Source organism: Paraburkholderia sp. EG286B, from assembly GCF_040965655.1.
Taxonomy (GTDB): domain Bacteria; phylum Pseudomonadota; class Gammaproteobacteria; order Burkholderiales; family Burkholderiaceae; genus Paraburkholderia.
The window spans coordinates 504218-557920 of record NZ_JBFRCF010000001.1 but is presented as its reverse complement, the minus strand read 5'-3'; the positions used below and the strand labels follow the sequence as shown (position 1 = coordinate 557920).

Annotated in this window: 57 protein-coding genes and 1 tRNA gene (1 of these 58 running past the window's edge); 31 read left to right on the top strand and 27 right to left on the bottom strand. The window is 64.5% G+C overall.

Annotated elements, in window-relative coordinates; all coding sequences use genetic code 11:
• Together AB4Y42_RS02670 and AB4Y42_RS02665 are read left to right on the top strand one after the other, a co-directional pair.
• A protein-coding gene (locus AB4Y42_RS02670) for a c-type cytochrome (RefSeq protein WP_368693312.1) crosses the window boundary here: on the top strand, positions 1 to 1083 show its 3' portion. Its footprint begins 321 nt before the window's first position; only the last 1083 of its 1404 coding nucleotides appear in the window; its start codon lies beyond the left edge, outside the window; the stop codon is at positions 1081 to 1083.
• Positions 1084 to 1265: 182 nt separating this feature from the next.
• Entirely contained in the window at positions 1266 to 2006 is a 741-nt protein-coding gene (locus AB4Y42_RS02665; protein WP_342918567.1) for a metallophosphoesterase, read from the top strand.
• 37 nt (positions 2007 to 2043) lie between these two features.
• On the opposite strand, the gene AB4Y42_RS02660 is transcribed toward AB4Y42_RS02665, so the two are convergent.
• Positions 2044 to 2745 carry an RES family NAD+ phosphorylase gene (locus tag AB4Y42_RS02660; RefSeq protein ID WP_368693311.1) on the bottom strand — a complete coding sequence of 234 codons (702 nt, stop codon included), beginning with the start codon at positions 2743 to 2745 and terminating at the stop codon, positions 2044 to 2046.
• Positions 2742 to 3104 (bottom strand): MbcA/ParS/Xre antitoxin family protein, encoded by a 363-nt coding sequence (locus AB4Y42_RS02655; protein ID WP_133183928.1) that lies wholly within the window; start codon positions 3102 to 3104, stop codon positions 2742 to 2744. The genes AB4Y42_RS02660 and AB4Y42_RS02655 overlap by 4 nt, the downstream gene beginning before the upstream one ends.
• A 183-nt stretch (positions 3105 to 3287) precedes the next feature.
• Here AB4Y42_RS02655 and AB4Y42_RS02650 point away from each other — a divergent pair, with 183 nt between their 5' ends.
• The gene (locus tag AB4Y42_RS02650) at positions 3288 to 3788 is read left to right on the top strand and encodes a hypothetical protein (protein ID WP_368689309.1); all 501 of its coding nucleotides are present in this window, start codon (positions 3288 to 3290) and stop codon (positions 3786 to 3788) included.
• 7 nt (positions 3789 to 3795) lie between these two features.
• Here AB4Y42_RS02650 and AB4Y42_RS02645 read toward each other — a convergent pair whose 3' ends face one another.
• Positions 3796 to 4647, bottom strand: coding sequence for a LysR family transcriptional regulator (locus AB4Y42_RS02645; protein WP_368693310.1), 852 nt, complete (start codon positions 4645 to 4647; stop codon positions 3796 to 3798).
• Positions 4648 to 4747: 100 nt separating this feature from the next.
• Here AB4Y42_RS02645 and AB4Y42_RS02640 point away from each other — a divergent pair, with 100 nt between their 5' ends.
• On the top strand, positions 4748 to 5131 hold the full coding sequence (locus AB4Y42_RS02640; RefSeq protein WP_028202948.1) for a tautomerase family protein: 384 nt from the start codon (positions 4748 to 4750) through the stop codon (positions 5129 to 5131).
• A gap of 66 nt (positions 5132 to 5197) precedes the next feature.
• On the opposite strand, the gene AB4Y42_RS02635 is transcribed toward AB4Y42_RS02640, so the two are convergent.
• The gene (locus AB4Y42_RS02635) at positions 5198 to 5749 is read right to left on the bottom strand and encodes a TetR/AcrR family transcriptional regulator (RefSeq protein WP_368693309.1); all 552 of its coding nucleotides are present in this window, start codon (positions 5747 to 5749) and stop codon (positions 5198 to 5200) included.
• 193 nt (positions 5750 to 5942) lie between these two features.
• Between AB4Y42_RS02635 and AB4Y42_RS02630 the strand changes: the two genes are divergently transcribed.
• Both AB4Y42_RS02630 and AB4Y42_RS02625 read left to right on the top strand, forming a co-directional pair.
• Positions 5943 to 6554: a DUF3313 domain-containing protein gene (locus AB4Y42_RS02630; protein ID WP_368689345.1), complete on the top strand. Its 612-nt coding sequence runs from the start codon at positions 5943 to 5945 to the stop codon at positions 6552 to 6554.
• A gap of 174 nt (positions 6555 to 6728) precedes the next feature.
• Positions 6729 to 8291, top strand: a complete 1563-nt coding sequence (locus AB4Y42_RS02625; RefSeq protein ID WP_368693308.1) for an intermembrane transport protein PqiB — start codon at positions 6729 to 6731, stop codon at positions 8289 to 8291.
• Between the two features lie 13 nt (positions 8292 to 8304).
• Here the strand turns inward: AB4Y42_RS02625 and ppk2 are convergent, their stop codons facing one another.
• Together ppk2 and AB4Y42_RS02615 are read right to left on the bottom strand one after the other, a co-directional pair.
• Positions 8305 to 9396 carry a polyphosphate kinase 2 gene (gene ppk2 / locus AB4Y42_RS02620; RefSeq protein WP_368693307.1) on the bottom strand — a complete coding sequence of 364 codons (1092 nt, stop codon included), beginning with the start codon at positions 9394 to 9396 and terminating at the stop codon, positions 8305 to 8307.
• Positions 9397 to 9598: 202 nt separating this feature from the next.
• Positions 9599 to 9817, bottom strand: coding sequence for a YdcH family protein (locus tag AB4Y42_RS02615; protein ID WP_028202952.1), 219 nt, complete (start codon positions 9815 to 9817; stop codon positions 9599 to 9601).
• A 234-nt stretch (positions 9818 to 10051) separates the two neighbouring features.
• Between AB4Y42_RS02615 and AB4Y42_RS02610 the strand changes: the two genes are divergently transcribed.
• On the top strand, positions 10052 to 11713 hold the full coding sequence (locus tag AB4Y42_RS02610; RefSeq protein WP_368693306.1) for a CHAD domain-containing protein: 1662 nt from the start codon (positions 10052 to 10054) through the stop codon (positions 11711 to 11713).
• A gap of 91 nt (positions 11714 to 11804) precedes the next feature.
• Positions 11805 to 12731, top strand: coding sequence for a TOBE domain-containing protein (locus AB4Y42_RS02605; protein WP_368689314.1), 927 nt, complete (start codon positions 11805 to 11807; stop codon positions 12729 to 12731).
• Between the two features lie 40 nt (positions 12732 to 12771).
• Here AB4Y42_RS02605 and AB4Y42_RS02600 read toward each other — a convergent pair whose 3' ends face one another.
• Positions 12772 to 13473: a phosphatase PAP2 family protein gene (locus tag AB4Y42_RS02600; protein WP_368689315.1), complete on the bottom strand. Its 702-nt coding sequence runs from the start codon at positions 13471 to 13473 to the stop codon at positions 12772 to 12774.
• Between the two features lie 288 nt (positions 13474 to 13761).
• Between AB4Y42_RS02600 and AB4Y42_RS02595 the strand changes: the two genes are divergently transcribed.
• Positions 13762 to 14943: a PHB depolymerase family esterase gene (locus AB4Y42_RS02595; RefSeq protein ID WP_368693305.1), complete on the top strand. Its 1182-nt coding sequence runs from the start codon at positions 13762 to 13764 to the stop codon at positions 14941 to 14943.
• A gap of 101 nt (positions 14944 to 15044) precedes the next feature.
• A complete protein-coding gene (locus AB4Y42_RS02590; protein ID WP_042269847.1) occupies positions 15045 to 15224 on the top strand; it encodes a DUF3563 family protein in 180 nt (59 codons plus the stop codon).
• 94 nt (positions 15225 to 15318) lie between these two features.
• Here AB4Y42_RS02590 and AB4Y42_RS02585 read toward each other — a convergent pair whose 3' ends face one another.
• From AB4Y42_RS02585 to AB4Y42_RS02575, 3 genes are all read right to left on the bottom strand, one after another.
• Positions 15319 to 16122, bottom strand: a complete 804-nt coding sequence (locus AB4Y42_RS02585) for a BPSS1780 family membrane protein (RefSeq protein WP_368689317.1) — start codon at positions 16120 to 16122, stop codon at positions 15319 to 15321.
• On the bottom strand, positions 16113 to 17120 hold the full coding sequence (locus AB4Y42_RS02580; RefSeq protein ID WP_368693304.1) for a homoserine kinase: 1008 nt from the start codon (positions 17118 to 17120) through the stop codon (positions 16113 to 16115). Before AB4Y42_RS02580 ends, AB4Y42_RS02585 begins: the two co-directional genes overlap by 10 nt.
• Before the next feature lie 173 nt (positions 17121 to 17293).
• Entirely contained in the window at positions 17294 to 17701 is a 408-nt protein-coding gene (locus tag AB4Y42_RS02575) for a hypothetical protein (protein WP_028202960.1), read from the bottom strand.
• Between the two features lie 214 nt (positions 17702 to 17915).
• Between AB4Y42_RS02575 and AB4Y42_RS02570 the strand changes: the two genes are divergently transcribed.
• Complete coding sequence (locus tag AB4Y42_RS02570; protein WP_368689319.1) at positions 17916 to 19442, top strand: AMP nucleosidase; 1527 nt, start codon at positions 17916 to 17918, stop codon at positions 19440 to 19442.
• Positions 19443 to 19544: 102 nt separating this feature from the next.
• Here AB4Y42_RS02570 and AB4Y42_RS02565 read toward each other — a convergent pair whose 3' ends face one another.
• Both AB4Y42_RS02565 and AB4Y42_RS02560 read right to left on the bottom strand, forming a co-directional pair.
• Positions 19545 to 20072 (bottom strand): chromate transporter, encoded by a 528-nt coding sequence (locus AB4Y42_RS02565; protein ID WP_368693303.1) that lies wholly within the window; start codon positions 20070 to 20072, stop codon positions 19545 to 19547.
• The gene (locus AB4Y42_RS02560) at positions 20069 to 20674 is read right to left on the bottom strand and encodes a chromate transporter (protein WP_368689321.1); all 606 of its coding nucleotides are present in this window, start codon (positions 20672 to 20674) and stop codon (positions 20069 to 20071) included. Before AB4Y42_RS02560 ends, AB4Y42_RS02565 begins: the two co-directional genes overlap by 4 nt.
• A 100-nt stretch (positions 20675 to 20774) precedes the next feature.
• Between AB4Y42_RS02560 and AB4Y42_RS02555 the strand changes: the two genes are divergently transcribed.
• A complete protein-coding gene (locus AB4Y42_RS02555) occupies positions 20775 to 21701 on the top strand; it encodes a transcriptional regulator GcvA (RefSeq protein WP_368693302.1) in 927 nt (308 codons plus the stop codon).
• Positions 21702 to 21790: 89 nt separating this feature from the next.
• On the opposite strand, the gene AB4Y42_RS02550 is transcribed toward AB4Y42_RS02555, so the two are convergent.
• Positions 21791 to 22558 carry a TIGR00730 family Rossman fold protein gene (locus AB4Y42_RS02550; RefSeq protein ID WP_368689323.1) on the bottom strand — a complete coding sequence of 256 codons (768 nt, stop codon included), beginning with the start codon at positions 22556 to 22558 and terminating at the stop codon, positions 21791 to 21793.
• A gap of 1 nt (position 22559) precedes the next feature.
• Between AB4Y42_RS02550 and polA the strand changes: the two genes are divergently transcribed.
• From polA to AB4Y42_RS02535, 3 genes are all read left to right on the top strand, one after another.
• Positions 22560 to 25361 carry a DNA polymerase I gene (polA, locus tag AB4Y42_RS02545; RefSeq protein ID WP_368693404.1) on the top strand — a complete coding sequence of 934 codons (2802 nt, stop codon included), beginning with the start codon at positions 22560 to 22562 and terminating at the stop codon, positions 25359 to 25361.
• Positions 25362 to 25615: 254 nt separating this feature from the next.
• Positions 25616 to 26992, top strand: coding sequence for an NAD(P)/FAD-dependent oxidoreductase (locus AB4Y42_RS02540; RefSeq protein WP_368693301.1), 1377 nt, complete (start codon positions 25616 to 25618; stop codon positions 26990 to 26992).
• 95 nt (positions 26993 to 27087) lie between these two features.
• The gene (locus tag AB4Y42_RS02535; RefSeq protein ID WP_368689325.1) at positions 27088 to 27960 is read left to right on the top strand and encodes a dienelactone hydrolase family protein; all 873 of its coding nucleotides are present in this window, start codon (positions 27088 to 27090) and stop codon (positions 27958 to 27960) included.
• Positions 27961 to 27987: 27 nt separating this feature from the next.
• On the opposite strand, the gene AB4Y42_RS02530 is transcribed toward AB4Y42_RS02535, so the two are convergent.
• Positions 27988 to 28857, bottom strand: coding sequence for a sulfurtransferase (locus AB4Y42_RS02530; RefSeq protein ID WP_368689326.1), 870 nt, complete (start codon positions 28855 to 28857; stop codon positions 27988 to 27990).
• A gap of 139 nt (positions 28858 to 28996) precedes the next feature.
• Positions 28997 to 30103, bottom strand: a complete 1107-nt coding sequence (locus AB4Y42_RS02525) for an aromatic ring-hydroxylating dioxygenase subunit alpha (protein WP_368688098.1) — start codon at positions 30101 to 30103, stop codon at positions 28997 to 28999.
• Between the two features lie 307 nt (positions 30104 to 30410).
• On the opposite strand from AB4Y42_RS02525, the gene AB4Y42_RS02520 reads away from it, so the two are divergent.
• From AB4Y42_RS02520 to folE2, 4 genes are all read left to right on the top strand, one after another.
• Entirely contained in the window at positions 30411 to 30725 is a 315-nt protein-coding gene (locus tag AB4Y42_RS02520; protein ID WP_368688099.1) for an exodeoxyribonuclease VII small subunit, read from the top strand.
• The gene (locus AB4Y42_RS02515) at positions 30722 to 31603 is read left to right on the top strand and encodes a polyprenyl synthetase family protein (protein ID WP_368693300.1); all 882 of its coding nucleotides are present in this window, start codon (positions 30722 to 30724) and stop codon (positions 31601 to 31603) included. Before AB4Y42_RS02520 ends, AB4Y42_RS02515 begins: the two co-directional genes overlap by 4 nt.
• An 84-nt stretch (positions 31604 to 31687) precedes the next feature.
• The gene (gene dxs, locus AB4Y42_RS02510) at positions 31688 to 33589 is read left to right on the top strand and encodes a 1-deoxy-D-xylulose-5-phosphate synthase (RefSeq protein ID WP_368693299.1); all 1902 of its coding nucleotides are present in this window, start codon (positions 31688 to 31690) and stop codon (positions 33587 to 33589) included.
• A gap of 168 nt (positions 33590 to 33757) precedes the next feature.
• Positions 33758 to 34564, top strand: coding sequence for a GTP cyclohydrolase FolE2 (gene folE2 / locus AB4Y42_RS02505; protein WP_368693298.1), 807 nt, complete (start codon positions 33758 to 33760; stop codon positions 34562 to 34564).
• 73 nt (positions 34565 to 34637) lie between these two features.
• Here folE2 and tsaD read toward each other — a convergent pair whose 3' ends face one another.
• Positions 34638 to 35666 carry a tRNA (adenosine(37)-N6)-threonylcarbamoyltransferase complex transferase subunit TsaD gene (gene tsaD / locus AB4Y42_RS02500; protein ID WP_110386183.1) on the bottom strand — a complete coding sequence of 343 codons (1029 nt, stop codon included), beginning with the start codon at positions 35664 to 35666 and terminating at the stop codon, positions 34638 to 34640.
• 170 nt (positions 35667 to 35836) lie between these two features.
• Between tsaD and AB4Y42_RS02495 the strand changes: the two genes are divergently transcribed.
• From AB4Y42_RS02495 to dnaG, 5 genes are all read left to right on the top strand, one after another.
• On the top strand, positions 35837 to 37057 hold the full coding sequence (locus AB4Y42_RS02495) for an NAD(P)/FAD-dependent oxidoreductase (RefSeq protein ID WP_368693297.1): 1221 nt from the start codon (positions 35837 to 35839) through the stop codon (positions 37055 to 37057).
• A 112-nt stretch (positions 37058 to 37169) separates the two neighbouring features.
• Complete coding sequence (locus AB4Y42_RS02490) at positions 37170 to 38147, top strand: universal stress protein (protein ID WP_368693296.1); 978 nt, start codon at positions 37170 to 37172, stop codon at positions 38145 to 38147.
• A gap of 142 nt (positions 38148 to 38289) precedes the next feature.
• Positions 38290 to 38502 (top strand): 30S ribosomal protein S21, encoded by a 213-nt coding sequence (gene rpsU, locus AB4Y42_RS02485; protein WP_013434742.1) that lies wholly within the window; start codon positions 38290 to 38292, stop codon positions 38500 to 38502.
• A gap of 225 nt (positions 38503 to 38727) precedes the next feature.
• Positions 38728 to 39174 carry a GatB/YqeY domain-containing protein gene (locus AB4Y42_RS02480; protein WP_069261329.1) on the top strand — a complete coding sequence of 149 codons (447 nt, stop codon included), beginning with the start codon at positions 38728 to 38730 and terminating at the stop codon, positions 39172 to 39174.
• 120 nt (positions 39175 to 39294) lie between these two features.
• A complete protein-coding gene (dnaG, locus tag AB4Y42_RS02475) occupies positions 39295 to 41163 on the top strand; it encodes a DNA primase (protein ID WP_368688104.1) in 1869 nt (622 codons plus the stop codon).
• Positions 41164 to 41199: 36 nt separating this feature from the next.
• On the opposite strand, the gene AB4Y42_RS02470 is transcribed toward dnaG, so the two are convergent.
• On the bottom strand, positions 41200 to 41424 hold the full coding sequence (locus AB4Y42_RS02470; RefSeq protein WP_368688105.1) for a hypothetical protein: 225 nt from the start codon (positions 41422 to 41424) through the stop codon (positions 41200 to 41202).
• 34 nt (positions 41425 to 41458) lie between these two features.
• Here AB4Y42_RS02470 and rpoD point away from each other — a divergent pair, with 34 nt between their 5' ends.
• From rpoD to AB4Y42_RS02455, 3 genes are all read left to right on the top strand, one after another.
• Entirely contained in the window at positions 41459 to 43714 is a 2256-nt protein-coding gene (rpoD, locus tag AB4Y42_RS02465; RefSeq protein WP_368688106.1) for an RNA polymerase sigma factor RpoD, read from the top strand.
• A 165-nt stretch (positions 43715 to 43879) separates the two neighbouring features.
• Positions 43880 to 43967, top strand: a tRNA-Ile gene (locus AB4Y42_RS02460).
• Between the two features lie 200 nt (positions 43968 to 44167).
• Entirely contained in the window at positions 44168 to 44818 is a 651-nt protein-coding gene (locus AB4Y42_RS02455) for a hypothetical protein (RefSeq protein WP_368693295.1), read from the top strand.
• 88 nt (positions 44819 to 44906) lie between these two features.
• Here the strand turns inward: AB4Y42_RS02455 and AB4Y42_RS02450 are convergent, their stop codons facing one another.
• A complete protein-coding gene (locus AB4Y42_RS02450) occupies positions 44907 to 45935 on the bottom strand; it encodes a tyrosine-type recombinase/integrase (RefSeq protein ID WP_368693294.1) in 1029 nt (342 codons plus the stop codon).
• A 45-nt stretch (positions 45936 to 45980) separates the two neighbouring features.
• On the bottom strand, positions 45981 to 46217 hold the full coding sequence (locus tag AB4Y42_RS02445) for a DUF4224 domain-containing protein (RefSeq protein ID WP_368693293.1): 237 nt from the start codon (positions 46215 to 46217) through the stop codon (positions 45981 to 45983).
• Between AB4Y42_RS02445 and AB4Y42_RS02440 the strand changes: the two genes are divergently transcribed.
• Positions 46217 to 46534 (top strand): hypothetical protein, encoded by a 318-nt coding sequence (locus AB4Y42_RS02440; protein WP_368693292.1) that lies wholly within the window; start codon positions 46217 to 46219, stop codon positions 46532 to 46534. The two genes, AB4Y42_RS02445 and AB4Y42_RS02440, sit on opposite strands and share 1 nt — an antisense overlap.
• Before the next feature lie 7 nt (positions 46535 to 46541).
• On the opposite strand, the gene AB4Y42_RS02435 is transcribed toward AB4Y42_RS02440, so the two are convergent.
• On the bottom strand, positions 46542 to 47063 hold the full coding sequence (locus tag AB4Y42_RS02435) for a hypothetical protein (RefSeq protein ID WP_368693291.1): 522 nt from the start codon (positions 47061 to 47063) through the stop codon (positions 46542 to 46544).
• Positions 47064 to 47200: 137 nt separating this feature from the next.
• Here AB4Y42_RS02435 and AB4Y42_RS02430 point away from each other — a divergent pair, with 137 nt between their 5' ends.
• Positions 47201 to 47698 (top strand): hypothetical protein, encoded by a 498-nt coding sequence (locus tag AB4Y42_RS02430; RefSeq protein ID WP_368693290.1) that lies wholly within the window; start codon positions 47201 to 47203, stop codon positions 47696 to 47698.
• A gap of 85 nt (positions 47699 to 47783) precedes the next feature.
• On the opposite strand, the gene AB4Y42_RS02425 is transcribed toward AB4Y42_RS02430, so the two are convergent.
• Complete coding sequence (locus tag AB4Y42_RS02425) at positions 47784 to 48689, bottom strand: hypothetical protein (protein WP_368693289.1); 906 nt, start codon at positions 48687 to 48689, stop codon at positions 47784 to 47786.
• A gap of 214 nt (positions 48690 to 48903) precedes the next feature.
• Here AB4Y42_RS02425 and AB4Y42_RS02420 point away from each other — a divergent pair, with 214 nt between their 5' ends.
• Positions 48904 to 49518 carry a hypothetical protein gene (locus AB4Y42_RS02420; RefSeq protein ID WP_368693288.1) on the top strand — a complete coding sequence of 205 codons (615 nt, stop codon included), beginning with the start codon at positions 48904 to 48906 and terminating at the stop codon, positions 49516 to 49518.
• A gap of 121 nt (positions 49519 to 49639) precedes the next feature.
• On the opposite strand, the gene AB4Y42_RS02415 is transcribed toward AB4Y42_RS02420, so the two are convergent.
• The 5 genes from AB4Y42_RS02415 to AB4Y42_RS02395 all read right to left on the bottom strand — a co-directional run bounded on the left by AB4Y42_RS02415 (position 49640) and on the right by AB4Y42_RS02395 (position 52783).
• Positions 49640 to 49873, bottom strand: coding sequence for a hypothetical protein (locus AB4Y42_RS02415; protein ID WP_368693287.1), 234 nt, complete (start codon positions 49871 to 49873; stop codon positions 49640 to 49642).
• Positions 49874 to 49935: 62 nt separating this feature from the next.
• Complete coding sequence (locus tag AB4Y42_RS02410) at positions 49936 to 50103, bottom strand: hypothetical protein (RefSeq protein WP_368693286.1); 168 nt, start codon at positions 50101 to 50103, stop codon at positions 49936 to 49938.
• An 18-nt stretch (positions 50104 to 50121) separates the two neighbouring features.
• Positions 50122 to 50256 carry a hypothetical protein gene (locus AB4Y42_RS02405; RefSeq protein WP_368693285.1) on the bottom strand — a complete coding sequence of 45 codons (135 nt, stop codon included), beginning with the start codon at positions 50254 to 50256 and terminating at the stop codon, positions 50122 to 50124.
• Between the two features lie 781 nt (positions 50257 to 51037).
• Positions 51038 to 51784 (bottom strand): DUF3800 domain-containing protein, encoded by a 747-nt coding sequence (locus AB4Y42_RS02400; RefSeq protein WP_368693284.1) that lies wholly within the window; start codon positions 51782 to 51784, stop codon positions 51038 to 51040.
• Positions 51785 to 51859: 75 nt separating this feature from the next.
• Positions 51860 to 52783 (bottom strand): S24 family peptidase, encoded by a 924-nt coding sequence (locus AB4Y42_RS02395; RefSeq protein WP_368693283.1) that lies wholly within the window; start codon positions 52781 to 52783, stop codon positions 51860 to 51862.
• A gap of 114 nt (positions 52784 to 52897) precedes the next feature.
• On the opposite strand from AB4Y42_RS02395, the gene AB4Y42_RS02390 reads away from it, so the two are divergent.
• Positions 52898 to 53218 carry a transcriptional regulator gene (locus tag AB4Y42_RS02390; protein ID WP_368693282.1) on the top strand — a complete coding sequence of 107 codons (321 nt, stop codon included), beginning with the start codon at positions 52898 to 52900 and terminating at the stop codon, positions 53216 to 53218.
• 107 nt (positions 53219 to 53325) lie between these two features.
• Here AB4Y42_RS02390 and AB4Y42_RS02385 read toward each other — a convergent pair whose 3' ends face one another.
• Entirely contained in the window at positions 53326 to 53601 is a 276-nt protein-coding gene (locus AB4Y42_RS02385; protein ID WP_368693281.1) for a hypothetical protein, read from the bottom strand.
• Positions 53602 to 53703 lie beyond the last annotated feature (102 nt).

Sequence of the window (53703 nt, the reverse complement as noted above, 5' to 3'; positions counted from 1 at the left end):
CCGTTTGGAAAAATCTACACGCCGAACATCACGCCGGACCCCGATACCGGTATCGGCCAGTGGAGCGATACCGACTTCGTACGCGCGCTGCACGAAGGCATCGGCAAGGGCGGCGAGCGGCTGTATCCCGCGTTTCCATACGTCGAATTCACGCGCATGACCGAGCAGGACATGCTCGCGATCCGCGCGTATCTGAATACGGTCGCGCCGGTGCACTACACGCCGCCCGCCAACGAGCTGCGCTTTCCATTCAACCAGCGCTGGCTGATGATCTTGTGGAATCTCTTCAACTTCAACGAAGGCCGCTTCGTGCCGGACCCGAAGCAGAGCGCCGAATTCAACCGCGGCGCCTATCTCGTCGAAGGCCTCGCGCATTGCGAGGAATGTCACACGCCGCGCAACTTCATGCAGGGTCTCAAGACGACGGAGCGCTTCTCGGGCGCGACGCAAGCAGGCTGGCAGGCCTACAACATCACGCCCGACCGCACGAGCGGCATCGGCAACTGGAGCGACGACGCGCTGATCGCCTATCTTTCCACGGGCATTGCCGCGGGCCACGCCAGCGCAGCCGGTCCGATGGCCGACGTGGTCCAGCACTCGACGCAATACCTGACGCATGAGGACCTGCGTTCGATCGTGGCGTATCTGCGCGCGCTGCCGCCGGTTTCGGGCGGCGTGACGCGGCCGCGCGACGGCTGGGGCAAGCCCGCTGTGAACGACATTACCGCGCTGCGCGGCGCGGCGATCACGAACGTGAACGGCTTGCAGCTTTTCGTGGCGAACTGCGCGAGCTGCCACCACTGGACCGGCGAGGGCGTCGGGGGAAGCGCGCCGGGTGCGTATCCATCGCTCATTCATAACAGCGTCGCGGGCGCGCCGAGCCCGAACAACCTCGCGATGGTGATCCTGCACGGTGTGAGGCGTCAGACGAGGGACAGCGACGTGCTGATGCCGGCATTCGGCGATGCATTGAGCAACGAACAGGTGGCGGCAATTTCCAACTACGTGACGACGCAGTTCGGCGATCCGCGGGCCACGCTCACGGCCGGCGAGGTCGCGGCGCTGCGTGCCCAGCCCCAGTAACTCACCGTAACCGCGGGGCTTTGCGCCGCGCTCGCGCCGACACTGATAGCCGCAAACGCGTATGCTGTGAATGCAGGCACGTCGCTTGCGTGGAGTCTGCTTCGTGACGCGCCTGTCGCAATCGCAACCGATACGATATTTGGCGCTCATATGGCCCACTCACACAGCGCTATGATGAAGTGATGACGCATACACCCGACGCTCTCGTGCAGCACCATGCCGCCAACCTTGCAGGTCGCGACTTCGTAGTAGGCGACTTGCATGGTTGCGTGGAGGCGTTGCGCTATCTTTTGCGCGAAGTCGAGTTCGACACCGCGCGTGACCGCCTGTTTTCGGTGGGCGATCTCGTTGATCGGGGCGAACGCGAGCAGTGCGAACAGGCGCTCGCGCTGCTCGACAAACCGTGGTTCTACGCCGTGCTCGGCAATCACGAAGACGCACTGTGCGCCGTGGCCGAAGGGCGGATGCCGCGCAACCGCTGGTATGGCATCGGCGGCGGCTGGGCGCAGAGCGTGCCCGACGCCGAACTCGTGCACTACGCGCAACGGCTGCGCCAGTTGCCGCTTGCGCGCGTGGTGGGCGAGGGCGAAAAGCGATTCAATATCATTCACGCAGAATTTTTCGGCGACGACGCCGCGCTCGACAGCGGCCAGTTCGATTCCGACGTGCGCGAGCGCATGCTTTGGGGCCGCGATCTCGTGCTCGGCACCGGCGACCCGGCGCGCTATGCGCTCTCGCTCACGTTCTGCGGGCATACGCCGGTGCGCGAAGTGCGTCAGATCGGCTCGCAGGTGTTCATCGACACCGGAGCGTTCATCACCGAAGGACGCCTCACGATGGTCGAGGCGCTTACGTCGCGCATCTTGTCGGTCTCGCAGGTCGAAGCGCTCGCGCACGGCGCGGCCGCGATCGTGCTGCCCTGAGGCCCGGCCCCTGCCGGTCTCCCGTTGGCCGCTCGGGCTACACGATGCGGTTCAACTCGAACACCATGTCGATGGTGTGCCCATTCCAGTTGTATTCCAGATACGCCGCGTGATGGCATGCACGCAGCAGCGTCGTGCTGAGGGCGGCGAGACATTCGCCGTCCTCGTCGCGCACCGACGGATACGCAATGCCTGGCGCACGCGCCTCGCGGGCGGCGCGGCCCAGCGTCTGGCCGGCCGTGTAGTCGTCGGGCGAGAGCACGCCCGGATCGAGCGCGGGGTCGTCGCGCAGATCGATTACCTCGCCATGCGCGATCACCGTATAGAGTCGCATTTGCTGGCGGATGGGCGGCTCGTTCGTGGCCGCGAGAAAAAGCCCCGAGTGATAGCGCGTTTCCGCCACGGCGGTGGCGCGCGAGCGCGCGCAGTAGAACACGCCGTAGGTGCCGTCGGAAAAACGGCTGCCCTGCGGATTCAGATGCGTGAAGGCCGCCATGATCGGCCCGTAGCCGGGGCCGAAGCGGCGCTCCTCGCGCGGCACGAGGTCGAGGTCGCCGGTTTCGGTGCGCAGCCGGTCGTTGGTGAGCGCTTCGAGCGCATAGAGCGCCTCGAAGTCGTCCGCGGAAGCCACGCGGTCGAACAGGTTCACGGCGGGAAACCGGGTGGGAATCACCCTGAACGCGGGTGACCAGGTGAGCTGCGCGCTGCGCCAGCGGTCTTGCCAGTTCGTTTGCGTCACGCCCAGCCGCCTCGCATTGCGTCGAGATACTGGCGCACCGCTACGAGGTCGCTGACGTTGCCGGCCAGCATGCGGTCGAGCGCGCGCCGTCCGCCAAAGGGCGGCGCGCTGTTGGGACGCTTGATCCAGGTGTCGGCGGAGGTGGGTTGGGGCAGGAGAATCTGCAGCGCCTTGTAGATGCCGAGCAGCAGCGAAAGGCGTTCGAGTGTGTCGCGGCCCAGCCGGGCGGTTTGCGGGGACTGCTTCCACTTGAAGAACGTGGACCGGCCCGGCGAGCCGAGCAGAATAATCTGCTCTTCGGCGCTCAGGTCCCAGTCGCGCGCAATGTTGAAGAACGCCCTGAGCCCCGCCGCCGACATTTCGGTGAGCGAGGGTTCGGCGCGGGGGCGTCGCGACGGCGTGACGGAAGCAGTGGCGGGTGGCATGGTGGTCGAGTCCTGAATTGAACTTTTAGTAGATATTAGTCCATATATGGATTATTGCAAGTTTTGACTCGGTATAATCCTCGCCGGACATTGGGACGGCATTTGGGGAGAGACGAGGTGCGGGCAGGCGTATTGATGGTCGCGGCGATGGTAGTTGCCGCGCCGGTGTGGGCATGGGGGCAGGGGAAGACGGCAGGGGCGCATGCAGGACACGGAGCGGCTGCTGGGCAACAGTCGCATGGCGGGCAGGCGTCCAAAGCGCGGGGCGGGCACGGCGGTGCCGCGCCGCACGCGGCCGGACGTCATACGCATACGACGGGTTCCTCCACCCATACGAGCGCCCCGCACCATGTTGCGAAGGCCGACAAGCCGCCGCACGCGAAGGGCCACGCCGCGGCCCAACGGCACACGCCCGGCGAGGCCCACGCGGCAGCACGTGCGCATCATCCGACTGCTGGCGCGGCGCCTGCGCCCAAAACCGTCACGCAAAAGCGCCCCACGCCGAAGCCGGCCGCCGTGCGGCCCGCGCCACGCCACAAGCTCGTGGTGGATGCGCCGCCGCCGCACATCCAGCGTGCGATTCCCGTGCCGCATGCGCTGCCGCCCATCCTGAGCTGAGCGCCAGCTAGCCTGTGCCGAGGCCCGAGGCGAGCAATTGCAGTGTTGCCGCGGATCGCGGCTCGCGCACCCGCGAGTGGAGCAGGACCTGCGAAACCGGCAGCGCGGGCAAACCGAGCCGTGCGCCGACGTCGATCAACTCGCGCGGCGCGACCCGGCGCGCCAGCGGCGAGACCGCGAGCCCGGCGGCCAGCGCCGCGCCCACCGCGGCGACCCCGCCGCCCACGAACACTTCGGTCCACGCGACGCCCGCTGCGTCGAGCGCGCGAATCGCCGCGGCCCGCACCGCGCATGGCGCGGCGAGCAGCGCGAGCGGCAGCGCCGTGCCGGGCTGCCGCTGCCATTGCGGCGCGGCGAGCCAGACGAGCGGCTCCGCGAAGAGCCGGCGGCCATCGCCGCGTGGCACCTCCTCTTCGTCCTGACGCACGACGACGGCATCGAGCCGCCGCTCGTCGAACTGCGCGAGCAGGTGCGCCGAGTGCCCCAGATGCAGCTCGATCACGAGCCCCGGATCGTGGACGCGAAGCTGGGCGAGCTGGCGGGCCAGGTTGGCGTCCGCGACATGCTCGCTCAGGCCGAGCGCGAGCCGCCGCTCGTCGCCCGAAAGCGCCCCGAGCGCGCGCTCATGTGCGCCCAGCAGGTCGCGCGCAGCGGCGAGGAACGTGAGGCCATCGGCCGAAAGCCGCACGACGCGCGGCGTGCGTTCGAGCAATTGCCTGCCCAGATGCGCCTCGAGACGCTTGAGCTTGAGGCTCACGGCCGACTGCGTGGTGTCGAGGGCGTCGGCGGCGCGCGTGAAGCTGCGCAGCTCGGCGACGAGCACGAAGGCGCGCACGGCGTCGAGATCCAGTGGTTTCATTTCAAATGAAAATTGATGAAATATCTATCTATGCCTGTTTATTATGATAGACCGCGCCTAAGCTGATGTCATCTCAAACCCACCGAAGCAGGAGATCGACATGCCGTTCACTCGTATCGCAGTTCGCGCAGGCAAGCCCGCCACGTATCGCAAGGCGCTCACGCAGGGCATTCATCAAGCGTTGATGGAGGTGTTCAAGGCGCCCGAAGACGACATCTTCATGATCATCACCGAGCACGATGCCGATAACTTCGTGTTCGGCCGGCACTACCTCGGGATCGAGCGCAGCGACGATCTGGTCATGATCCAGATCGCCGTGAGCAACACGCGCGGGCAGGATCAGAAGAAGGCGCTGTTCGCGCAGATTGCCGAAAACCTCGCGCGCGATCCGGGGGTGCGGCGCGAGGACGTCTTCGTGAATCTCGTGGATGTTGCGCGGGAGAACTGGTCGTTCGGGAACGGGGTGGCGCAGTACGCGACTTGAGCGCGGAGCTTGACGCCTGATGCGGCCGTCAGCATGCCTCGCGATTGCTCTCGCCAGGCGGCCGCATCACCATTTCTTCTCGTCGAGCAGCCGGTCGAAAAGCCGTTCCCGCAGCGCGTCGGGCACGGCCGAAAGCCCGAGCAGCGTGCTGAATGCGATGCCGCTCGCGGCGAAGTAGCGTAGCAGCGAGAGTTCGAGGTCGCGGGCCTCGGCCTGCAGTTGTTCCATCTTGGCCGCGTCCTGGGCCTTCAGGTCTTCGAGCAGCGCCGGGCTTTCGACCAGGGCCGCGAGCACGGCGCGCGCGACGGAGTCCGGCTGGTTGATCGACTCCCTGAAAATCGCGATCTGCGCCGAAAGGACCGGTTCCGCCCGGGCCTGGCCGCCCGCCGCCAGGTGATCTTGCGCGATCTGCTCGAATTGTTCCCGCTGACGATCCAGCAGCGCGCGCAGCACGCCCAGTTTGTTACGGAACTGGTGTAGCAACCCGCCTTTGCTGATACCGCTTTCGCGCGCGAGCGCATCGAATGTCAGTCCGCCGACCCCGTCGCGGGTCAGGATCGCAAGCGCCGCGTCAATCGCCTTTTTGCGGGAAATCTCGGAACGTGTCTGGTTATCCATGGGCGTGATTGTACCCCTGCATCACATTGTAAACAAACCGGATAGACGGTTTACATCCTCCGAGACCGATGCTACGCTTCGTCTCGTCGTGAACTCGGCCGGATGCCAGGCGGTATCCGGCAACTTTTAAAAGGATGCCTTCGTGCTCAACAACCGTCTTCTTCTCACGTCTTCGGCTTGCGTAGTACTCCTGATGTTGTCGGCGTGTGCGGGCGTGCAGCCCGTTGCCTATAGCAGCCTCGCCTCGTCTTCGCAGCTCAAGGAGAACCGGGATCACGACGCCGCGCAGACGCCGTTCCGTTATGCGGCGCCGGTGCTCTGGTCGCGCTATTCGCAGGTCATCGTCGATCCGGTCGCGGTGTATCAAGGCGCCGACAATCAGTTCGGCGACCTGTCGGACTCGGACAAGGACGTGCTCGCCGCCTACATGCACAAGACGTTTGCCGACACGCTATCGAAGCGTTTCGATCTGGCGGCCCAGCCGTCGCCCGCGACGCTGCGCGTGAAGCTCACGTTGACCGGCGCGGAGAAAACGACGGCCGTGATCGGCCAGGCGATGCATTTCGACATCGCGGGCAATCTCTATAACGGCGTTCAGGCGATCCGGGGCGGCAAGGGGGCGTTCAGCGGCTCGGTGTCGTATGCCGTGGAGGTCTACGACAGTGCGTCAGGGCGTCTGCTTCGCGCCTATGTGACGAAGCAATACCCGAACGCGATGAATCTGCCCGCCGCGTTCGGCTCGCTGAGCGCGGCCGAAACCGGCATCGACAAGGGCGCCGATGCACTCGTCGAGCAGTTGCGCTAACGGCGAAGTCGCCTGTGGGCAAAGGGCGCCGCCGGTCCGAATTTCATCGACTTTCTCGCCAGATCTTCAACGCACCGTGAGTCTCTCCAGCTTGTTTGCATGCGCGTTCGGCCGTGCGCTCGCCTTTGCATCCCGATTTGCGAGGCGCGTATGGCATGTCGTCGTGGGGAGGTTGTGAGTGACCGGCGGTGGTGGCACGCCGCAGTCTGGGCCGCGTGGGTTCTGGCGAACCTGGCTGGCGGCCTGCTGCTTGCTCAAGCGCTGTCGCAACGCAGCACGCACGTCACCGTGAGCTTCGTGTCCGGCGCCGGGCTCGTCGCCGGGAAAACGCCGGTGCGATATCGCGGCGTGGTCGTTGGCCGGCTCGAGCATCTGCGTTTGTCCGCGGATGGACAGCGCGTCGATGCCGAACTGAGGCTCGATGCCGCCGGACCGCACATCGCCACGTGCGGCACGAAATTCTGGGTCGTGCGTCCGCGCATCGACGTGAAGAACATATCCGGGCTCCTGACCGCCGTATCGGGAACGTGGATCGACGTCGATATCGACGCCCATTCGCTCAGGGCGTGCTACATGTTCACCGGTTTCGACACGCCGCCGGCCATCACCAGCGACCAGGAGGGCGCGCGTTTCGTGATTCGCGCCCCAACGCTCGGCTCGCTGAATGCCGGCTCGCCCGTTTATTTTCGCGGTGTGCAGGTCGGGGAGGTGCTCGGCTATTCGCTGGTGCCCAGCGGCGACAACGTCCGTATCGGCGTTTTCGTCAGGAGACCGTTCGATTGTCTGGTCACGTCCGATACGCGCTGGTGGCAATCGAGCGGCGTCGAACTCAAGCTCGATTCCGGCGGTATGCGGCTGGAGACGCCGCCGGCCGCGGCGCTGCTCGCTGGCGGCCTGGCATTCGATACGCCGCGTGGGAGCGTGCGCGCCGTGTCCGCCACGAGCGTGGAGGATTTCCGCCTCGCGGAAAGCCGCACGGACGCGATGCGCGCCAACGAAGGTCCGCCTGCCGTGGTGCGCATGCGTTTCGCGCAGTCGGTGCGAGGGCTGTCCGTCGGGGCGCCAGTCGAATTCCGCGGGGTCGGGTTGGGCACGGTCACGGCAGTCGCGATCGACCTCCAACCCGAAAGCGGACGTTTCGACATGCTGGTCACGCTGAGCCTGTATCCCTCGCGGCTCGGCCGCAACTACCGCGACGCGCTCGGCGACGGCACGGGAGCGGCGGGCAAGAGCCTCTTGCGACAGCTCGTCGCTCAGGGACTGCGCGGACAGCTGCGCACCGGAAGTCTTTTGACGGGGCAGAAGTACGTCGCACTCGACATCTTCCCGCACGCACCCGCGGCGCGCGTGGACACGGAGCGCTCGCCGGTCGAACTGCCGACGGTGCCCAACTCGCTCGAGGAACTCCAGGATCAGGTGTCGAATATCGTGCGCCGGCTCGACCGTATGCCGCTTCAGGAGATCGGGCGCAACCTGGACGCCTCGTTGCAGCAGTCGAATGTCCTGTTTGCACGGCTAGATACGGAGCTCGTGCCGGCTGCGCGTTCGACGCTCGAATCGGCGCAACAGGCGTTTCGTTCCGCGCAGGCGACGCTCGACGAGAGTTCGCCGTTGCAGCGCGATACGCGTCAGGCGCTGGCCGGGTTGCGGCGTACGCTGGCCAGCCTGAACGCCCTGGCCGATTATCTCGAACGCCACCCCGAGGCATTGATCTGGGGGAAGCGCGCAGACCCGTGAATCGGCAAGCCGACTACAGCGCCCGACTCACCAGCAACGGATCGACTACCCCAATCGCCTCCGCATCCCGGCTCGCATAAGGCAACTTGTGCAGCACGAATCGCATGGCATTGAGCCGCGCGCGCTTCTTGCAATCGGAGCGGACGACCGTCCACGGCGCATCGGCAGTGTCCGTTTGCGAGAACATCGCCTCTTTCGCCTGTGTATACGCCTCCCATTTGTCGAGCGAAGCGAGATCGACGGGACTCAGCTTCCATTGCTTGAGCGGATGCACCTTGCGCTCCTTGAAGCGCCGCCGCTGCTCGCCACGGCTGACCGAAAACCAGAACTTGATCAGGTGGATGCCGCTGCGAATCAACTGCCGTTCGAACTCCGGCACCTGCTGCATGAAATCGGCATATTCCTCAGGCGAGCAGAAGCCCATGACATGCTCGACGCCTGCGCGGTTGTACCAGGACCGATCGAACAGCACGATCTCCCCCGCCGAAGGCAGATGCTGCACGTAGCGCTGGAAATACCACTGGCCGCGCTCGACTTCGGTGGGCTTTTCGAGCGCGACGACGCGCGCGCCGCGCGGGTTCATGTGCTCCATGAAGCGCTTGATCGTGCCGCCCTTGCCGGCCGCGTCGCGGCCCTCGAACAGGATCACCACGCGCTGACCGGTTTCGCGCACCCACGCCTGGAGCTTGAGCAGTTCGACCTGCAGCCGATACTTCTGCCGCTCGTAGGCGCGGCGCGACATCAGATTGCGATACGGATAGCTGCCTTCGCGCCAGCCGGAGGCGAGTTCCTCGTCGGGGTGGCGCGTGCGCGAGGGGCGCCAGTCGGCAGGGTTGCCTTCGAGGATCAGGCTGCGCAACTGGGCGGCTTCGTCGGGCGACATGCCTTGCATCAATGCCGCGATCGACTCGAGCAGCATGGCGGGCGGATTGTGCCCGGCGCGAGTGCGCGCGACGAGATCGTGGACAGCGCCCGCGATGGCCTCGCTCGCGGATTCGACGGCACTGTCGACCGTGCGCAACTCGGCGCTGTGGGGCGTGACGAGCGGTAGTCGCGCGGCGGGGCCGGCGGTGTCGGAAGCAGGGCAGGGAATGGATTTGGGCATGGTGTCGGCGGATGCGGGGAGGGGAGCGCGTGCGGAGTGACTCGCATTCAAGGCGGATGCCCCGAAGTGCGAGCGGCAATGGCGCGCAGGGAAGTCGTCGCGGCTTGACTGGCAGGGCGGCGCCGGGGCAAAAGCCGGCGCGCCGACGGCCAGCGCCAGCCCGCTAACCCAGCTAACGGCCAGCGCCGGACGCCGCCTGGTTTCAGGCGTTTGCCGCCTTTTTGAGGATGAGGTAGAGCGAGTCCTTGAGTTGAAGCTTTTCCTTTTTCAGCTGCTCGACTTCCATGCCGTGCGAAGCCACGACACCAGCCTCCATGTTCTTGATCTGCTGGTCGAGCTCGTTGTGACGATGAAAAATCCGGGCGAAATGGTCGTCCTGGATCTTGAGGCGCGAAATCAAATCTCTGTACTCAGGGAACACTCAACACTCCTTACAGACAGGCAAAATGGGAGAAATTGGCACGTGATTATTTTTCCACCCTCCAGTCGTGGCAGTCTTGACCATCATCAGACTCCGGTTGCCGGAAGGGTCAGGGACGTTACCTGGGGCATCGAGGCGCGCGCGCGTGTACCATCGATCGCGTCGTCGCAGTTCCTGGCTCTCCATCCGCTTGCACTGTTCCAAGCCGTCGCCCGACAGAACCCTGGAGCGTTCATGGATCGCGTTCTGGAAATCGTGCTGGATGTCGTGATCCCGGCAGCGCCGGATAGAAAAAGCGCAAAAAAAGTCGCCGCCGCCACGGGAGCGGCGTCCAGGGCGCACGCCGGCCCGAAACCATCGGAGCGGGCCGCCAGCCTGGGCGCGGCTTTGCCGACGCTCGTGGCGCTGCACGATGCGCACGAGCGCGTGACGACGGTCGCCTTCGACCGCGGCGGCGTCCTTGGGGGACTCGGCTGGCGCGTGGCGGTCGAATCGCGCGGCGACACGCAGCGCGTCGTCGTGTCGAGCCGGCGCGTTCATACGCCGGGGGTCACCGTGGTCGCACCGATCTTCGAGGCGGCGCTCGATGCGAACGGCATCGCGCATGCGCTCTTCGACGCCGCGCCCGAGCCGTTTCGCGAGGCGCTGGGCAGCGCGGACGATCTCGCGGCGTCGGCCACGCTCGTGACGATGCGCAGCCGCTGGCAGTGGCCGCGTGACGGCATCGAGGTGCTGCTCGCATTCGACGAAGATTTGCACGAGCCGTCGGCAGCGCAGCAAGAACCGCCGGCTCAGGACACTCACGGCGCGGATGCTGCGCACCCGCCCGACTCGCACGAGTTGCACGAGTTGCGCGTGAGCGCGCCCTGGCCCGAAGGCGAGGACGAGCGGCCCATCGTCGATGCGCTGTTTGCCTGTGCTGGCGACCTGATCGGGGCGCTGCCCGCATTCGTGCGGCTGACCGACGCGCTCGAGCGCGCCAGCGCCGGCAGCGTGACCGGCGACGCCGAAGCCATCAAGGCCGAAGCCGTGGATCTGGCCGGCGCGGCCACCGCCGAGGCCGCGCTCGTGGCGATCGGGCGCAACATCAGCGCGCAGTGGTTCGGCAACGACGCGGGGGTGCGCGACAGCACGAACGGCGAGTTCATCCATCAGATGCGCGTGTCGCAGCGGCGGCTGCGCACCGCCATGCGCATCTTCTCGCGCTGGTGCGACGAGACCTGGGAAACGCGCATCGAGCCGGAGCTCAAATGGCTCGGCGGCCTGCTCGGCGATGCGCGCGACCGCGATGTCTTCGTCGAATCGACGCTGCCGGCGCTCGCCACCGCCGACGTCGAGCCGGGCCGCTGGGACGCGATTCGCGACGCGGCAAACGCGCAGCGGCTCGCCGCGCGCGCGCGGCTGCGCGAGGCGCTGGCTTCGCAGCGCTACGCGCTCGCGGCGCTGGCGTGGCTCCAGTGGCTCGACCTCCTCGCGCGGCGCGCGCACGACGCCGGCAGCGCCGGGTTTTCGCTGCACCGCCACGCGAAGAAGCGCGTGCGGCGCTACTACGAGCGGCTCGCGAGCACGCAAAAGCTCACGGCCATCGACGAGGCGAGCCGTCATCGGGCGCGCATCAATGCGAAGTATTTGCGCTACACGATCGAATTCTTCGCGACGCTCACGTCGCGCCGCACGCGCATGGAGGTGGCGCGCTCGCTCGCGCGGCTGCAGAGCGTGCTCGGCGACGGCAACGACGCCGCGGTGGCCCTGCGCTACCTCGAGCGCATGGATGCCGAGCCGTATCAGCTCGGCTTCGCGCGCGGCTGGTGCGAGGCCGTCAAGCGCTATACCGCGAAGGAGGGCGAACGCCTGTTGCGCGAACTGGGCGAGCCGAAGGTGGCGCGCGGCGCCTGAGGCGCGTCTCTATAATCGTTGGCGCGGCTTAGCGGTTTGGCGAGCCGCGCCGAACCGTCGCTCGTTTCATTTTGTTTGGCTTGTTTTGCGCATGATGAATCCCACTGACCTGAACTCCCCATCCACCGGAGCCGGCCAAGCCGACACCGGTTCCACTGACACATCAACACCCGCGGAAGCGCCGGAACTGGGTCTGGGCGGCTCGGTCTGGTTTCAGTCCGGCCAGCAGATGCTGGGTGGCGCGGCGCGCATTGCGCTGCTGGAAGCCATCCATGCAACCGGTTCGATCACGGGCGCCGCGAAAGCGGTCGGCATGAGCTACAAGGGCGCCTGGGACGCCGTCGACGTCATGAACAATCTCGCGGGCGAGGCGCTCGTGGTGCGCGCGACGGGCGGCAAGGGCGGCGGCGGGACGACGCTCACGCCGCGGGCGCTGCGGCTCGTCGGGACGTTTCGCGCCATCGAGCACGAGCACCAGCGCTTCATCGAGCGTGCGGCGCACGCGCTCGGGGCCGTTTCGGGCGAAGGCGGCGACGTGCACGCTGGCGGGTTCGCGCGCGACCTCGCCGTGCTCGGCCGCTTCGCCATGCGCACGAGCGCGCGCAATCAGCTCTTCGGCACCGTCTCGGGGATCGTGCGTGGCGCCGTGAACGACGAGGTGTCGATCGCGCTGCCCGGCGGCGAAGGCATTGTGGCCACGATCACGCACGAGAGCGCCGAAGCGCTCGGGCTTGCCGCGGGCGCGCCCGTGGTGGCGCTCGTGAAGGCGACGTCGGTCGTGCTGGTCGCGAGCGCGGAAGACGCCGAGCGGCTTTCGGCGCGCAACCGGCTCAGCGGGACGATCGAGGTCGTGCGGCGCGGCGCCGTGAACGCCGAGGTGACGCTCGCCCTGCCGGGCGGCGCCGTGATCGCCGCGATCGTGACCGAAGCGAGCGTGGACGCGCTGGGATTCGCCGCAGGACAAGCGGCGACGGCCGTGTTCAAGGCTTCGAGCGTGCTGCTAGGGGTGGCCGGTTGAGCGGCGAACGACACCGGCGGCCGCCAGTCAGGCGGATGGTTCAGGCGTGGCGCTGGGCGGGGGGCGTGAGGCCGTTGCGGGTTTGCGAGACGGGCGCGACCGGCGCGCGGTTGGGGCGGTTGGCCTTCCATTTGGCACGCACGTAGGGCCGGTCGTGACCCGAAACCGTGAGCGCGATGTGCGTGACCCAGCGATGCGTGGGCACATGCACGTTGTGCAATGCGATAGTCAGCGCCGCGAGGCTCAGCGCGACGGCCGCCGCTGAAATTCGCCGGGCTTGTGCCTGCCACCAGTAGCGCGCGAACACGAGCGCGGTGAGCGCCCCGACCACGCAGCCCGTGACAGCCTCGGAAGGCGAGTGAGCGTCGAGCACTACGCGCGAGAGCGCGACTGCGAGTCCCACCGCGAGGCCTATGGTCACGCCTGTGGCACGCACGAAGGACGGCGCGCCTTGCAGCATCAGGAAAAACGCAACGGGATAGACGGCCGTGGACAACATGGCGTGGCCGCTGATCCCCGTGAAATCCAGTTCTCTTACCCCCACACCCCAGCCGAGAAACGCGATCTTGGTAAGCGTCACCAGGCCGATCGCCAGGCCGAGCACCAGCACCCAGCTCGCCGCCATGCGCCACGAATAGCCGACCATCAGCCACAGCGCGATTGCCAACGCGAGCGGCAGGGTGAGCCCTGCGCCGCCGAGGTTGGTAATCGAGTACCAAAGGTGAATGGGCAAATCTGGCATGAGTCCGCGCTGCCGGCTGTCAGAAGAAGGATCCTGGGGTTGCAGGTGCTTATCCGCTACTTCATAGCGACTTAACGCGCGAGCCGCCTGGCTGGCCGACACGCGCGTGAGACATGCATCCAGTATAGCTGCCCCGCATAGACGAAGGCGTGCCTCGACGAACGCACGCCCGGACAGAATCCAGCCTGTCCGATCTGCAGCGTCATCCAAATGGTGTTATTGTGCGTTGCACAACGACGGATCGCGGCAAAACGCCACGATGTGTCAGACCCTTTTACGAGGCCATAGATGACGAAAAATCTGACGAAGCTATGGGCTGGTGGCATGCGACGTCTGCTCGCCATCCAGACCCGGGCGGCCCGCGACGCCCTGAAAGGCGCGGGGAGCGATGCACCCAGGCCGCAGGCAATCTGGCGCGCCGCTCAGGCCGCAGCCGAGCAGGCGGCCAAACACTTCACGCCGACGCAAGCGCGCAGCGGCGCGCCGGTGCGCGAGTCGCGCGTGGGTCCGCGCGCGGCCGCCTGGGCCGCGGGCGAATGGCGCCGCGCGGAGCACCTTGTACCGGCGAACGACCAGCATGCCGGGCGCTCGCTGCCTTACGGGCTTTATCTGCCGCCGGGGCGCAAGACGAAGGGCATGCCCGTCGTCGTGATGCTGCACGGCTGCAAGCAGTCGATGGATTCCTTCGCCGAAGGCACCCGCATGAATCTGCTCGCCGACCGCCATGGTTTCGCGGTGGTGTATCCCGAGCAGTCGGAACGCGCGCACCCGCACCAGTGCTGGCATTGGTACGACGCGCGCGACGCGGCGGGTGGCGGCGAAGCGGCGTCCGTCGTTTCGCTGGTCGATGCGCTCGTCGAGGAGCACGGCTTCGACCGCTCGCGCATCTATCTGGCGGGTTTGTCGGCGGGCGCGGGGCTCGCGATGCTGCTCGCGGTGCGCTCGCCCAGCCGTTTCGCCGCCATTGCACTGCATTCTGGCCCCGCTTTCGGTGAAGCACGCTCCGGCGTGACGGCGCTCGATGTGATGCGGCGCGGCGTGCACCACGAGCCGGTGGCGCTCGTCGATACCCAACTGGGCGCGCGCATCCATCCGGGCATGCCGGCGATCGTCGTACAGGGCGAGGCGGACGCCGTCGTCGCGCCCGTCAACGCGGAACAGCTCGCGCTGCAACTGCTGCGCCTGAACGGTCTTGCGGGTACGCGCGGCGTGCGTCAGGGCGTCGTGTCGCGCGAGACCTTCAAGGACGGTTATCGCGAGCAGGATTACGAGCTCGACGGTGCGAGCGTCGTGCGGCTGTGCCGCGTGGCGGACCTCGACCACGCCTGGAGCGGCGGCGACGACACCGTGCCGTTCCATTCCTCGACGGGACCGGACGCGAGCACGCTGATCTGGGACTTTTTCGAGGCCCAGCGCCGCGAGGCCTTCGACGAGGCCTACGACGCCGAATTGACACAGGACGTTGGTTAAAAGCGACTACGGGTAACTTAGGGGTTTACCCTTAACAGGGTTTACCCTATAATGGCTTCATTCGATTCGCGGGCACGTGCCCGTCAAAGAAGGGCCAAATCATGTACCTGCTCAGCCGTCTTTTCCTGTTCCTCTCCGAAACCGCCGAAGCTCGCCGCCAGCAGCGCGAGGAAGCGTATCTCGCGCAGTCCGTCGACATCTACGATCTCGAGTTCCGCATGCGCAAGATGGATCGCGAGAAGGCCACGCGCCACCCGTCGTGGATGAACCACTACGGCTAAGCAGGAATGCTGCGCCCCGCTAGCGGGGCAAAATGAAAACGGCGCCAAAAGGCGCCGTTTTTGCATGGTGCGCGTGAAGGACGTGCCGCGCCGTTCAGCGGCCCGAGTCCGGCATTTCGGCGGCCTGCTTTTCCTGCACGCCGAAGCAGCCGCGGTAGGTCGCGTAGAACGAGCAATAGAGCATCGTCGTCACGATGATGAGCGCGGGCATCAGGATCGCGACCGTGAAGTCGCCGGCGCCGAGCGCGCGCAGCAGCGTCGACAGGCCGATCGATACGACCGTCGAGACGGCAAACCACAGCGCCCCGTACACCATGAACGCGCCCTTGTTGCGCCAGCAGCTCACAATGCTGAAGAACATGGCCTTCACGGGCGGCACGTCGTGCCACGCCGTGAGCACGGGCGCAAACCAGAACAGCATCGACACCGGCACGTAGCAGAGCAGCGAAGCCAGCACCGCGAGCGGCACGTCGCTGTTGGCGAGCGCTTCCGCGTCGAGGTCGCCGCCGATCGTCATCAGCCGCAATAGCGCGCCGCCGTCCACGAACGCAGACGCGGCCAGCACCAGCAACATCGCCGCCACGTAAATTGCCCCGAGCGCCAGCAGGTGCTTCGCCACGTTGCTGCCGTACGAACGAAAGCCGTCGATCAGAATGGTCGGGAACACCGGTTTGCCCGCGATCGTGTCGCGGCACGCCGCCATGAAGCCGACGGCCACGCCGGGCACGAACAGCAGCGGCAGCACGCCGCCAATCACGGGAATCGCGGAAATCAGCGTCATCGCCAGCAAATAGGCGAAAAACAGCGTGAGAAACGCGAGCGGATTGCGGCGGAACAGCCAGATACCCTGGCGGAACCAGACGTAGCCCGTCTTCGCGGGGACTTCAATTAGTTGCATGGGCGATGGGGCAAGGCGTGATGGGAGCCCGCCTCGCTGCCGGCGAGGCGCTCGCGCAGGATGCGCTCGAAGTGGCCGGGATCGTGCGGCTTGAGCAGCTCGGCCAAGCGGGGCAGGTGGAAATCATACAGGCGCGAGACCCAGAAGCGGTACGCGCCTGCGCGCAGCATGTCCATCCAGTGCCGCGTTTCCTCGGGCGTGAACGGGCGCACGGTCTGGTAGGCGCGCAGGAGCGCGTCGGCGCGCGCCGTGTCGAGCTTGCCGGTGGCGAGGTCGACGCACCAGTCGTTGACGGTCACGGCCACGTCGAAGAGCCACTTGTCGCAGCCGGCGAAATAGAAGTCGAAAAAGCCGCCCAGCCGAACTTCGTGGCCCGGCGCGGGGTGCGAGTGCGCGAACATCGCGTTGTCGCGGAACAGGTCGCAGTGGCACGGACCGCCCGGCAGCGCCGCATAGTCGGCCGAGCCGAAGAATGCGCGCTGGTGGTCGAGTTCGCTCGTGAGGAGCGTGCGCTGGGCGTCGTCCAGAAACGGCAGCACCGTCGGCACCGTTTCTTCCCACCACGAAAGGCTGCGCAGATTCGGCTGGTCGCCGCGGTAGTCGCGGCCCGCCAGGTGCAGGCGCGCGAGCATCTGGCCCACTTCCGCGCAGTGCTCCACGCCGGGCGCGAGTTCGGGCTTGCCTTCGAGCTTCGAGACGATGGCCGCGGGCTTGCCCTGCAGCAGGCCGAAGAGCGCGCCGTCCTTGCGCGGCATGGGGTCGGGTACCGGCACGCGATGCGAGGCGAGGTGCCGCATCAGGTCGAGGTAGAACGGCAGTTGTTCGGCCGTCAGCTTTTCGAAGATCGTCAGGACGTATTCGCCGCGCGTCGTCGTCAGGAAGAAGTTGCTGTTCTCAATGCCGGACTGGATGCCGCGAAATTCGACGACATCGCCGAGATCGTAGTCGCGCAGCCATTGGGCAAGCTCTTGGTCGGTGACAGCGGTGAAGACGGCCATGCAAGAAGGTCGGTTGATTGGTAATGGCGGGTCGGCGAACGCTGCGAAGTGCTGCCCGAGGGGCTTGCAGGCGTGTCCGGCTCAGGCGCGATGGCCGCGGCCCGGCTCATGGGGCGGCGCACATGGCGTTGGCGCGGGCATGCCCCTTAAAGGCATGCCCGCGCCCGGATGGCTCAGTAATGCAGGTTGATCGACGGCAGGCGCGTGCTGGCCTGGCCGTTGTTGCGCACTTGCGGCGAGGTGTCGGGGTTCGCGCTCATCGTGTAGCGCGTGCCGAAGTTCGAATGCACGTTGATCTCGACGGGCTTGCCCTTGTCGCGGAACTCGGTGATTTCGGTGCCGTTCGGGCTCACTTCGTGATAGCTGGGCACGCGCGGCACGTCGTTGATATTGACCTTCGAGGTGACGCGTGCGGCCGGCTTGTTGTTGATCGCAGCCAGATCGGGCAGGCCCGCGCGTTCGTTCTCCGATTGCGCGGATTGTGCCTCGACGGCGGTCTTTGCGTCGTCGGCCGGCGCGGCCATGGCGACCCCGCTGAAAGCGAGCGTCACCGCGACGGCGGCAAGAAGGTGCGACTTCATGGTCTTTCTCCGATGGGATGCCCCAATTCTAGCAAATCCGGGCGCTTTGCCCCATGTCGCGCAAGCGCTGCGGCCCGCGCCCGGCGGGCGGTGCGCGGCGCTCGCCGCCCGTGCGTGGCGGGTGCTCCAAAAGCCCCGGGCGCGGCGAGGTCGGTCGCCAGAAAGTCGCACCTTCCGTGGTAATGTGGACCCATCAAACGGAGAGGCAACGAAGATGAACAACGATAGCTACCTGCGGCCCCTCATGACGCCGGCGCACGACTTCCCGGACGAATTCTTCGAAGACGCCGCCGACGCCGTGGCGCGCCTCTCGAGCATCTACGAAGCGAATACGTCGTTCCTGCGCGACGCGTTTGCGCGCTATCGCCGCGGCGAGGCGTTCGAGCGCCGCGTGCGCGCGTGCTATCCGTTCGTGCGCATTCGCACCAACGTCAACACGCATATCGACTCGCGCCGCTCGTATGGCTTCGTGGCGGGCCCCGGCGTGTTCGAGACGACCGTCACGCGGCCCGATCTTTTCGGCAACTACTATCGCGAGCAGTTGCGCCTCTTGGCGAAGAACCATCATGTGGCCATCGAAGTGGGCGTGTCGGATCAGCCGATTCCCGTGCACTTCGCGTTCGCCGAAGGCATCCACCTCGAAGGCGATCTCGACCGCGAGCGTCTCTTCGCCATGCGCGACGTGTTCGATACGCCCGATCTCGCGCAGCTCGACGACCGCATCGTAAACGGCACCTACGAGCCGGAGCCGGGCGAGCCGCATCCGCTTGCGCTCTTCACCGCCCCGCGCGTGGACTTTTCGCTGCACCGGCTCAAGCACTACACGGCGACGTCGCCCACGCACGTGCAGAACTACGTGCTCTACACGAACTACCAGTTCTATATCGACGAGTTCGTGAAGCTCGGCCGCGCGATGATGGCGCACACCGACGACGCCGACCTGCGCAACTATCGCAGCGAATACACCTCGTTTGTCGAACCCGGCGACGTGGTGACCTACAACGCGAACCTGGGCGAACAGGACGACGAAGGCAAGGCGCCCGCGCGCCTGCCGCAAATGCCGGCCTATCACCTCAAGCGTGCGGACGGCAGCGGCATCTCGATGGTCAACATCGGCGTGGGGCCGTCGAACGCGAAGACGATCACCGACCACATTGCCGTGCTGCGTCCGCATGCGTGGATCATGCTCGGCCACTGCGCGGGCTTGCGCAACACGCAGCGTCTGGGCGACTACGTGCTCGCGCACGGCTATGTGCGCGAGGATCACGTGCTCGATGCCGATCTGCCGCTGTGGGTGCCGATTCCGGCACTCGCTGAAGTGCAGCTCGCGCTCGAGCGTGCGGTCGCGGAGGTCACGAAGCTCGACGGCGTGGAACTCAAGCGCGTGATGCGCACGGGGACGGTGGCGAGCGTCGACAACCGCAACTGGGAGCTGCGCGATCATCGCGAGCCGGTGCAGCGCCTCTCACAGAGCCGCGCGATCGCGCTCGACATGGAAAGCGCGACCATCGCCGCGAACGGATTCCGCTTTCGCGTGCCGTACGGCACCTTGCTGTGCGTGTCCGACAAGCCGCTGCACGGCGAACTCAAGCTGCCGGGCATGGCCGATTCGTTCTATCGCGCGCAGGTCGATCAGCATTTGCAGATCGGCGTGAAGGCGATGGAGATTCTGCGCACGAATGGCCTGCACAAGCTGCATAGCCGGAAATTGCGCAGCTTTGCGGAGGTGGCGTTTCAGTAGACGCTTTATGGCTGGCTGGCGCATGGTGAGCGCCAGCCAGCCTGTCGAATTGCGCTGTTGCCTTGCATCAATTCGGATACCGAATCATTTGCCGCCGGTCGCTTACTGCCCGAACCCCGTCAACCCGATCAGACTCCCCGCGCCAAGCAGCCAAAGAGGGTGAATCTTCGTGCGAAACGCGAGCACGGCGCATACGCCGGTAATCGCCCAGGCGATCCACGAAGGATCGGAGGCTCTCGCGATCAGCACGGCGCTCGCGGCCACGAGGCCCGCCGTCACCGGCACGAGGCCCTTTTGCGCGATGCGCCGCGACGGGCGGTCCTTGAAGCGATCCCACGCATGCAGCGCGGCGATCGTGACGAGCGACGACGGCCCGAACTTCGCAATCGACGTGACCAGCATGCCTGCCCAGCCGGCCACGTGCCAGCCCACCAGCGTCACGACCATCATGTTCGGGCCCGGGGCGGCCTGGGCGAGCGCGAATAGCGCGCTGAACTCGCTCGCCGGCATCCAGTGGTGGACCTCGACGACCTGGCGCTGCATCTCGGGCAGGATCGTGTTGCCGCCGCCGAAAGCGAGCAGCGAGAGCTGGCCGAAGATCGCGGCGAGCGCAACGAGTGTGGCGCTCATCGCGAGCCTCCTTCCTTGCGCGCCGCGCGGGCCGCGAGCGCGATGCCGATCGGCGTGAGCACGAGCATGGTGGGCAAGAGCGGCGTGCGCAGCACGGCGATGGCCACGAAGCCGAGCGCGGCGACGACGGCCGCGGCGGGATCGCGCCGCAGCGGCAGCACGATTTTCAGCGCCATCGAGACGAGCAGCCCGGCGGCAGCCGCGGCGAGCCCGACGAACAGATGCCGCACATGCGGGTCGTCTTGCGTGCGCTCGTAGAGCACGCCGAGCCCGATCACGACGAGCGACGGACCCGCGATCAGGCCGAGGATGCCGGCGAGCGCGCCGCGCCATCCATGGAAACGCATGCCGAGCGCGACCGAGAGATTGATGACGTTGCCGCCCGGCAAGAACTGGCAGAGGCCGAGCAGATCGGTGAACTCGCTGGCGGTGAGCCAGCGGCGCTGCTCGACGATGGTGCGGCGCGCCAACGGCAGTGCGCCGCCGAACGACGTGAAGCCGAGACCGAGAAAGCCGAGGAACAGATCGCGTACCGTCGGCGTATGCAGGCCGTCGTCCGTGCCATGTCCGGCTGCGGCGGGCGAGGAGATGGGTTGTTTCATGAATGGAAGGGACCTCTGAGGCAAGTTCGGAGATTAAGCCCATTCGCGCGCGCGGCAAAACGATTTCTATGGCGCGCTCTTGTGATCTACACTCACAAGCATGGCACGCTCCCTTCCTCCCTTTCCCGCGCTGCGCGCGTTCGAAGCCGCCGCGCGGCACAACAGCTTCTCTGCCGCGGCGGGCGAACTCAATGTGACTCACGGTGCCATCAGCCGGCAGGTGGCCGCGCTCGAGGCGTGGGTCGGCGTGCAGGTGTTTCACCGGCACGGCAAGCGGGTCGCGCTGACCGAGGACGGGCGGCGCTACCTCGCCGCCGTGCAGTCGGCATTCGACGACATCGCGCGCGCAACCAGCCAGCTGCGCGACACAGGCGTGGTGCACGTGCTGCGCGTGAGCGCGCTGCCTACCTTCGCGATGAAATGGCTGCTGCCGAGGCTCTCGCAGTTTCAGCGGCTCGCGCCGAACGTCGAGTTGCGCCTGTCCACCTCGAACGCCCCGGTCGAGACGCTCGAAGGCTTCGACGTGGCCGTACGGCGCGGTCCGGCCCACTGGCGCGACTGCGAGGCCGGTCATTTTCTCGACGAGATGGAACTGCCGGTGTGCAGTCCGGCGCTGCTCAAACGCGCGCCGATTCATCAGGCGAGCGATCTGGCGCGCCACGTGCTGCTGCATTCGGACACGCGGCCCGATGCGTGGCGCACCTGGCTCGCGGCCGCAGGCGTGAAAGCCAAATGCCGCAAGAAGCAGTCGTTCGACCACTTCTATCTGGCCTTGCAGGCCGCCGTGGATGGTCTGGGTGTCGCGCTCGGCCCGCTGCCGCTGCTCGACGACGAGCTCGCGTCGGGGCGGCTCGTCACCCCGCTCGCGGGGCCGCATCTCGACGCGCGCGGCTACTGGTGGGTGGCGCGCCGCGAGGTGGCGCAAGCGCCGCTCGTCGTGCAGTTTTGCCGCTGGCTGGAGGAGCAGGCGAGCGCGCGGGCGCCGCTCGGTGCATCCGGCGTGCCCGCAAGCGCGGAGAAAGCATGAGGGGAGTGATGCGCTGAGGCGCGAGCGGTGCGCAGGCCTACGGAAACGTCAACCGCAGGCCATCCGCACGCCGCGCCGCAAGCGGTGCATCAGAGATAGAACATCCGGTCTTCGTCGGAGTCGCGGTCGCGGCGCGCCGGGTGTTCCTTGCCGGTATCTTCGGCGGTGTCCGCATCTTCGTAGAACTTGAGAACGGCTTCGAGCACCTGGTCCGGGTCGTCGATCACCTGCATCAAATTCATGTCTTCGGGATTGATGAGGCCCATGGGCACGAGCGCCGAGCGGAACCAGTCGAGCAGGCCCTTCCAGAATGCGGCGCCCACCAGAATGATGGGCACGTGACGCGATTTTTTCGTCTGGATGAGCGTGAGCACCTCGGCCAGTTCGTCGAGCGTGCCGAAGCCGCCGGGCATGACGATCACGGCGTCCGAGTTCTTCACGAAGGTGACCTTGCGCGTGAAGAAATGGCGGAAGCGCAGCGAGATGTCCTGCCACTGGTTGCCCGACTGCTCGTGCGGCAACTCGATGTTCAGGCCCACGGAAGGCGACTTGCCCGCATGCGCGCCCTGGTTCGCGGCTTCCATGATGCCGGGGCCGCCGCCGGAGATCACGGCGAAGCCCGCATCGGACACCTTGCGCGCGATGGTGGTGGCGAGCTGGTAGTACTCCGACTCCGGTTTCAGGCGGGCGGAACCATAGATGCTGACCGCTGGCCGGATCTCGGACAGGTACTCGGTCGCCTCGATAAACTCTGCCATAATCGTGAACATCTGCCACGATGCGCGCGCCTTCTTGGCCGTCGCGCGCTCTTGATCTGCGAGTGAACGCAGACTCGGAATCACTTTTCTCTTGTCCATAATGCCTGAAGAACTACGCGTGGAAACGAAGCTACAAAATGAGCTGGAAGGTAAGACCCTGTTGCTGGTCGACGGTTCTAGCTATCTCTATCGGGCCTTCCATGCGATGCCGGATCTGCGCGGTCCTGATGGCGAACCCACGGGCGCGCTATACGGCATCATCAACATGCTGCGTCGCATGCGCAAGGACGTTACGGCAGAGTATAGCGCGTGCGTGTTCGATGCAAAGGGCAAGACGTTCCGCGACGACTGGTACCCCGAGTACAAGGCCAACCGGCCTTCCATGCCCGAGCCGCTCGCTGCACAAATCGAGCCCATTCACACGGCCGTGCGCGCGCTCGGCTGGCCGCTCCTGATGATCGAAGGCGTGGAGGCCGACGACGTGATCGGCACGCTCGCGCATCAGGCCGAGAAGCTCGGCATGAAGGTCATCGTTTCCACGGGCGACAAGGACCTCGCGCAGCTCGTGACGGACCACGTCACGCTCATCAACACGATGACGAATGAAACGCTCGATCGCGAAGGCGTGATCGCGAAGTTCGGCGTGCCGCCGGAGCGCATCATCGATTATCTCTCGCTCATCGGCGACACCGTCGACAACGTGCCGGGCGTGAACAAGTGCGGCCCGAAAACGGCGGTCAAGTGGCTCGCGCAATACGACTCGCTCGACGGCGTGATCGCGCATGCGGATGAAATCAAGGGCGCTGTGGGCGGTTATCTGCGCGACGCGCTCGACTTCCTGCCGATGGCGAGAAAGCTCGTCACGGTGGAAACGGCTTGCGATCTCGCGCCGCATCTCGAGTCGATCGAAGCGTCGCTCGCCACGCGAGCCGAAGCGCGCGAAGAACTGCGCGATATCTTTGCGCGCCACGGCTTCAAGACCTGGCTGCGCGAAGTCACCGAAGCGAGTCAGCAGAGCGAGACGGTGCCCGCCGCAACCAAAGGCGACGTACCTGAAAAAGACGCGAACGTGCAGCCCGCGCTGTTCGTCGATGCCCCGCGCCATTACGAAACGATCCAGACGTGGCCGCAGTTCGACACGTGGCTCAAGCGGATCGAAGCCGCCGAAATCACTGCGTTCGACACCGAGACCACGGCGCTCGATCCGATGGTCGCGAAGCTCGTCGGCATGTCGTTCTCGACGGAACCCGGTGTGGCCGCCTATTTGCCGCTTGCGCATCGCGGCCCGGACGCGCCCGATCAACTGCCGCAGGACGAAGTGCTTGCGCGCCTGAAGCCGTGGCTAGAAAGCGGGAAGCACAAGAAAGTCGGCCAGCACATGAAGTACGACGAGCAGGTGCTCGCGAACTACGGCATCGAGCTGAACGGCGTGGAGCATGACACGCTGCTCGAGTCGTATGTGCTCGAATCGCATCGCAGCCACGACATGGACAGCCTCGCGCTGCGCCATCTGGGCATCAAGACGATCAAGTACGATGAGGTGGCGGGCAAGGGCGCGCAGCAGATTGGCTTCGACGAAGTCGCGCTCGACAAGGCCGCCGAATACGCTGCCGAAGACGCCGACGTCACGCTGCAACTGCATCGCGCGCTCTATCCGCAGATCGCGCCCGAGAAGGGCCTCGATTACGTGTATCGCCACATCGAGCTGCCCACGTCGCGCGTGCTGCGCAAGATGGAGCGCAACGGTGTGCTGATCGACAGCGAAAGGCTCGAAAAGCAGAGCGCGGAAATTGCGGTGCGGCTCATCGCGCTCGAAGAGGAAGCGTATGCGCTCGCGGGCGGCGAATTCAACCTGGGCTCGCCCAAGCAGATCGGCCAGATCTTCTTCGAGAAGCTGCAACTGCCGGTCGTGAAGAAAACGCCGAGCGGCGCGCCTTCCACCGACGAAGAAGTGCTGCAAAAGCTCGCCGAGGATTACCCGCTGCCCAAGATCCTGCTCGAGCATCGCGGGCTTGCCAAGCTCAAGTCCACGTACACCGACAAGCTGCCGCGCATGGTGAATGCGCAAACGGGCCGCGTGCACACGAACTACGCGCAGGCGGTGGCGGTCACGGGCCGTCTTGCGTCGAACGATCCGAATCTGCAGAACATCCCCGTGCGTACGGGCGAAGGCCGGCGCATTCGCGAGGCGTTCATCGCGCCGCCGGGGCACAAGATCGTTTCCGCCGACTACTCGCAGATCGAACTGCGCATCATGGCGCATATCTCGGGCGACGAGTCGCTGCTCGCGGCGTTCGCGCGCGGCGACGACATTCACCGCGCCACGGCTTCCGAGGTGTTCGGCGTCACGCCGCTCGAAGTGAGCGCGGACCAGCGGCGCATCGCCAAGGTCATCAATTTCGGCCTGATTTACGGCATGAGCGCGTTCGGGCTCGCATCGAATCTCGGCATTACGCGCGACGCGGCGAAGCTTTATATCGACCGCTATTTCGCGCGCTATCCGGGCGTGGCGCGCTACATGGACGAAACGCGCATGGACGCGAAGTCGCGCGGCTATGTGGAGACCGTCTTCGGCCGCCGTCTGTGGCTGCCCGAGATCAACGGCGGCAACGGTCCGCGCCGCCAGGCCGCCGAGCGCGCCGCCATCAACGCGCCCATGCAAGGCACGGCCGCCGACCTCATCAAGCTTTCCATGGTCGCGGTGCAGAAGTGGCTCGACGAACGCAAGATCGGCACGAAGATGATCATGCAGGTGCACGACGAACTCGTGCTCGAAGTGCCGGGCGGCGAACTCGCCGAAGTGCGCAAGCGCTTGCCCGAACTGATGTGCTCGGTGGCGCAGCTCAAGGTGCCGCTCGTCGCCGAAGTGGGCGTGGGCGAGAACTGGGAAGAGGCGCATTGAAGACGATGTAGTGCTTAGTGAAGCTCTACTAAGTACATACTGAATGCGCTGTGCCGCAAAAGCCGTAACCAGGATGTAACTGCGCGCGCGCGATAAGGCAAGCCTCGCGTGCGTGATGTCGCGAATGCGCGCCGCAAGGGTTGCCGCCGCGCGCTCCGTCAGCCGACAATGATTTGATTGAAGGCCGGTGCCTCGCAAGTCATGTTGTCGATGCATCGGCCTTTCTATCGCCTTTCGACATGCACGGAGAGTCTATGCATCGCTTTATCGTTGTGGGAGGAGGCGCAGGCGGGCTGGAACTGGCAACACGGCTCGGCGATCGTTACGGCGAAGCGCGCGCGAAGCGGGGCAAGCCGCAGGCGGCATCGATCACGCTGGTCGACCGCAATCCAACGCATATCTGGAAACCGCTCCTGCACGAAGTCGCGGCGGGCAGCATGGATCCGTTCACGCATCAGCTCGAATATCCGGCGCAGGCGCGCTGGCACGGCTTCGAGTTCCAGCAGGGCGAGCTGATCGGCCTCGACCGTGCGGCGAAGCGCATCACGCTCGGGCGCGTGCTCGACGAAGACGGCGCGGAAATGCTGCCCGAGCGCGTGCTCGAATACGACACGCTCGTGCTCGCGATCGGCAGCACGACGCACTTTTTCGGCGTGCCGGGCGCGGCCGAGAATTCCATCGCGCTCGACACCGTCGAGCAGGCCGAGCGCTTTCGCAAGCGCCTGATCGCTGCGTGCATGCGTGCCGAACATCAGGCGCCCGAAAGAGTCGCGGTGGAGGTGACGGCGGACGACCTCGCGCCGGCCATGAACGCCGGCGCCGAGCCGCGCGTGCAGGTGGCGATCATCGGCGCGGGCGCGACGGGCGTCGAGCTTTCCGCCGAGCTGCGCAACACCGCGCAGGTGCTGTCGGCCTATGGATTGCACAAGCTCGATCCGCGCCACGACGTGGGCATCGTGCTGATCGAGGCGGGCCCGCGCATCCTGCCCGCGTTGCCCGAGCGCGTGTCGTCGGCGACGGGCGAGCTGCTGCAAAAGCTCGGCGTGAAGCTGCTCACGAGCGAACGGGTGATCGAAGTGGCGCCTGGCGTCGTGCGCACCGCGAGCGGCAAGAACCTGCGCGCGGACCTCACGGTCTGGGCCGCGGGCATCACCGCGCCGGCCGTGCTGTCGCGGCTCGACGGCCTCACCGTCAACAAGCTCGGCCAGCTGATCGTGCGCCGTACGCTGCAAACGGAACTCGATGACAACATCTTCGCGCTCGGCGACTGCGCGGCCTGCGAATGGCCGGGCCACGAGCGCGGTGTGCCGCCGCGCGCGCAAGCCGCGCATCAGCAGGCCACTTTCCTGTTCAAGTCGCTGGGCAATCTGCTCGCCGGCAAGCCGCTCGAGGAGTTCACCTATCGCGACTTCGGCTCACTGGTGTCGCTCGGCCACTTCAGCGCGGTCGGCAATCTGATGGGCGGGCTGATCGGCGGGAATATGTTGATCGAAGGATTGTTTGCCCGTTTCATGTACATGTCGCTGTACCGGCTGCACATCGCGGCGCTGCACGGCTACGCGCGCATGGTGCTCGATACCTTCGCGCACTGGCTGCGCCGCACGACGTTGCCGCGCGTGAAGCTGCACTAGGCGGCTGCACTGAGCGTCTGCATCGAGCGGTGCTTGTGTCCGGGGCGCGGCGCCATTCCGCCTGTTTCCGCTGTTTGATCTTCAAGGAGCGTTGCATGCTGAAACCCGAAGTCGATAGCCTCGTCCCGCACGTACCGTTCGATCGGCGCACCTTCATCAAGGCGGCGCTCGGCAGCGGATTCGCCGCTGCCGTGCTGCCCGTCTCCGCGCAAACCATCCACACCGACAGCGAAGGCCTCGAAGCCGGCGAGATCGGCTTCCAGTCGGGCGGCACGCTCGTCCCGGCGTATCGCGCGCAGCCGCGCGGCAAGACGCACTTGCCGGTGATCATCGTGATTCACGAGATCTTCGGCGTGCACGAGCATATCGCCGATGTGTGCCGCCGCTTTGCGAAGCTCGGCTATCTGGCCATCGCGCCGGACTTCTTCGTGCGCCAGGGCGATGCCTCGGTGTACCCGACGGTGCAGCAAATCAGCGAGAACATCGCGAGCAAGGTGCCCGATGCCCAGGTGCTCGGCGACATCGATGCGGCGCTTGTCTGGGCCGGCGAGCACGGTGGCGATCTGAAGCGCGTGGGCGTCAATGGCTTCTGTTGGGGCGGGGTCTACACGTGGCTCTATGCCGAGCACAATCCGCGCATCAAGGCGGCGGTTTCCTGGTATGGCCGCGTGGCGGGCGCGCACACGGAAAATTCGCCGCAAAATCCGCTCGATCTCGCGGGCAATCTGCAGGTGCCGGTACTCGGCATGTATGGCTTGCAGGACAACAGCATTCCGCAGGACACGCTCGAGCAGATGAAGGCCGCCATCGCGCAGGGCCCGCAGGGCGGGCGCGGCTCGCAAATCGTCGTGTACGACGACGCGGGCCACGCGTTCTTCGCGGACTACCGGCCGAGCTATCGCAAGGCCGATGCGGAAGACGGCTGGAAGCGCGCGATTGCCTGGTTCAAGGAGCACGGCGTGGTGTGACGCCGTGCCCGCTTCCGGATTCCCGGCTCAGGGGTTGGGGCCAGTCGCGACCGGCCGCGACGCGTCGGCGCTCCATTCGCTCCACGAACCGGGATAGAGCGCCGCGCCGTGCAGGCCGGCAATCTCCATCGCGAGCGCATTGTGGCAGGCGGTCACGCCCGAGCCGCATTGCAGGACCACGTGTTCGGGCGCGATGCCCGGCAGCACCGCCGTGAAATCCTCACGCAGCGCATGCGCCGACTTGAAGCGGCCATCCGGCGTGAGATTGTCCTGATAAAACCGATTGCGCGCGCCAGGAATATGGCCGCCCACCGGGTCGATCGTTTCGTTCTCGCCGCGATAGCGGTCGGCGGCGCGCGCGTCGACGACCGTGAGTTCGTGCGTCGCGAGATTGCGGACGATGGCCTGGGCGTCCACCGTCACCTGCAGCGGCGCGCCGGCCTTGAAAGTGCCGCGCGCGGGCGTGGGCACGTCGCGCACGAGCGGGAAGCCCGCCGCCTCCCACGCCTTGAGGCCGCCGTCGAGCACGGCCACCGAGTCGTGGCCGAGCCAGCGCAGCAGCCACCATAGGCGCGCGGCGTAGGCGCCGCCTTGCGCGTCGTAGGCCACGACCTGCTGGCCTTCGTTGAGCCCGCGCAGCAACAGCGTGGCGACGAGCGCCGAGCGGTCGGGCAGCGGATGGCGGCCGTTCTTGCCGGTCTTCGGGCCCGAGAGGTCGCGGTCCAGATGCAGGTATTGGGCGCCCGGCAGATGGCCCAGCGCATAGCCGTTCTCACCCGCGGCGGGGTTGGCGAGATCGAAGCGGCAGTCGAAAACCAGCACGCTGCCCGGCGCGGCGGTCAGGCGTTCGTGCAGATTGGCGGCCGAGATCAGCGTGGTGTAGTGCGTGTGGGGCATGACGGCTCCTTGATTCGTGCAAGGCCGCCCTCTCTCGCTATGCGACGGCCCGGTGCCGTCAGTCTAAACAAAAAGACGGGCCTAAGCCCGTCTTTCCGTGATGCGTTCGCGCTGCCCGACGCCGGCGCCAGGCCGCGCGTCAGATCGATCCCAGCTCGCGGCGCAGAAACTCGTGGAAGTGCTGCATGCCGTCTTCCATCGGGCTCTGATACGGGCCGACTTCGGAAACGCCGCGCTCGAACAGCGCCCGGCGGCCAGCGTCCATGCGCTCGGCGATCTCGTCGTCTTCGACGGCGGTTTCCATATAGGCGGCGCGCTCGGCCTCGACGAACTCGCGCTCGAACAGCGTGATTTCCTCGGGGTAATAGAACTCGACGATGTTGGTCGTTTTCTGCGTGCCCTGCGGGATGAGCCACGAGACCACGAGCACGTGCGGATACCACTCGATCATGAGATTCGGGTAGTACACCATCCAGATCGCGCCGAACTCGGGCGGCACGCCGTTGCGAAAGCGCAGGACTTCGTCGTGCCACTTGCGGTACGTCGGGCTGCCCGGCTTGCCGAGGTGCTTGTGCACGCCGACCGTCTGCACGCTATACCACTCGCCGAACTCCCACTGGAGGTCGTCGCACGAGACGAAGTTGCCGAGGCCCGGGTGGAACGGCACGACGTGATAGTCTTCCAGATAGACCTCGATGAAGGTCTTCCAGTTGTAGTTGCACTCGTGCACCTCGACGTGATCGAACAGGTAGTCCGTGAAGTCGAGGTGTTTCGCCGGCCCAAGGCGCGCGAGATCGCGCGCGACGTCGCGGCCCGCGGATTCGAACAGCAGCCCGTTCCACTTCTGGAGCGGCGAGCTGTTCAGGTTCAGACACGGCTTGTCCGCGAAGTGCGGTGCGCCGAGCAGTTCGCCCTTGAGGTCATAGGTCCAGCGATGCAGCGGACATACAATGTTGTCTGCCGTGCCGCGACCGTTTAGCATGATGGCCTGGCGATGCCGGCACACGTTCGAGAGCAGCTCGATTTCGTTGCTCTTGTTGCGAACGAGCACGCGGCCTTCTTTTTCGCCGGGCAACGCAAAATAGTTTCCCGCCTCGGGCACCATGAGTTCGTGCCCGACGTAGCGAGGACCTTTCTGGAAAAGCGTGTCGATTTCGCGCTTGAGTAGCGCTTCGTCAAAATAAGCGGTGACTGGCAGCTGGCTGTGGATAGACTTCAGCTGCAATGCATTGCTCAGATTGGACATTCCCACTCCCGATGAAGACGTGAAAGCAGTGAACAACCCAACCATCGAAGATTCGATTTAGGGAGCCGGCGATTATACCCGGTTACCCCGTCATGGGGTAGCTAAGTGACTGATTTTTGCCAAAATTACACCGGAAAGACGGCAGGAATTCAGGAAATATGAGACAAAGGCACGGGTAATCGGGCCTTCTGGAACCGATTTGTACTGGCCCCGAGCGTGTGGTCGAGAGGGTACACAAGCCGGGGAGCGGGTCGAAAGGGACCTTTTGCCGTAGAATGTCCGCCTTGTTTCATTCTGGCGACGACTCATGGCGAAATCCGCATCGAAAGACCGCGCTGGCGCGGGCGAAAGCGCAGCCGGGCTGGCCGAGGGCGAAGCCCTGCCCGAGAGCTACGAGGCGGCGCTGGCGGAGCTCGACGGGCTCGTTGCACGCATGGAAGGCGGCAGCCTGAGCCTGGAAGAATCGCTTGCAGCCTACCGCCGTGGCGCGGCGCTCGTGCGCTTTTGCCAGCAGCAGCTCGAAAAGGTTGAACAACAGGTGCGCGTGCTCGACGGCGAGACGCTGCGGCCCGTGCCCCTCAATACGACAGACTCCGCAGCGGGCGGAGACGACGATCTATGACATTTGACCAATGGACCCGGCAGGTACTCGACCGGGTCGAAAGCGCGCTCGATCACTATTTGCCGGCTGCCGACGTGCTGCCGGCGCCGCTGCATGACGCCATGCGTTATGCCGTGATGGGCGGCGGCAAGCGGGTGCGTCCGCTCCTGTGCCACGCGGCGGGCGAACTCACGAACGCCACGCCGGAAGCGCTCGACGCGGCGGCCTGCGCGCTCGAAATGATCCACGTCTACTCGCTCGTGCACGACGACATGCCGTGCATGGACGACGACGACATGCGTCGCGGCAAACCCACCGTACACGTCAAATATGACGAACCGACGGCGCTGCTGGTGGGCGATGCGCTGCAGTCGCAAGCCTTCGTCACGCTGACCTCGGAAGTGCTCGGTGCCCAGCACCAGGCATCGCTCGTGCGCGAACTCGCGCTGGCCAGCGGCTCGATCGGCATGGCCGGCGGCCAGGCCATCGACCTCGCGAGCGTCGGCCATTCGCTCACCCGCGAGCAGCTCGAAACGATGCACCGCCTGAAGACCGGCGCGCTTCTGCGCGCCGCGGTCCGCATGGGCGCGCTGGCGGGCGAGACGCCTTCGGCGCAAAGCCTTGCCGCGCTCGACAAATACGCGGCGGCCGTGGGTCTCGCTTTTCAGGTGGTGGACGACATTCTCGACGTCACCGCCGACTCCGCAACGCTCGGCAAGACCGCTGGCAAGGACGCGAAGGACGGCAAGCCGACCTACGTGTCGATTATCGGTCTTGATGCCTCGCGTGCGCTCGCGCAGCGGTTGCGCGCCGACGCGCACGCGGCGCTCGAACCGTTCGGCGCGCGCGCTCAGCGCCTCGCCGAACTCGCTGACCTGGTGGTGAACCGGGTGAGCTGACCGCGCAACCCGCCCACGCGCATGAAACGGAAGTAATGCGCAGAAAAAGTGCGGGAGCGCCAGTTTTCCTACAATGGAACGACGATGTACGACTTGCTGAAAACCATTGACGACCCGGCGGATTTGCGCCGCCTTGATCGCCGCCAGTTGCAACCGCTTGCCGACGAACTGCGTGCCTTCGTTCTCGAAAGCGTCTCGCAGACGGGCGGCCACCTGTCGTCCAACCTCGGTACGGTCGAACTGACGATCGCGCTGCACTACGTGTTCGACACGCCGCGCGACCGCATCGTCTGGGACGTGGGCCATCAGACCTATCCGCACAAGATCCTGACGGGCCGTCGCGACCAGATGTCGACGCTGCGCCAGCTCGGCGGCATTTCGGGCTTCCCGAAACGCGACGAGTCGCCGTACGACACGTTCGGCACCGCGCACTCGAGCACGTCGATTTCGGCGGCGCTCGGCATGGCTGTGGCGAGCAAGCTCAAGGGCGACAACGCCATGGGCATCGCCGTGATCGGCGACGGCGCGATGACGGCCGGCATGGCCTTCGAGGCACTGAACAACGGCGGCGTGGAAGACGATGTGCCGCTGCTCGTCATCCTCAACGACAACGACATGTCGATTTCGCCGCCGGTGGGCGCGCTCAATCGCCATCTCGCGCGCCTCATGTCGGGCCGCTTCTACGCCGCAGCACGCGCGGGCGTGGAGCGCGTGCTGCGCCATGCGCCGCCGGTGCTGGACCTCGCGCGCAAGCTCGAAGAGCACGCGAAGGGCATGATCGTGCCGGCTACGCTGTTCGAGGAATTCGGCTTCAACTACATCGGGCCGATCGACGGCCACGATCTGGATTCGCTGATCCCGACGCTGCAGAACATCAAGGAACTGCGCGGCCCGCAATTCCTGCACGTCGTGACGAAGAAAGGCCAGGGCTACAAGCTCGCCGAAGCCGACCCGGTCCTGTATCACGGTCCCGGCAAGTTCAACCCGGCCGAAGGCATCAAGCCGTCGACTACGCCCGCCAAGAAGACCTACACGCAGGTGTTCGGCGAATGGCTGTGCGACGCGGCTGAACTCGATTCGCGCGTGATTGGCATTACGCCGGCCATGCGTGAAGGCTCGGGCCTCGTTGAGTTCGAAAAGCGCTTCCCGGATCGCTACTACGACGTCGGTATCGCCGAGCAGCACGCAGTCACGTTCGCGGGCGGCATCGCGGCAGAAGGCTTGAAGCCCGTGGTCGCAATCTATTCGACGTTCCTGCAGCGCGCGTATGACCAGCTGATTCACGACGTGGCGCTGCAGAACCTGCCGGTTGTGTTCGCGATCGACCGCGCGGGTCTCGTTGGCGCGGACGGCGCAACGCACGCGGGCGCGTACGATCTCGCGTTCATGCGCTGCATTCCGAACATGATGATCATGGCGGCGTCGGACGAAAACGAATGCCGCCAGATGCTCTACACGGCGCTCCAGCAGGACTGCCCGACGGCCGTGCGCTACCCGCGCGGTGCGGGCACGGGCGTGGCGACCGTCAAGCAGATGGCCGCGCTGCCGGTGGGCAAGGGCGAAGTCCGCCGCGAGAGCAAGGCGCCGGCAGGCAGCCGTATCGCGATCCTCGCGTTCGGCACAATGGTTGCGCCGTCGCTCAAGGCCGCCGAGGAACTGGACGCCACCGTGGCGAACATGCGCTTCGTGAAGCCGCTCGACGCGGACCTCGTGAAGCAGCTCGCCGAAACGCACGACTACCTCGTGACCGTCGAGGAAGGCTGCATCATGGGCGGCGCCGGTTCGGCCTGCGTGGAAGCCCTCCTTGAAAGTGGGGTTATCAAGACCGTACTACAATTGGGCCTCCCCGACCGCTTCATCGACCACGGCGACCCGGCGAAGCTGCTGGCGGGCTGTGGGCTCGACGCAGCAGGCATCGCGAAATCGATTCGCGAGCGCTTTCTCGACAAGGCAGTGTCCGGCAAGTCGGTGATGCGCGTTGCCTGAGGTCGATTGAGATCGCGATAGTTTGATTGGTGCGTTGCCCTCGCGGCAGCCCAATTCACATTTGAACTGGCGGGCGGGTTTCCTACCCGGCTTTCCGCCAGCAAACGCCGGCTCATGCCGGCGTTTGTTATTTGCGCGCCGCCTATGGCGCGGCTTGAGGATAAGAACATGAATCAGATGAACCCGGCCTTCGTGATGCCGGACGTCCAAAGCTCCGTCGATACCCGTCAGATCGTGATCCAGCGCGTCGGCGTGAAGGCCGTGCGCCATCCGCTCACGGTGAAGACGGCCGCGGGCGACGTCCAGCCGAGCGTCGGCACGTGGAATCTCGACGTTCATCTGGCGGCCGACCAGAAGGGCACGCACATGTCGCGCTTCGTCGCGCTGCTCGAAGAGAACAAGGCGCCGCTCGAACCCGCCACGTTCCGCGCGATGCTGGCCGCGATGGTCGCGAAGCTCGAATCGCAGGCGGGCCGTATCGAAGTGACGTTCCCGTACTTCGTGAAGAAAGTGGCGCCGGTGTCGGGCGTGGAAAGTCTGCTGGACTACGAAGTGACGCTCACGGGCGACGTGCGCAACGGACAGACGCGCCTGTTCCTCAAGGTGCTCGTGCCCGTGACGAGCCTGTGCCCGTGCTCGAAGAAGATCTCGCAGTACGGCGCGCACAACCAGCGCTCGCACGTGACGATGAACGTCGAGTTCGAAGGCGACCTGCCGGTGGAAGACCTCGTTCGCATCGCCGAACAAGAGGCGTCGTGCGAGCTGTGGGGCCTGCTCAAGCGTCCGGACGAGAAGTTCGTGACCGAGCGCGCGTATGAGAACCCCAAGTTCGTCGAAGACCTCGTGCGCGACGTCGCCGTGCGGCTGAACGCCGATGCGCGCGTGATCGCCTATACGCTCGAAGCCGAAAACTTCGAGTCGATCCACAATCACAGCGCCTACGCCGTGATCGAGCACGACAAGCGCGCCGCGTAAAGCGGGCCGCACAGGTTGCGCCGTCAACAAAACGCCCCTGGGCGGCTTTTTTGCTTCTGCGGCGGCAAACGGCTTACTGCTGCGCGAGCGAGGTCAGATCCCAGCGCGGCTTCACCGTGAACGCGTAGTCGCGCGTGGCCTGCTCGGGCCAGCGCGCGAGGCGCAGCGCGCCCGCGAGCGCGATCATCGCGCCGTTGTCGGTGCACAGCGACAGGTCCGGGTAATGCACCTCGAAGCCGCGCTTTTGCGCCGCCGCCGAAAGCGTCTCGCGCAACTGCTTGTTCGCGCCCACGCCGCCCGCCACCACGAGGCGCTTCATCTTCGTGCGCTTGAGCGCGGCGAGCGATTTCGCGGCCAGCACCTCGACGGCTGCATCGACGAAACCGCGCGCGATGTCGGCCTTGCCCTGCTCGCAGATGTTCGTGCCGAGTTTCTTCACTTGCGTGAGCACAGCCGTTTTGAGGCCGCTGAAGCTGAAGTCGAGATCGCCCGAATGCAGCATCGGACGCGGCAGTTCGACCGCGCCCGGCGTGCCGAACTCGGCGAGGCGCGAGACTTCCGGGCCGCCCGGATAGCCGAGGCCGAGCAGCTTGGCCGTTTTGTCGAAGGCTTCGCCGGCGGCGTCGTCGAGCGTCTCGCCGAGGGTTTCGTAGACGCCCACGTCGGTCACGCGCATGAGTTGCGTATGGCCGCCCGACACGAGCAGCGCGACGAACGGAAACGGCGGCGGCGCATCGACCAGCAGCGGCGAAAGCAGGTGCCCTTCGAGGTGGTGAATCCCCACGGTCGGCCGGTTCCAGGCCATGGCGAGCGCATTGGCGATGCTCGCGCCCACGAGCAGCGCGCCGGCGAGGCCGGGGCCTTGCGTGAAGGCGATGGCGTCGATGTCGCTTTTCGCCGCGCCGCTCTTCGCGAGCACTTCTTCGAGCAGCGGCAGCGCGCGGCGGATATGGTCGCGCGAGGCCAGCTCCGGCACGACGCCGCCGTACTCGCGGTGCATGGCGATCTGCGAGTGCAGCGCGTGCGCGAGCAGGCCGCGCTCGCTGTCGTAGAGCGCGAGGCCGGTTTCGTCGCAGGAGCTTTCGATGCCGAGAACGAGCATGATGTGGGGCAGGGCAACGGCATTGCGCGGCACGAGCCCGCCAAAAACCGTCGCTAAATCAAGAATTAACAGAACATAAAAGTATAGCAGCGTGCGTCGAAGCCGGTTGAGGGCGGCAAGCGGCGCTCCCCGCGGACAAGCCCCGCCGCCGCGCAGGTAGAATGCGCGCCATGGAATCTTTCGACATCGCCGTGATCGGCGCAGGGGCGGCCGGCATGATGTGCGCGGCGGTGGCGGGCCAGCAGGGCCGCCGCGTGGCGCTGATCGACCACGCGCCGCGCCTCGCGGAAAAAATCCGCATCTCGGGTGGGGGGCGCTGCAACTTCACGAACCTGCAGGCGAGCCCGGCCAACTATCTCTCTCACAACCCGCATTTCTGCCGGTCGGCGCTGGCGCGCTACACGCCGCGCGACTTCCTCGCGCTGCTGCGCCAGCATCGCGTGACCTGGCACGAAAAGCACAAGGGCCAGCTTTTCTGCGACCAGTCGAGCGAGGCGATCATCGACGTCCTGCGCGCCGAGTGCGACGCGGGCCAGGTGGCGTGGCGCCGGCCGCTGCCGGTGGAAGCGGTGAGCCACGCCGACGGCGCGGGCTTCACGCTCGGCACGCCACAGGGCGAGATCCGCGCGAAAGCGCTGGTGATCGCGACGGGCGGCCTGTCGATCCCGAAGATCGGCGCAACCGACTTCGCGTATCGCATCGCGAAGCAGTTCGGCCACAAGCTCATCGACACGCGCCCCGCGCTCGTGCCGCTCACGTTCGCGCAGGACGAGTGGGCGCCCTATGTGCCGCTCGCGGGCGTTTCGCTCGAAGTCCACGTGGCGACGGGCGAGCGCAAGACCGGCGGCGCGTTCGACGAGGACCTGCTCTTCACGCATCGCGGTCTTTCCGGTCCCGGCGTCCTGCAGATTTCGAGCTTCTGGCAGCCGGGCCAGCCGATCCGCGTGAACCTGCTGCCCGAGCACGATCCGGGGGCGGCGCTGATCGAAGCCAAGGGCGCGACGAAACGCCAGATCGGCAACCTGCTCGCCGAGTGGGTGCCGTCGCGCCTCGCACACGTGTGGCTGGAGGCGCATCAGGTGAAGGCCGACGCGCGGATCGCCGATCTGCCCGATAAAACGCTGCGCAAGATCGGCGAAGGGCTCGCCCAGTGGACGCTCACCCCCACGGGCACCGAAGGCTACAAGAAGGCCGAAGTCACGCGCGGCGGCGTGGACACGCGCGAACTCTCGTCGGCGACGATGATGAGCCAGCGCGTGCCGGGCCTCTATTTCATAGGCGAAGCCGTGGACGTGACGGGCTGGCTCGGCGGCTACAACTTCCAGTGGGCTTGGGCCTCGGGCGTCGCGGCCGGGGAAGCCGCCGCCGAATATTCGCTGGGCGCTGGCTGATTTTCTGACCGATACGCCGTGCCGAATCTCTCGCGGTTGACCCTTGTCATTGTTGGCTCGGCGTCCGAGGTTCACGCTTGAATGCCTGACCCACGAGGAAAAGGTACGAAACGTGAATCGAGAGGAACAGCAGCACAGCGTGCAAATGCGCGGGCCCCTGCGGCGAATCATGATTGCCGTGGACGATTCGAAGGCATCGACGCAGGCACTGCGTTTCGCGTCGCGCGTGGTGCCGCGCGACGCCCAGGTGCGTATCGTCTGCGCGGCCGAACAGCCGGATGCGTGGAATGCGGGCGGCGCTTACACCGCGGGCGATGCGTGGATGACGGGCGCGCTCAACGCGGCGCGCGACGAATATCTCCACGCCGCCGAGCGCACGCTCGAGCACGCGATGTCGGCGTTCAACGGACAAGTCGCGCTGGTCGAAGGGCAGGTGGTCGGTCTGTCCGCCGAAGCAGGCGCTGTCGTGCCTGCGCTCGCCAATGCGGCGCGCGACTGGCAGGCCGACATGCTGGTCGTCGGCACGCGGCACCAGGGGCGCATGAAGCGCTGGGTCGACGGATCGGTTTCGGGCGCGCTCGCGGTTTGCGCGCCTTGCCCGCTGCTGGTCGTGCCCGTGGAGTACGAAGAAACGAACGGTCACGCGCCGCTCGCCCGCATTCTGGTGGCGACGGACGGCAGCCCGGCCTCGGCGCAGGCGATCGACGCGGCGTTGCGGCTGGCCGAGCCGCAAGCCACGTTGCGCGCGGTTTATGTCGTCGATCGCAGCAGCGTGGCCGGCGACCCGGTGCCCGGTTCGGTGCTGGAAGATGCGCTCGCCGACCTCGGGCGCAAGGCGCTGGCCAGCGCACACACGCAGCTCGACGTGTCAGGCCGCGCCTATGAAACGGCGCTCGTGGCCACCGGGCGCATGCGCGACGACGTTGCCCACGCCGTGTTGCGCGAAGCGCGGGACTGGCAGGCCGATCTCGTCGCGCTCGGCACGCAGGGCCGGCGGGGTGTCGCGCGCTGGCTGCTCGGCAGCGTCGCCCAGCGCGCCATCGAGATCACGCATGTGCCGTTGCTGCTGGTCGGGCCGGGCGCTGCCTGATGCTGCGCAGCCCCGCCGGGGAAGGCTCTGCGGGCGGTCGGTGCGGCTGCCGGAATTGGGGTTTCCCCCCAAACCGGCACGCGATGCGCAAATCCGGAACTGCTATACTCAATCTTCTTTACCCCCGATCCGTTATTGGAAAATGACGACCATCCGCGTAAAAGAAAACGAACCCTTTGAAGTCGCCATGCGCCGCTTCAAGCGCACGATCGAGAAGAACGGTCTCCTGACCGAGCTTCGCGCGCGCGAGTTCTACGAGAAGCCCACGGCTGAACGCAAGCGCAAGAAGGCGGCGGCGGTGAAGCGCCACTTCAAGCGTCTGCGCAGCCAGATGTTGCCGAAGAAGCTGTACTGATTCCGGCGTAGCCGTGGCGCGTGGCCGCGCAGTTCCAGCGTGGGCCTCGCGTAGATTTCGCGGCAACGTGGACAGCCGGTCCGCGGCCTCTGATTTCATCGCGCAACGCGGCCGCCGCTGTCCTCTGGTGTGGTCGCAACCATGTCGAATTTGCGCCAACCCGCCTGGAAGCGTTTCCAGGCGGGTTTTTGCATTCCAGCAACCCCAACGTATTTCAGGTGAGTGATGAGTCTCAAAGACCAGATCAACGACGACATGAAAACCGCGATGCGTGCGCGCGAAAGCGAACGCCTCGCCACGATTCGTCTGCTGCTCGCCGCTATCAAGCAACGTGAAGTCGACGATCGTGTGACGCTCGACGACGCGGGCATCACGGCCGTCATCGACAAGATGATCAAGCAGCGCAAGGACTCGATCAGCCAGTTCGAGGCCGCGGGCCGCACCGATCTCGTCGAGAAGGAGGCCGCCGAGCTGGTCGTCCTGACCGCCTACATGCCCGCGCAGCTCTCGGACGCCGAGATCGCCGCCGAAGTGCAGGCCGCCGTCGCCCAGGTGGGCGCAGCCGGTCCGCAGGACATGGGCAAGGTGATGGGCGTGCTCAAGCCGAAGCTGGCCGGGCGCGCCGACATGACGGCCGTTTCCGGGCTCGTCAAAGCCGCGCTCTCGAAGTAAGCGCACCCGGCTCGCACGCGGCGCCGGCCCGGCCCAGGGCGACGCCGCGAGGCCCGTACGTCACGCGTATGTCACGTATAGGGCCGCGCGAGCCCCGGCTGCTCAAGCGCGCTCGCTTCGATGATTCCGCATTCGTTCCTGCAAGACCTGCTGAACCGCGTCGATATCGTCGACGTGGTGGGTCGCTACGTGCAGCTCAAGAAGGGCGGCGCGAACTTCATGGGCTTGTGTCCGTTCCACAACGAGAAGAGCCCTTCGTTCACGGTTAGTCCAACCAAGCAGTTCTATCACTGCTTCGGCTGTGGCGCGCACGGCACCGCCATCGGCTTCCTCATGGAGCACGCCGGACTGACTTTCCCTGAAGCCGTCGAGCAACTCGCCCAGTCGGTCGGCCTGACCGTGCCGCAAGAGCCTTCGCCCATGCGCGGCGGCGGCGGCGCGGGCGGCTATGCGCCGGCAGCCTCGAAGGCCGTCACCACCGCGCTCTCCGATGTCATGCAGACCGCCTGCGACTACTACCGCAAGCAGCTGCGCAGCGCGACCAACGCCATCCAGTACCTCAAGAAGCGCGGCCTCACGGGCGAAATCGCCGCGCGCTTCGGCCTCGGCTACGCGCCCGATGGATGGCAGAACCTCGAATCTGCGTTTGCCAATTATCGCGACGATGCGCTGGTCGAGGCGGGCCTCGTGATCGTCAGCGAAAAGCAGGACGCGCAAGGCCAGGCGCGCCGCTACGACCGCTTCCGCGACCGCGTGATGTTCCCGATCCGCAACGTGAAGGGTCAGGTCATCGGCTTTGGCGGCCGCGTGCTGGACGGCGGCGAGCCGAAGTATTTGAATTCCCCGGAAACGCCGCTATTTAACAAGGGCAGCGAACTGTACGGATTGTTCGAGGCGCGCCTCGCGATCCGGGAACAGCGCTATGTTCTGGTGGTCGAGGGGTATATGGATGTCGTCGCGCTCGCGCAGCTGGGTTTCCAGAACGCCGTGGCGACGCTCGGCACCGCGTGCACGCCGATCCACGTGCAGAAGCTCATGCGTCAGACCGACACGGTGATCTTCAGCTTCGACGGCGACTCGGCGGGCCGCCGCGCCGCGCGCCGTGCGCTCGACGCGTGCCTGCCGCACGCGGCCGATAACCGCACGATCCGCTTCCTGTTCCTGCCCCAGGAGCACGACCCCGACAGCTATGTGCGCGAATTCGGCGCCGAGGCGTTCTCGGAGCAGGTCGAGCGGGCCATGCCGCTGTCCCAGTTCATGCTCAACGAGGTGCTGGCGGACAAGGAACTGGACCAGCCGGAAGGGCGCGCCCGGGCGCTGTTCGACGCAAAGCCGCTGCTGCAGCAGCTGCCGGCGAACGCCCTGCGGGCGCAGATCATGCACATGTTCGCGGACCGCCTGGACGTGCCGTTCGAGGAAGTGGCCGCGCTGTGCGAAGTCGACGCGCGCATTGCCCAGGCGGCGCGCCAGGCGCCCGCACGCAAGGACCGGCACCTTGTGACCGGTATCGAGCGCAAGGCGCTGCGCAACCTCGTGATGCATCCGCGCATCGTGCTGCAACTGGAAGAAGAGGCCGAAAAAGCGCTGATTGGACTGACGCGCCACGGCGAGCTGTTCGAGGAAGTGACTACTCACGCGCGGGCGCTGGGCGACTCGGCGGAATTTCAGCTCCTTTCGGACCTGCTGAGAAATGGGGCCAATGCTCCAACCTTCGAGGAGATTTTTCGCGAAATTCTGGACTATGATGAAAACGTTCGGGATTTGCTGATGAAAAATCCGGAAGATGGCGCTGCAGTAGAGGAGCGCCGCGAGCAGGAGCGGCTCGTGAGCGAAGAATTGACGGCGGCAATCCTGAAAATGCGGTACGACGCCTGTTGCGATCGCCTGGACGCGCTTTCGCGGCAGTCGCGACATACGCCTGAGGAACTTGCCGAATTGATGTCACTGAATCAGACGCGGGCTGACATGAAACGTCAGCTCGGTTTGTAAGGGAAGGACCGCACAGGGGGATTATTGCCCTGCGTGCTAAAATAACAGGTTTTCAGCGGTTTGTTTTTGTTTTTTCCGGGTGGGCATAATGGGTTGGGGTAATCCGTGAATGTCCAGTTTTCCAGCAAGGGGCGGAATGGCAATGGCAAAGACTACAGGCGGAAAAAAGGCAACAGGCAAGGGCTCGACGGAGCCGACCAGCAAGGTCACAGAGGCCACAGTTGCCAGTTCTTCCGCCCGGTCGTCGGGCAGTGAGTCCACCAACCGTTCTGAACCGGCTACCCGGAAGAGGTCGATGACTGTTTCGGCTGCGCGAGCAGCGCCTGTCCGTGCGGCGAAAGCCGCTACGCAGCCGGCAACGAAGCGGTCCGGTTCGAGAAGTGCAAGGGAAGTGCCTGCCGTCGAGGACGATGCGGCAGAGCGCGAGGCTCAAGCATCCACGGTTCAAGAGGCTGTTGTCCAGCAGCCGCGAGTCGAGACACTAGCCGGTACGGCGAACTCCATGACGAAAAAGCTGAATGAAGTACCCGTCGATGACGACGCAAACCAGAGCGAAGACAGCACCCCCGCCGCGGGCAAGGTCGAAAAGACCACCCGCGCGCGCGACCGGCGAGCGAAGGAAAAGGCGCTGCTGAAAGACGCATTTGCGTCGTCGCAGCCCGGCACCGTCGAGGAGCTCGAGGAGCGCCGCACGAAGCTGCGTGCGCTCATCAAGCTCGGCAAGGAGCGCGGCTTCCTCACCTATGCGGAAATCAACGATCACCTTCCGGACAACTTCACGGAAACCGAGGCGATCGAAGGCATCATCAGCACGTTCAACGACATGGGCGTGGCCGTCTACGAGCAGGCGCCCGACGCCGAAACGCTGCTGCTCAACGACAACGCGCCCAACGCTTCCTCGGACGACGAAGTGGAAGAGGAAGCGGAAGTCGCGCTCTCCACCGTCGACTCCGAATTTGGCCGCACGACCGACCCGGTGCGCATGTACATGCGCGAAATGGGCACGGTCGAGCTCCTCACGCGCGAGGGCGAAATTGAAATCGCCAAGCGCATTGAAGACGGCCTCAAGCACATGGTCATGGCGATCTCCGCCTGCCCGACCACCATTGCCGACATCCTCGCCATGGCCGAACGCGTGGCGAACGACGAGATTCGCGTGGACGAGCTCGTCGACGGCCTGATCGATCCGAACGCCGAAGACACCGACGGCTTCAACGCCAAGGAAGCGGAAGAGATCGAGAACGAGGACGAAGAGGAAGAGGCCGAAGAGGAAGAAGAAGAGGAGGAGGAAGAGGACGACGGCGCGGCGCAGGCGACGGCCAATGCGGCGCAGCTCGAAGCCCTCAAGCGTGCCTCGCTCGAAAAGTTCGCGCTCATCAGCGAGTGGTTCGACAAGATGCGCCGCGCGTTCGAGAAGGAAGGCTACAAGTCGAAGTCTTACCTCAAGGCGCAGGAAACCATCCAGAACGAGCTGATGTCGATCCGCTTCACGGCGCGTACGGTCGAGCGCCTGTGCGACACGCTGCGTGCGCAGGTGGACGAAGTGCGCCAGGTCGAACGCCAGATTCTTCACACGGTCGTGGACAAGTGCGGCATGCCGCGCTCGGAGTTCATCGCGCGTTTCCCGGGCAATGAAACCGACCTCGAATGGTCGGAGAAGATTGTCGGCGAGAGCCATGTGTATAGCGGCATCCTTTCGCGCAACATTCCGGCCATCCGCGAACAGCAGCAGCGCCTGCTCGATCTGCAGGCGCGCGTGGTGCTGCCGCTCAAGGACCTGAAGGAAACTAACCGCCAGATGGCGGCCGGTGAACTCAAGGCGCGCCAGGCGAAGCGCGAGATGACCGAGGCGAACCTGCGTCTCGTGATCTCGATTGCGAAGAAGTACACGAACCGTGGCCTGCAGTTCCTCGACCTGATCCAGGAAGGCAACATCGGCCTGATGAAGGCGGTGGACAAGTTCGAATATCGTCGCGGCTACAAATTCTCGACCTACGCGACGTGGTGGATCCGTCAGGCCATCACGCGCTCGATCGCGGACCAGGCCCGCACGATCCGCATTCCGGTTCATATGATCGAAACGATCAACAAGATGAACCGCATTTCGCGGCAGATCCTGCAGGAAACCGGTCTCGAGCCGGATCCGGCAACGCTCGCAGAGAAGATGGAAATGCCGGAGGACAAGATCCGCAAGATCATGAAGATCGCGAAGGAGCCGATCTCCATGGAAACGCCGATCGGCGACGACGACGATTCGCATCTGGGCGACTTCATCGAGGACAACAACACGGTGGCGCCTGCCGACGCCGCGCTGCACGCCTCGATGCGCGATGTCGTCAAGGACGTGCTCGACTCGCTCACGCCGCGCGAGGCGAAGGTGCTGCGCATGCGCTTCGGTATCGAAATGAGCACCGATCACACGCTCGAAGAGGTGGGCAAGCAGTTCGACGTGACGCGCGAACGCATTCGCCAGATCGAAGCGAAGGCGCTGCGCAAGCTGCGCCACCCGAGCCGTTCGGACAAGCTCAAGTCGTTCCTTGAAGGGAATTGAGTTTGATTAGTTTTAATGCACAGAAGTCATGTGCAAGATGGCCAGGCCGACCCGCTTTCGTGTAGTATGTCGGCCTGTCGTCGAAAAGCCCGGCCTTTGGGTAGACCGGGCTTTTTTGTTGATACGTCATCGTTGTTTCGTTGTCGCTACGCCTCGTAGCTTCGTGGGCCGGACGCCGTGTTGGTTGCAGGCAGCGGACTCATAATCCGCCTCCGAAAGGACGTCGTGGGTTCGAACCCCACCCGGCCCACCAAGGGTTTCAGCGATTTTGAAGCCCCAAGATTTTTTCCGCAAAAAGCAGAGTTTTCCGCAATTTTGACGCGGTGGCACAAAAAGGTGGTGCGCTCTTCGGTTCCAGGCATTGAATCGCCAATGTATTAGAACAACCAACCGAGAAACGAACAGCCCAAAAATCATGGATGACACCCCGGACAAACTGCGCCGCAACGTGGTTTGCTCTCGGCCGCGATCCTCGCCATTACCCTGTTTCACTTGTCGTTTAAGCCGACCGGCACGCTGCTTGGCTTTGCCGAGGTCGGAAACGTAACCCCACTGAAGGTATGGCTCACTCTCTCGGCAGTGTTGGCCTACATGTTCCTGCGATACTGGTTCCACGACGATACCGACCGCGACCTGAGCGCCCTCAACGAACATTTCCAAAGCCTGCGTTACGCGGCGATCCGTCAGTGGCTTTCGCGCGATGCACGCGCTTACCTCCTGATGCGCCGTGATCGGCCACGTCTCGTCGATGGCTTTGCAATGCGGGAAAGTGAAAGGTTTGCCGAGGCGTGCAAGCAATTCGGGCGTCCCATTTTTGTGGACATAGAGAGCAGTATTTCGCAGGACGCTGACCAGCCTTGGATGGGAACGGTCAAGTTCATCGGGGATGTCAATTGGCAAGGAGGGTTTCAGCAAAGCACAGGCGGCCACATGCCATTTAAGTACCGCTTTTCACGCCGTGCCGTGCTCTATATTGCTGTGGCGACGGCCCTGCGCACGGCGACGTACTCGAAAAGCGCGGTCGACCTGCTGGTCCCTCTCGGATTAAGTTTTGTTGCGGCCTGCATGTGCATCTCGCAGTTGGTGCGAGCAATACTCGCGTGACACAGTATGGAAGTCTGTCCCCAAGCCTTCCTTCACGGCCTGCGACAGTCTCAAGCCAACAAACCGCTTAACTCTTTCCCCCCGAGCCTCATCGAGTTGGGCCGACCTTTTCTCCGCGGCGCTTTCGCACGTAGTGCTCTGTCATCGTCAGCGACTTGTGGCCGAGTTGCCGCTGCGCCTGGCGGATGTCACCCGAAGAATCCGTCTTGTCCGTGCCGGCCTTCGCGCGCAGGTCACGGAACTGGAAATCGCCGACCGGGACGCCCGCTCGAGCACGTGCCGCGCTGAAGCGCTTCTGCAGGGCGCCTAGCGTCATGCGCTCGCCTTTCTCGTTGATCACGAGAGCAGTGCTCACCACCTTGAGTCCGACCTTCCGCGCGCGGATGCGGTCGATGACCCCCTGCAGTTCACCCACCACCTCGATACGCAGCTTCTGCCCGGTCTTGCCCTGGCCGATGGCGATGAAGCCATCGCGTATGTCCCTCTCGTCGTAGCTGAGCGTGTCCTGCGGCCGCTGACCGGCCAGGTAGGCCAGATCCATTGCATCGCGCGTCGGCTGATCTGCGCAGGCATACACGCGCTGGAACACGTCGTCCTCGACATACACGTCGCGGCCGCTCTCTGAATTCTTGCGCACGCCCGCGCACGGGTTCGGCGCGCTCGTCAGCCCAATCTCCCGAGCGTGATTGAAGATATGGCTGAACAGCGCGATTTCTCGGTTTGCGCGCACGTGCCCGGCGTTCTGCGGCACTGGCTGCCCTTTCTTCTTGAACCAGTCGACAGCGACCTCATGGCGCCAGCGCATGTACTGCTTCACGTGCTGTGGCTCGATGTCCTCGAGCGGCGCGGAGTCAACGAAGACCTTGCGAAGGAACGCGAGTTCCTTTTCGTTATCGATCTGCGTGCGCGGCGCTTTCAGCGGGAACACATCACGCAAATACGCAGTCACTGCGGCGCCGAAAGTTGCCACCGCCTCGCGCGGTGTCTGGTCCTGCTCGATCTCGGCCCACCGGCCCACGGCCTTCACGTATTCCGTGCCAAGCGACTCTTCACGCCGAGGCTTGCCGCCCCAGTCGTAGAAGTAATATGTAACCTTGCCGCGCCGCCGCGCGCGCATGCGCCGCGGCAGGTGGAGATTCACGGTTGGTGTTCTGCCCATTCATCACCCCGATACTGCAAAGTTTGGCTGCCACTTCTGGCGTGGCTGTTCGGTCGCGCGTTGTCCCTCGATCGCGGCCCGCGCGATGATCGGCCGCCCGCGCGCATTCGTCCAGAACGGGATGCCCGAGGTTCGCAGCCATGCGACTTGGAGCTGCTCGCGCGTCTTGCCGGCGCGCCCGGCGCGAACGCCGGTAAGCTCGCAAACCTCTTCCAGCGTCAGGAACGTCGATCCGGTCATTGATTTTCCTCCTGCTGGTTCCCGGCTATGGGAGTGCGGTTACCTTCGGCGCGCATAGCGACATTAAGTTTTCGCTTCACATGCCGATATGTATCGGGATGAATACAACAATTTCCCACGCGCAAGCAGAAGCCATCCTTGACGCCGCAAAGAAGCTTTTTGATCTCATCGTGCAAGCAAAACACATCGACGCGGGCTCGCCTGACGGGATCGAACTCCATAGCGAGATTGTGTACGGAGCGCTCTGGCGCGCCGCGCCGAGCGCAGCCATGGAATCGTTGTACGACCGTTTGCCCAAGCTCGAAGCCGGGCACTGAAAGCGGTCTACGGATGCGCACCATTCTGCGCATCCGCGCTGCCTGCTCTGTCGATCCGTTCGATCTCGGCGATGATCAGCGCGCCGGCTTTCACGAGGTCGCGCCGCCACGACGTCGGCTTCCACCATGCGTGATTCCAGTCGCCAGGCTGGGGAGGTGAATCGCGTCGTGCCCAGCGATGCGCGAGCGCGTAGCAGGCGCCGGCAGACGCCAGTTGTCCGAGATCATGGTGATCGTCATGGATCGGCGTCCAACCTTCGACCGTCACTTGCCGCGCGCGCTCGGCGTGCACGTCACGCTCTGCGTCGCTCATCCTTTGCACAGGTTTATCCGCGGTTTCTGTGGATAACTGCGCACTCTCCCCGAAACATATTTTGATTGGTACTGCCGCATCGGAAGTCGCGAGAGCGGCGAGGATAGAGCGCGCATCAGCCGGTTCGATGATGCGAATGTCGCCCCAGCCTTCCGGCTTCTCAGAAAGCTCGCGCAGCTTCGTCAGGAGCTTGTCGCTCAGTTGTTTCGTAGCCATCGTTTCCTCGATTCGTTATTCAGTTGCTGAGGCACAGCGTTGTGTGCGGTCGACCTCGTTGTAGCGATCGGTCGGCATGCTAGGATTCTGCGAAGGTGGGAAAAGGAAAATTGCGAGCTGCTCGAGAGGAGACCGAGATGGCTACCGTGACGCAGGACACGCACCGCGAACTGCTTCTGGAATTGATCCAGACGCTGGAGACCGAGGAACTCAGATATTACGAGCGCACGTCCAGTGCAAATTATTGGGCGTGGCACATATTCGTACTCCTCGCGCTCATGGCGTCCCTTCTGTCCGCTGCCTGCGTCAGTCTCCTCCCAAGTGAAAGCTTCCAGTCCTACGGAAAGGCTTTGGCCGCAGGACTTTCGCTTCTGAGCGCTTTTTCCACTGGTGTGCTCACCGCCTTCAAATTCAAAGAGAAAGAAGCTCTCCGTGAAGAGGGGAGAATTGAGCTCGTCGACATGATTTATCGAGCTAAATCGGGGCTGATTGATTGCGATACTGAAGAGCAATGTTGCGTTCTTTGCGATAGGGTGAGGGAAGAGTTCACACGCTTCTCTCTTAAGCAGCATCGAGGGGACACGGCGCTTCGGAGCGACGAAGCCACCTGGCAACGCACGGGCCGTCGGAAATAGCGGCGAGTGTCGTTGCAGATTTAATGCGGCGGCCCTGCGACAAAGCGTTTGGATTGTGCTTGCGGGTTCGATCGGCATGCTCATCTCACGATTGAATGGTTTCGGGTTCCAAGCGCTTTCGGACGGCCGCGGCTCGCGCTTGGGAGCAGCCGAGAAACTTGCGGATCTCAGTCACCGTTGCCCGCAACTGGCCGGCTGCTACTGCGGTCATGACTCGCGTCACGTCGTCGTGCTGCTCGACTACTGGCAGGCGCAGCACCGGGGCGGACTCGACCGCGACCGGCTCCACGACTGGCGCGGCGGCGTTACTTTCGGGCGTGACTTGCGTTACTGCGACTGCGTGACTGCCTTGTGTGGCGGGCGTTACCGCGATTTCAGTCACGGCAGCCGGGCGCAGCGCGAGTAGCCAGCAGAAGCAGGCGACGGCTTCGAGCACGGCGGCAAAGGCGAGGCCGGTCACGAGTTCGGCGCGCGGTGCGGCCACACCGAAGGCGGTGAGGGCGCCGGTCACCGGATCAGCCAGGGCGGCTGCGCGCGCTGCGCTGGCTCGGTCCTGTGCCGCCTCGGCGCGGAGCGCTTCGGCCTTCTCGACGTCGAGCGCCTCGACGCGCGCGGAGAGGGCGGTGCGGTCGGCGCGGAGGCTCGGGCACGGATCGACGCAGCGGCGCGCCGTGGCGCGGGCGAGTCGCGTTACTGCGTCAGCCCGGTCACGTGCAATCAAGCTCAAGTCACGACTATGGGCAGTCACGACCGGCACCGCAGCGGCGCGCAACTCGCCTGCATGCTTCTGCGCCATCAGGAAAAAAACGGCGTGCCCGTAGCAGGTCGCAGCGATGCAGCCGATCCAGAGCAGGGCGCCGACGGCGCGCACGCGGCAACCGTGCGGCCGGCAGAGCGCGGGTAGCAGGTGCGCGGCGACGACGAGCACGACGCCGACGGCGATCCACAGCACGCGCTCGGCGAGGAACCCGCCACGCTGCCATCCAGCCATGATCGAGAGGCACGCTGCAGTCACGGTAGCCGCGACTGCAAGTAATACGGGGTAAGTGCGCATGGCCGTGGCAGTCACACCGGGAAAGCGCCGTGCGCCCAACGGTCAAATCGGCAATTGACACGCTGCTTGCCAGATTTGAAGGACTGCGCGCCGTATTTCTCACCGCTTTTGGCCATGCTACGATCTCGCAAAAAATTGACCATCTCTAACTGTGAAATCTGCAATTGATTGGGCTCACGCCTTTCTTCTTGGTGCTATTGCGCTGTGCTTCTCATTGGCACTTGTCGCACTCACCGTCCACGCATGGCGATGGGACTCAAGCGCCGTTGCCGCCTGGGTTCAGGCCATCGGATCGATTGGGGCAATTGCCGGCGCGTTTCTGGTTGGCCAGCGTCAGTCCGAATCGGTTCGGCTCCAAGCGCTCGAAAGCGAAGAGCGCGAGAAAGCGCAGAAGACTGATGCAATTAGTGCGGTCGTGTTGCATGCGATCGGTCAGGCAAATGCAACTGCGCAGAGCTTTAGTCTGATGCGGACGGACGTTCTTAAGCGATTCCTTGAGCAGCCGGTCTACTCGCTTAGCGAGGCTGCGGGCGCGTTGCTCAACATCCCACTTCACGAGGTTGGTCCGAGTGAAGCAGTAACACAATTTGCATCTCTGCAGGTTGTCCTCAATCGCATGAGTGCCGCAGTCGAAGAGTTCAAGAATATGACTGACGATGCGGCGACGTTGGCTCATCCGGAAAAGATGCGTGACCTCGGTTTGGCGGCCGCAATGGGCCAATTTCACGCGGCAAAATTCGCTGAAGCGGTCGCCGCAAAGCGCTAACCTATGTTGGTGGTTCGCTGTACGCATCGATTTATCCCGCATCTCAAAAAAGGACCGACCCATACGGGCGCCGGCCAAACACGCCACAACGCAGGAGCCTCCCTGCGCCATGGAAACTGTTCTATGCGGCTGCGAGGCCGTCGTAATTGCGGTCGGCGAAGTCGGGATCGCCGGGGTATCGCTGCGTGCCGTCCGCGCGGCTCCAGCAGAACAGCGAGCCTTGCCGATGCGGGAACCAGTAGCCCGCGCACGAGCACGTCATGCGCGTTGTGTTGCGTCGATTCATCCAGCGGTCGACGCGGTAATCGCGCTTTCCGCAGACACCGCACGCGGGCACGCGCAGGTATTCGGACAACTTTCGCTTCAGGCAGCGGCGCGTCGAGCAGTGGCGGCAGCGGACATGGCAGCGCATCGTGCTCACTCCCATGCGCGCGGGTATGGCTCCGCGTCGTAGACGATTTCCGGGTCGACGTAGCGCAGCGACTTGCGCTCGCGCTTCAGGAGCTTCGCCACGCCGATTGCGACGCCAGCGCCAACGACAAAGCTAATAAGGACTGCGATGCAAATTGCTTCTACCGTATCCATGGGTGAGCCTTTTCGGGATCAGGTGCACTTACGCACGTGGCAAACGACGAGCGGATCCGGACTGTGATTGTCGAGCATCGCCTGAAGTGAAAGCAGGGCGATCACGGCAACGCCGGCGACTGAGATGCGCAGGATGAGCTTGAGCGTTTCCATCACAGCCATCCGCTAGCGCGCACGAGCACGACGCCGTACCAGAACAAACCGATAGCGCCACCCGTTGCGACTACTTTGCAACTGAGCAGGAGGCGTCCCGAGAAGTCATGGCATGCGAGCAGGAGCGCGTTGTCACACGCAGCGCGGCTCACTTCATGCCTCGCGTGAAGAAGGCCACCTCGTCGCGCGTACGCGTCTTGGCGGTGTGCTGCTGTTGATTGGACGCCATCTCAGCTCTCCAGACCACGCGGCGCGACGAGCTTGCCACTCGCAAAAGCCGCATAGATACGTGCCCGAGGGCACAGAGCGAGATCTCTGAGGGTGAGGACTACTACGGAAGGGCCAACGTGCGCGACGAAGCGGCAATGTCCATCGAGGGACTTGGCAGCGGCACGACGAAGGGCTTTACGAGCATTCATCTCTCACTCCAGCGATCAAGCGGGACTTGGTGAGAGGTGGGCTAAGTACAGAGCACTGCGCGGCAATGCTCTCCGCTTAACCCACTTCAGACGCTGGGCGCTCGGTGGTGAGCGCTTGAGAGAAGTATAGAAAAGATTGACCTAGATAGTCAAGAAAATCTATACTTTGAATTTGTAACACCGCCCAGATGTGGAAAAGCCCGCAACTGGCGGCCTTTCTAGGAGGCTGCTTCGTGCCTGGATGTTAAGCAACCTAAACTTCGGCCTTGCGGTGGTATCCGTATATGAATAGAATACTGAACAAGGGCTGGGGATTCTCGGCCGGCGGGGGCTTCCGGCGCTATGTCGGAGGCCTTTGCTTTTTATGCCGGAAAAACTTTAAGCCCCCATCCTGCGGCATATCCGCGGACTCTCACCAACTTCCCTTGCAGCAATTCAAACGCCCTGTTTTGTTGGTCTGGGCGAATCACCGACATCCCTACTGGGCGAGCCACAAGGTCTGCTAGCTGCAAGCCAGATGAGTTGGATTGCTTATTAGCAAATACGATGTCGAAGGCGAACTTTTCGTGGTTGTAGTTTCCGCCATCGCAAATCCGACGGAACTCTAGTTCAAGTTCGTCATCCTCATTTCGACCGCGCTGTTCTACGATTAGATGTACCTTGGGGTGGGGCTGCTGCCTCCAATCTCCCTGCTGCCGAAGGTATGCACAAACACGTTCCAGCCCATATTGGAGCGCTAAAAAATAAGGATTGGCCGGATCTTTATAGCGTGCCTGGAGCCGGTCTTTCCTGATCACGGTTGCTACAAGCGCGAATGGTGCTGCCTCCATGATCGCGGACAGCTCTCCCAGAAAGTTAGATTTCAACTCCCGTGTTTTCAGGAACGAAAATGGCCCGAGGTCCCGCCGTATCTCCCGCTCGTGGAGAATTACCTGGTCGTGTCCAAAGTGCTTGAATTTGAAGCCCTGGATGGCAGGAACAATTTCCCTAAGGTACTGATCCTTACGGACAATCAAAAACGCCAAGACAAGGAGAGGGAAGTCAGGATCGATGCGGCCCATCGACGGGCTACCACTCTCATCAACGAAAACGAGATAGTCACTGAACATTTGGTTGTCTAATTGCCCGAAAGGACGTCAGCGACAATCGACTCCAACTCGTTATCGCAACGCCCCTAACGGATCTCAATCTGGGCGCCATTTGGATGGCTTTGCAATGCCGCCGACATAGTGCATTTTCTCAATTTCCTCGACGGGGATTGAGATCCTGCCGTGCGACGCATTGACTGAAGCCAGATGGCATCGGCCGCCGGCCTTATAGAGGAATTCTTTGACCATGACGCGTCCGTCGATCGATCGGACCATCACTTCGTCGCCGGGCTGCACGGGGTGATTGGGCTCGACGATTACATACTCGCCAGGTCGAATACGCGGCAGCATGGATTCGCCTTCGCACTGTAACGCGTAAGCGTCGGGGTCGGACGTTGGCCAGTCCACATAGCCATCACCATGCCCAACGGCGTACTCGATGTCCGCCCAGAATCCATTGTCCCCAAGTTGCGCCATGCCCACCACTGCCAGTCCTCGCCACTTACCGACAGGCTTTGGTCGATATTCGTGGCTATATGCCGCAAGCGCTCGCGGATCTTCGTCGGGCCCTGGGCTTTGTTCTTCAGGATGATGCGTGAGGGCTTTCTTCTCCCCGATGCCTGCGAGAATCCAGGCCACGCTGTAACCGAATTCGTTCTGGATGGACACTGCGTCTTCGACGCTTGCGCCGCCGTTCTGGAGCCAGCCGTCCACGCGTTCTGCGGGAACCTTGAGCCGCTCGGCAAAAGCGCGCGTATCCAAACCACACTCTTGAAGCATCTCCTCGAGGCGCTGGCGGATCGGCTTGCCGACCGTCATCCCCGATGCCGGCATCGCGCGCTCGGTGTCCGGGAGCGGCATGTTCGACAGCGCTGCTATCTCTTGGATCTGAGCATAGCTCGGCTCGTGCCGGCCATTTTCCCAAGCAGACACGTTTCCCTTAGTCACTCCCAGCCTTTCCCCCAGCTGCTCCTGTGTTAGAGCGGCCTTCTTTCGGGCGGCGCGGATCCAGAGTTTCATTTCCATGCGCGGAGGGTATAGGAAATCTAAACGGCCTGTATCTAGATTTTCTTGACTTTTTGGGTCTAGAGAATCTAGACTTGTCGGGACCGCAACCATTTAGCGACCCTCCTGATGAGCAAACACCCGATCGAGACCGCCGCAGCCAGCGTTGGCAGCTACCGCGCGCTGGCGGAAATCCTCGGCGTCACGAAGGGCGCCGTTCATCAATGGATGCAGGCAGGGCGTCGCGTGCCGATCGAGCATTGTGCCGCGATCGAGGCCGCTACGGGCGGATTGGTGACGCGTCAGATGCTTCGTCCCGACGATTGGAAATCGATTTGGCCCGAGCTGGTCGAGCCGAGCGCCCCCGATGCATCTGATGACGTACAACCGCCGGTCGGCGGGATGAACAAGGGTTCGAAGCTGGCGCGTGTAGCCGCAGGAGGCGTCTGAGATGAAGCGGTTGTATGCAAGGTTTGTGCTTTGGCTGATCAAGCCCGCGCTGCTTGAGCGCGAGCCTGACATGGTCAGAGCGGCAGTGAAAGAAACGGCCTCGAGGTTCAGGCTAGCTGACTCGCCAGAGACCCTGGCTTTTGCTCTGGGGCGTTTTCCGGATTCAAGGCAGCCTGAAGAATGTCGATCGCGCGCTGAATCGATTCCCGGTGAAGATCCACGAGGTTCATACCCTCTCGTCCCTTGAGTTGAACATGGACGGTAACCGCCTCGGTGGTTTTCAGGGTGAACGTGCGGTCCAGCCAAATTCCGCCCCGTTCCGATGCCAGGTCGATCTTGTAGTCGTAGCCCTTTGTTGCAAAGTCTTTTGAGTAAATGGTCATGAGCGCCTCGATCGTTGTGAGGTTGAGCGTGTGGGAACCCAATTCTGACACGGTTGAAGGCGCTCACCAGATTCGTTGTATCAACATCAAAAAGCGAGGAAG

What these genes read in the sequence shown, in the direction of transcription:
- AB4Y42_RS02665 (WP_342918567.1), top strand. Translation starts at nt 1,266, where the DNA reads ATGACGCATACACCCGACGCTCTCGTGCAGCACCATGCCGCCAACCTT.
- AB4Y42_RS02655 (WP_133183928.1), bottom strand. Translation starts at nt 3,104, where the DNA reads ATGTCGGCGGCGGGGCTCAGGGCGTTCTTCAACATTGCGCGCGACTGG.
- AB4Y42_RS02645 (WP_368693310.1), bottom strand. Translation starts at nt 4,647, where the DNA reads ATGAAACCACTGGATCTCGACGCCGTGCGCGCCTTCGTGCTCGTCGCC.
- AB4Y42_RS02640 (WP_028202948.1), top strand. Translation starts at nt 4,748, where the DNA reads ATGCCGTTCACTCGTATCGCAGTTCGCGCAGGCAAGCCCGCCACGTAT.
- AB4Y42_RS02635 (WP_368693309.1), bottom strand. Translation starts at nt 5,749, where the DNA reads ATGGATAACCAGACACGTTCCGAGATTTCCCGCAAAAAGGCGATTGAC.
- AB4Y42_RS02630 (WP_368689345.1), top strand. Translation starts at nt 5,943, where the DNA reads ATGTTGTCGGCGTGTGCGGGCGTGCAGCCCGTTGCCTATAGCAGCCTC.
- ppk2 (WP_368693307.1), bottom strand. Translation starts at nt 9,396, where the DNA reads ATGCCCAAATCCATTCCCTGCCCTGCTTCCGACACCGCCGGCCCCGCC.
- AB4Y42_RS02610 (WP_368693306.1), top strand. Translation starts at nt 10,052, where the DNA reads ATGGATCGCGTTCTGGAAATCGTGCTGGATGTCGTGATCCCGGCAGCG.
- AB4Y42_RS02605 (WP_368689314.1), top strand. Translation starts at nt 11,805, where the DNA reads ATGATGAATCCCACTGACCTGAACTCCCCATCCACCGGAGCCGGCCAA.
- AB4Y42_RS02600 (WP_368689315.1), bottom strand. Translation starts at nt 13,473, where the DNA reads ATGCCAGATTTGCCCATTCACCTTTGGTACTCGATTACCAACCTCGGC.
- AB4Y42_RS02595 (WP_368693305.1), top strand. Translation starts at nt 13,762, where the DNA reads ATGACGAAAAATCTGACGAAGCTATGGGCTGGTGGCATGCGACGTCTG.
- AB4Y42_RS02590 (WP_042269847.1), top strand. Translation starts at nt 15,045, where the DNA reads ATGTACCTGCTCAGCCGTCTTTTCCTGTTCCTCTCCGAAACCGCCGAA.
- AB4Y42_RS02585 (WP_368689317.1), bottom strand. Translation starts at nt 16,122, where the DNA reads ATGCAACTAATTGAAGTCCCCGCGAAGACGGGCTACGTCTGGTTCCGC.
- AB4Y42_RS02580 (WP_368693304.1), bottom strand. Translation starts at nt 17,120, where the DNA reads ATGGCCGTCTTCACCGCTGTCACCGACCAAGAGCTTGCCCAATGGCTG.
- AB4Y42_RS02575 (WP_028202960.1), bottom strand. Translation starts at nt 17,701, where the DNA reads ATGAAGTCGCACCTTCTTGCCGCCGTCGCGGTGACGCTCGCTTTCAGC.
- AB4Y42_RS02570 (WP_368689319.1), top strand. Translation starts at nt 17,916, where the DNA reads ATGAACAACGATAGCTACCTGCGGCCCCTCATGACGCCGGCGCACGAC.
- AB4Y42_RS02565 (WP_368693303.1), bottom strand. Translation starts at nt 20,072, where the DNA reads ATGAGCGCCACACTCGTTGCGCTCGCCGCGATCTTCGGCCAGCTCTCG.
- AB4Y42_RS02560 (WP_368689321.1), bottom strand. Translation starts at nt 20,674, where the DNA reads ATGAAACAACCCATCTCCTCGCCCGCCGCAGCCGGACATGGCACGGAC.
- AB4Y42_RS02555 (WP_368693302.1), top strand. Translation starts at nt 20,775, where the DNA reads ATGGCACGCTCCCTTCCTCCCTTTCCCGCGCTGCGCGCGTTCGAAGCC.
- AB4Y42_RS02550 (WP_368689323.1), bottom strand. Translation starts at nt 22,558, where the DNA reads ATGGACAAGAGAAAAGTGATTCCGAGTCTGCGTTCACTCGCAGATCAA.
- polA (WP_368693404.1), top strand. Translation starts at nt 22,560, where the DNA reads ATGCCTGAAGAACTACGCGTGGAAACGAAGCTACAAAATGAGCTGGAA.
- AB4Y42_RS02540 (WP_368693301.1), top strand. Translation starts at nt 25,616, where the DNA reads ATGCATCGCTTTATCGTTGTGGGAGGAGGCGCAGGCGGGCTGGAACTG.
- AB4Y42_RS02535 (WP_368689325.1), top strand. Translation starts at nt 27,088, where the DNA reads ATGCTGAAACCCGAAGTCGATAGCCTCGTCCCGCACGTACCGTTCGAT.
- AB4Y42_RS02530 (WP_368689326.1), bottom strand. Translation starts at nt 28,857, where the DNA reads ATGCCCCACACGCACTACACCACGCTGATCTCGGCCGCCAATCTGCAC.
- AB4Y42_RS02525 (WP_368688098.1), bottom strand. Translation starts at nt 30,103, where the DNA reads ATGTCCAATCTGAGCAATGCATTGCAGCTGAAGTCTATCCACAGCCAG.
- AB4Y42_RS02520 (WP_368688099.1), top strand. Translation starts at nt 30,411, where the DNA reads ATGGCGAAATCCGCATCGAAAGACCGCGCTGGCGCGGGCGAAAGCGCA.
- AB4Y42_RS02515 (WP_368693300.1), top strand. Translation starts at nt 30,722, where the DNA reads ATGACATTTGACCAATGGACCCGGCAGGTACTCGACCGGGTCGAAAGC.
- dxs (WP_368693299.1), top strand. Translation starts at nt 31,688, where the DNA reads ATGTACGACTTGCTGAAAACCATTGACGACCCGGCGGATTTGCGCCGC.
- folE2 (WP_368693298.1), top strand. Translation starts at nt 33,758, where the DNA reads ATGAATCAGATGAACCCGGCCTTCGTGATGCCGGACGTCCAAAGCTCC.
- tsaD (WP_110386183.1), bottom strand. Translation starts at nt 35,666, where the DNA reads ATGCTCGTTCTCGGCATCGAAAGCTCCTGCGACGAAACCGGCCTCGCG.
- AB4Y42_RS02495 (WP_368693297.1), top strand. Translation starts at nt 35,837, where the DNA reads ATGGAATCTTTCGACATCGCCGTGATCGGCGCAGGGGCGGCCGGCATG.
- rpsU (WP_013434742.1), top strand. Translation starts at nt 38,290, where the DNA reads ATGACGACCATCCGCGTAAAAGAAAACGAACCCTTTGAAGTCGCCATG.
- AB4Y42_RS02480 (WP_069261329.1), top strand. Translation starts at nt 38,728, where the DNA reads ATGAGTCTCAAAGACCAGATCAACGACGACATGAAAACCGCGATGCGT.
- dnaG (WP_368688104.1), top strand. Translation starts at nt 39,295, where the DNA reads ATGATTCCGCATTCGTTCCTGCAAGACCTGCTGAACCGCGTCGATATC.
- rpoD (WP_368688106.1), top strand. Translation starts at nt 41,459, where the DNA reads ATGACTGTTTCGGCTGCGCGAGCAGCGCCTGTCCGTGCGGCGAAAGCC.
- AB4Y42_RS02450 (WP_368693294.1), bottom strand. Translation starts at nt 45,935, where the DNA reads ATGCGCGCGCGGCGGCGCGGCAAGGTTACATATTACTTCTACGACTGG.
- AB4Y42_RS02445 (WP_368693293.1), bottom strand. Translation starts at nt 46,217, where the DNA reads ATGACCGGATCGACGTTCCTGACGCTGGAAGAGGTTTGCGAGCTTACC.
- AB4Y42_RS02435 (WP_368693291.1), bottom strand. Translation starts at nt 47,063, where the DNA reads ATGGCTACGAAACAACTGAGCGACAAGCTCCTGACGAAGCTGCGCGAG.
- AB4Y42_RS02430 (WP_368693290.1), top strand. Translation starts at nt 47,201, where the DNA reads ATGGCTACCGTGACGCAGGACACGCACCGCGAACTGCTTCTGGAATTG.
- AB4Y42_RS02425 (WP_368693289.1), bottom strand. Translation starts at nt 48,689, where the DNA reads ATGGCTGGATGGCAGCGTGGCGGGTTCCTCGCCGAGCGCGTGCTGTGG.
- AB4Y42_RS02410 (WP_368693286.1), bottom strand. Translation starts at nt 50,103, where the DNA reads ATGGATACGGTAGAAGCAATTTGCATCGCAGTCCTTATTAGCTTTGTC.
- AB4Y42_RS02405 (WP_368693285.1), bottom strand. Translation starts at nt 50,256, where the DNA reads ATGGAAACGCTCAAGCTCATCCTGCGCATCTCAGTCGCCGGCGTTGCC.
- AB4Y42_RS02400 (WP_368693284.1), bottom strand. Translation starts at nt 51,784, where the DNA reads ATGTTCAGTGACTATCTCGTTTTCGTTGATGAGAGTGGTAGCCCGTCG.
- AB4Y42_RS02395 (WP_368693283.1), bottom strand. Translation starts at nt 52,783, where the DNA reads ATGAAACTCTGGATCCGCGCCGCCCGAAAGAAGGCCGCTCTAACACAG.
- AB4Y42_RS02390 (WP_368693282.1), top strand. Translation starts at nt 52,898, where the DNA reads ATGAGCAAACACCCGATCGAGACCGCCGCAGCCAGCGTTGGCAGCTAC.
- AB4Y42_RS02385 (WP_368693281.1), bottom strand. Translation starts at nt 53,601, where the DNA reads ATGACCATTTACTCAAAAGACTTTGCAACAAAGGGCTACGACTACAAG.